The following is a 55,363-nucleotide window of genomic DNA, read 5'->3' as shown; positions in this document are numbered from 1 at the left end:
GTGTTGTCAATCTGCCCGGAGAGGGCTTTGCCGGTGTCGCTGGTGCGGTACAGGTTGAGATCCAGGCTCAGGCTGCGCCGATCATCCAGGGCATGGCTGAGGGTGCTGCCCAGGTAGTGTTGGTTCCAGCTGTCCTCATAGCGCGAAGTGTAGAGACTGGCGCTGACTGCGCTGCTCGGGTTCCACACCGCACCGGCCAGGTCGAAGCTGTTGCCCTTGCGTGCATTGGAATAATTCACCACGAAGCCTTGATTGTGACTGGAGGCGTTGCGGTCGGTACTTTCGGTGAAATGCCCGGCGACCAGCTTGAGGGTGTCGATCTCGTTGCTGGTAAGGAACAGTCCGGTCGCGGTCTCGGGCAGCAGGCGACTGTCCGAGGAGCTGAAAACGGGCGTCTTGACTCGCTGCTCGCCATAGGACAGCACTGTGTTGGACAGGCGCAGCTTGAGCGCCGCGCCGCCACGGCTGTACTCGTTCTTCGGGTGGCCCTGATTGTCCACGCCCAGCAGGCGCGCTTTGCCGGCGCGGCCGCCGCCGCTGTCGAGCTGCACGCCGAGGTAGGCATGGGCATCGACGCCGACGCCGATCAGGCCTTGGGTGAAGCCGGACTGCACGCTGCCCATCAGGCCGTAGGCCCATTCCTCGGCTTTACCGTTGCGTTCGCTGCGCGGCTTGTAGGCGTTGCGCGCGCTGCTGTTGCTGCCCCCATGACGGTAGTCGCGCTGGTCGAACACGCTGCGGTTGAGCAGGCTCCAGGTGCTGTCTTGGACAAAGCCGTTGGACTGCGACTGGGCAGACTCAGCCGCGGCCAGGGCGCTGATGCCCAGCCAGGGCAGCGCCAGGGTCATGCGTAGCAAAGGGCTCATTGACCAGCCTCCAGTTTCTCCAGTTGCACCTGCAGGCGGGCTTTGGCGCGGGCGGGGAGGTTGTCTGGCAGCGACTGAGTATGCCCGGTCGGCTCGCCGACCTGGATCAGCATGACCATGCCCATGGCCAGGTGTGGAATGCACTGGATGCCGTACAGCCCCGGTACCCTGAAGGTCTGCTCGACGGGCTGGTTGAGCTTGCTCTTGAACGGCTCGGCACCGGTGGGCAGCAGGGTGGCGATGCTGGCTGCGTTGTGCCCGTTCTGCGTAGGCAAGAAGCGCACGCTGTCGCCCGGCGCGATGCGCAGATGGTCCGGCTCGTAGACCATTGCGCCGTCGGCGCCACGGTTGAGCATTTTCACTTCATGGACTTCAGCCAAGGCCTGCGGGGCGAGCAGGGCGCTAGAAAGCAGCAGGGCAAACGGGCGCAACAGCATAGCGAGAACTTCCAGGTTCAGGGGGCGCGAAAGCGCAGGATGCGCGCGCCGTCGTAAGGGTCGGTGAGGTAGTGGGCGTGCACGCCAAAGGTGCTCAGCAGACGCTCAGGGGTGAGCACCTCAAGTGGCTTGCCAAGCGCGACCAGACGGCCCTGGTCGAGCACTGCCAGACGGTCGCAAGTCAGTGCCTGGTTGAGATCGTGCAGCGCGACCAGGGTCGTTACCTGCAGCGCCTGCACCTGTTGCAACAGGCTCAACTGGTGCTGGATATCCAGGTGGTTGGTCGGCTCGTCGAGCAAAAGCACCTGCGGTCGTTGCGCCAAGGCGCGGGCGATGTGCACGCGCTGACGCTCACCACCCGACAGGCTATGCCAGAGCCGCTCGCGCAAGTGCAGCGCATCGAGGTTGAGCAAGGCCTGTTCGACGATGCTGCGGTCGTCTTTAGAGAACGGCGCGAGGGCCGACAACCACGGCGTGCGGCCGAGGGCCACGGCATCGTAGACGCTGATGGCGTCGCTGGTGTCGGCTTGTTGCTCGACCAGGGCCAGGCCCTGTGCAACCCGGCGCCGGGGCATCTGCGCCAGGGGCTCGCCAAGCAATTGCACCGTGCCGCTACTGGGTTTGAGCAAGCCGGCCAGAAGTTTGAGCAGGGTCGACTTGCCCGAACCGTTGGGGCCGACCACGCCCAGGGTTTCGCCAGGGATCACTGCCAGGTCGATGTCTTGCAGCACCGTGCGCCCGCCCAGGCGCAAACTGAGGCCCAGGCAGGACAACGGCGCCACCTGCAAGGCTGTCATTATCGTCATGGGCGCCCCCTGCGGCTGACCAGAATCAACGCGAACACCGGCGCGCCAATCAGCGCCGTGACCACGCCCACCGGGATCACCTGGCCGCTGATCAGCGTGCGCGAAAGGATATCGGCGCTGATCAGAAACAGCGCCCCGCCCAGGGCACTGGCTGGCAGCAGGCGGCTATGCCCGGGGCCAAGCAGCAGGCGCAGGGCATGCGGGATGACCAGCCCGACAAAGCCGATGGCGCCGACGATCGACACCATCACTGCGGTCACCAGTGCTGCGCAGCTGATCAGCAGCAATTGCGTGCGCCGGACCGGGACGCCCAGCGAGGCAGCCGAGTCGGCGCCGAAGGTGAACGCGTCCAAGGCGCGCCGATGCCACAAGCACACCGCCAGCCCCAGCAGGGCGACTGGCAACGCCAGCCACACCGAAGGCCAGCGCACACCGCTTAAGTTGCCCAGCAGCCAGAACAGAATGCCCCGCGCCTGTTCAGCGGTTGCCGACTTGGTAATGAGAAATGCCGTCAGCGCGCTGAACAGCTGCGAGCCTGCGATACCGGCAAGAATCACCTGGGCGTTGCTGCTAGTGGGGCCACTGGCACGCGACAGCAGCAAGACCAGGCCAAAGGCGGCGAGGGCGCCGATAAAGGCGCCACCGGACATCGTCAGCGCCGCACCGCCCAGACCGAGCAGGCCGACTGCCACCGCGCCGGTCGAGGCCCCGGCCGACAGACCCAGCAAATAGGGTTCGGCCAGCGGGTTGCGCAGCAATGCCTGGAGAATCACCCCGCAGGTTGCCAGCCCGGCGCCGCACGCCGCGGCGACCAGGGTGCGGGTGAGGCGATAGTTCCAGATGATGCCGGCATCGATCGGGTCGACCGGGTAGCCCGCGCTCCACAACTGGTTGGCCAGCACCTGATAGACCACGCTTGGCGACAATGGCGTCTCACCGATGGCGATGCCCGCCAACAGGGCCGCGACCAGCGCGGCCAGGGCCAGGGCGGTGTAGGGCAGCAGGCGGATCATGGTTGCGCGGCTTTACCGGAGGCGAAGGCGCTAGACAGGGTTTCCAGGCCACGGAACAGGCGAATACCGGCCTGCATGGCGTCGGCGTCGAGAACGACGATCCGCCCTTGCTTGACCGCATCCATGTTCTGCGTGACCGGGTCGTTGCGCAAGAACTCCAGTTTTTTCTGGTAGTCATCGGCTGGGAAGCGGCGACGGTCCATGCGCGCGATGATCAGCCAGGTCGGGTTGGCCTTGGCCAGGGTTTCCCAGCCGACCGTGGGCCACTCTTCGGTGGACTCGACCACATTGCGCACACCCAGGGTTTGCAGCATGAAGTCGGCCACGCCTTGGCGACCGGCGACGTACGGGTCGATATCCAGGTCGGCACTGGAGAACCAGAACAGCGCCGAGGTGTGCGACAGGTCCTTGCCGGCCAACTGCTGCTTGGCGTTGTCCAGGCGCGCCTTGAGTTCGGCATTCAGTGCGCTGCCGCGCGCTTGCACGTCGAAGATCTCGGCCAGCTGGCTGACGCTCTTGTAGATGCTGTCGATCTGGAACGGTTGCAGGCGGGTGCCGTCGGCGCCGACCAGGTTGTCCTTGCCTTCGCAATCGGAGGGCAACAGGTAGGTGGGAATGTTCAGCTCAGCAAATTGCTCACGGGTGCCGACCACGCCCTGGGCGCCGACCATCCACTCGAATTGTACCGCCACCAGTTGCGGGCGCTTGCCGACCACGGCCTCGAAGCTTGGGTCGTTGTCAGCCAGGCGCTCGACCTTGTCGTTCTGCGCTTTGTACTCAGGCAGGACATTGTTGAACCACAGCGAAGTGCCGGCCAATTTTTCGCCCAAGCCCAATGCGTAGAGCATCTCGGTGCCCGCCTGGCCGATGGTCACGGCACGCTCGGGGGCCTGGGCAAAGGTCTGCGGCGCGCCACAGTTGTCGACCGTCAACGGGTAGTGGGTGGCGGCGGCTTGGGCCAGACCGGTCAGACTCAGGCCGGCGAGCAGGGCGGCGAAACGAGGCAGCATGATGGGGCGATCTCCTATCGAACAGTTCACGGAATGAACGCACGGACAGGCATCGCCGAGCCCGTTGCGCAAGGCAACAGGCCACACCCTGGCAAGGGTGGAGATGACCATCCCGGACACCCCGCCGGTTGGAATATGTAGGCCGGCAGGTCTCCTGACTGGTGCGTCTGCGCCCCGCTCCAGCCTTCCCGGATCAGCGGATCCAGTGGCATCGATGGAGCGGGCTCGGCACCTACAGTTGCGGGGGCAGTTCCAGTTGGCCTGCATCAGGGCAGGCCGGGGATTCCCTATTATTTCCGTGGTGGAAACCGGCGGGCGGCATGGTAGACCATCAGGCCGCCGGGTGAAACGCTTTTCACAGGTACTTGAGCCAGGCGATGTCGCGCCGGCGCGCCTTGAGCCGGGCGAACCAGCGCACTGGCAAGTACAGCGAGACCGCCAGCAGCAGCGCTGCCAGCCACACCGCGCCGATGCTGTCGAAGCCGAAGTAGTCGCCGTGGTTCAGGCCAAACAGGGCCACGCTGGCCAGGTACAGCAGCTTGAGCACGTACAGGTGCAGCAGGTAGAAGAACATCGGTGCGGCGCCGAACACCGCCAGGACACTGATCCAGCGTGCCTGCCCGGCGCGCTCGAAACCACGCAACAGCAGCAGGCCGGCGCCCAGGGTCAGGGTCAGGAACAACAGCGACGGTGGGTACTTGGTGATGTTGAAGAAGCTCATCAGCGTTTGCGTCAGCGTCGGGTAGCTGCTCCACGGCGCTTCGCCATAGCCGTTGAGCATGCGCAGCACGAGAAAGCCCAGCAGGGCCAACGCACCGGCCAGCAACAACCGGTGCTGACGCTCGCCAGCATCGCTGGCGCGGGTGAACCATGGGCCCAGGCCATAGCCGAGGGCGATTACCCCGATCCACGGCAGAACCGGGTACGAGGTGCGCAGGCGCAGGCTGTCAGAGAACTCCAGCCAGCCGCGGTCATGCAGGATCGCCCACGGCACATGCATCCACGACCCTGGCGCGAAGTGCAGGCCGTCGAGCAGGTTGTGCCCGGCGACGATCGCCGCGCCCAGGGCGATCAGGGCAGGGCGTGGCAGCCAGACCAGCAGCGACAGGGCGATCATGCTCACACCAATGGCCCAGATCACCTGCATGTAGATCACGCTGGGTGGCAGCTGGAAGGTCCAGGCGAAGTTGACCAGGGTGAACTCCAGCACCACCAGGAACAGCCCGCGCTTGAACAGGAACGCCGAGACATCGCCCCGGCCCTGGTATTTTTCGCCATACAGCCAGGCGGAAAGACCGGTCAGCAGGACGAACACCGGCGCGCACAGATGAGCCAGGGTCCGGCTGAAGAACAGCGATGGGTCGGTGGCGTCGATGGCCATGGGGTCGCTGACCTGGCGATGTAGGAAGAAGGTTTCACGCACGTGATCCAGGAGCATGAACACGATTACCAGGCCGCGCAGGGCATCGATGCTTTGCAGGCGCTGGGTGAGCAGGGTGGGGGTGGCGCTGGCGCTTGTCATGGGAGGGGTCGCAGGCAGGAATGGATATCAAATGAAACGTTATCTTATAACTATTCGATTTGCGAGTGATAGGGATTTTTGTGCGGGCCTGGTGTTGGTGAGATGCGACAGGCGCTATCGCGGGCAAGCCTGCTCCTACAGGGCCAACGGCGCCCTCTGCAGGAGCAGGCTTGCCCGCGATGACGTCAGCACTGCCTCAATCGATCAGAAGCTGTAATCCACCGTCGCAAAGTACGAGCGCGGCGCCCCCAGCAACCACTGCTCGCCACTGTACGCCGACACCACATAATCGCGGTTGAACAGGTTGTTCAGCTGCAACCCCAGGCGCACATCCGGCAGCACCTGCCAGCCCAGGTTGGCATCGACCACGGTATACCCCGGGATGCGCTTGCTATTGGCCGTGTCGGCATACCGCGCATCGACATAACGCAGGCCAACACCGGCATCCAGCGCCTGCCCAAAGCCTTTGCTCAACCACACATTGGCGCTGCGCCGTGGCACGTTGTCCGGGCGGTTGCCACTGCGGTCCACCGCCACCCCTGCGACCACTTCATCGAAGTCATCGAACTTGGCGCGTACCAGCGAGGCGTTGGCCGAGACATGCCATTGGTTGGCCAAGGCCAGTTCCACGCTGGCTTCCAGACCGTTCGAACTTTGTTGGCCAGCCTGTTGTGGCTCGTGGGTGATCGGGTTGTCGACCAACAGCTTCTTCTTGACGATGTGATACGCCGCCAAGGTCCACTCACCGCGGCCGTCCCAGAAGCGCTGCTTGAGGCCCAGCTCGGTTTGCTTGGACTCGGTCAGGTCGTAGTCCATCTGCGTCGGGCTGAGGCTCACCAGGTTGTTCACGCCGTCCTCGCTGGTGGAGTACTGGCCATACAGCGACAGGTCGTCGGTGACGGCGAACACCAAGCCTGCGCGCCAGTTGCCGCCATTGAGGCTGCGGTCGCTGCGGCTGCCATCGAGCAGGTTGTCGCGGTCGATGTGGTTCTGGTCGCGGCGAATCCCGCTGACCAACGACAGGCGCTCGGTCAGCTGGGTGCGGTTCTCGGCGAACAGGGCGAAGGTGTGGGTGGTGCTGTGAGTGCGCGGGCGCAGCGGGCTTTGGCTGTCGAACCAGCCGGGCGCTGGGTCCCATGGGTCGATGTAGTCGCCGCCGATGTCGTTGTAGGGGGCATTGTTGGTGAGCTTGAAGCGGATCTTGTTGTACTCGGCGCCGACCACGGTCTTGCTGGCCAGGCCGAACAGCGAGTGGTCGAAGGTGAAGCTCTGGCGATCGCCGATCTGCTCCTGATTGTGCTTGATCTCAAGAAAACCATTGCGCAGCAGCTGGCCTTGGGCTGCGTCCCAGTTGTAGTTCTCGGCATTGCGCCAGTGTCGACGGCTCTTGATGTAGTACAGCTGGTTGCTGGCGCTGACGTTGTCGCTGAGGGTCCACTCGGTGTTCAGGCGGGTCCACTCATCGTGGTAGCGCAGCACATCGTTGCGCACGTTGTAGTTTTTCTTGCGCAGGCTGTCGCGGTAATGACCGTCGATCAAGGGCGTGCCGAAGTAGTTCATCGGCTCGGCATCGCCGCGCTCGTGGGCGAGGGTGAAGCTCAAATCGTCCGTGGCATCGAAGCGCAGCGCGGCGCTCAGGGCCAGGTTGCGCGAGTCGCCGCGGTCGACGTAACCGTTGCCCTGCTGTTGGTTCAGGGTCATCCGATAGCTCAGGCGTTGGCTCAGGCTGCCGCCGCTGTCCAGGCCAAGCTGGGTGCGGTCCCAGGAGCCATAGCCCAGGCGCAGGTGATTGCGGATCTCGCCTGCGAAGGGTTTTTTCGGCATCACGTTGACCACCGCACCGGTGGCGCCTTCACCGTAGAGCACCGAGGCAGGGCCACGAATCACGTCGATACGCTCGACCATCCACGGATCGACCGGGAAGGTCTGGGTGCCTGCGCCGGTATACAGCCGGGCACCGTCGAACAGGGTCATTACCGAGCCGTGGCCGGTAAAGCCGCGTGCCGAGAGCGCGGTGCCGCCATCGCCTGGGTTGCCGATGAAGGTGATGCCGGGCGAACGGCTGACGGCGTCTTGCACGGTGAGGTTGCTGTGTTGCTGGATCTGTTCGGCGCTGATGCTGCTGGTGCTGGCCGGGGTTTCCAGGGCGCTCAGGCCCAGGCGTGAGCCTGCTTGGGTCGGCGTGGCCAGGTCGACGCGCGGTTCGTCGTGCACGTCGGTGATCGCTGTCGAAGGCAGGGCCAGCACTGCGCGTTGAGGTTCATCGGCCAGGGCCGGAAGGGAAACGGCCAGGCAGGCCGCCAGGGTGTGAAGCTTGCTTGTACGGGACATGTCGTTCCACTGCTGCAGGAAGAAATGGTTCCCGGTGGAAACAACGCAAAGACGAGCACGCACGGGCGCAGGCGCGCACGCGCAAACCGGCCTGCGCCCGCCCACCGCGGGTTTGCCAACTGAAGCTTCAGGCCGGTCTCCGGGCTTGCGAGGATCAAGAAACCTTCACCTTCCCATGCATGCGCACAGTGGTCTGTCGAAGATTTCGCTCGCTTACCGTTGCGGGGGCAGCGCCGGACTTGTCGTGAACACGACGCACCGGCTTCCCGTTTCACCCTGCGCACGGCGGCGCAGGACACCTGAAACTGGCGCGCATCTGACCACCGAATGCAGGGGGCGTCAACGCAGCGCAGTAGGAAATTTCTGTGATGGGACGCAGGCTTATGAGTTTTTACTGATTTTTTTTCGAACTTTTCACATTCAGCGTGCCTCGAAGCGAGCGATTCCCATCAACATTCACGTCATGGAGACTTCCGCGAATGTCCACCCGTAATCTGCTGCGTCACTCTTGCCTGCTTGCCCTGTTGGGCGCTCCCCTGGCGGCCTCTGCCGCGCCAAGCACCGATCCACTGTTCACCTTCGGTGTGCTGGGTAGCTACGACAAGTTCAAGTATGAGGGCGGCTCGCAGTCCGAGACCGATCACCTGGGCCAGGGCGGTGTGTTCGCCAACTTCGGCAACAAGATGACCGCTGAATCCGGCTTGATCTATCAGGTTGGCGCCGAGGCCAAATATGGCAAGAAGAACGACAACAAGCTCAAGGAAGCCCAGATCGACCTCGACCTGGGTTGGCGCGCCGCGCTGGATGCGCGCAACTTCGTAGACATCACCGTCGGCGGTGGCTATGACTGGTCGCGCTTTGAGCCTGAGCTCAACGACCTGGACACCGAGCTGACCTACAAGTCGCCGTTCGCCAAGGCTGCGCTGGGCTACAACCATCAGTTTGATGCCGCGACCCTGCGCGTTGAAGTGGGCGCACGGCACACGATCGATGGCCGCGCCAAGCTCAAGGTGGATGATTTTGGCAGCGACACCGTCGACATGAAGGACCGCACCAATCCGTATGCCGAGGTCAGCCTGCTGATGAACCAGCAAGGCGGCATGCCGATCTATGCCGGGGTTTACTACACCCGCACCGAGTACAAGCTCGATGAGGATTCGCCGGTAGCCGATAACACCAAGCTCAAGCGCGATGAGTTTGGTGTCAAGGTAGGTCTGGCGTTCTGAGTTAGGCGTCAGGTAGCTGTTGCCTGTACCGGCCTCTTCGCGGGCAAGCCCGCTCCCACAGGGTTCACCGCAAGCCCTGTGGAAGTGGGCTAACCCGAGAAGAAGCCAGACCCACAAGGTTCACAAGCCCTGTGGAAGTGGGCTAACCCGAGAAGAGGCCAGACCCACAAGGTTCACCACCAACCCTGTGGGAGCGGGCTTGCCCGCGAAGAGGCCGGTACAGACAGCGCAAAATGCTGCTGTTAGCGTCCGCGCCGCCGCGACACCCGCGCCTCGATATTCTTGCGCCCGATCAACAGCGCAGGCTTCTCCACCACCGGCTCGTCGGCCAGCCATTTGTACATCACCAAACAATCCACCAACCCCAGCCGGGCATGCCGATAGGCCTTGGGCAGGCGCCCGACCGTTTCGAACCCCAGCGTGTGCCAGAGCGCCACGGCCACCTCGTTAGTGGCCACCACCGAGTTGAACTGCAGGGCGAGAAAACCTTCTTGGCGCGCCAACTTCTGCGAGTGCTCGCACATCAGCTTGGCCACCCCGCGCCCGCGTGCTGCCGGGCAGACCATGTAGCCGCAATTGCCCACGTGCGCGCCGGGGCCAGCGGCGTTGGCCTTGAGAAAGTACGACCCGAGCAACTCACCGTCCTGTTCTGCCACCAACGTGCGCAGGGGCAGCTCCAGCCACAACTGGCGTGCCTGTTCGGCGCTCAGCTGCGGGTCGTAGGCATAGGTCTCGCGGGCTTGGACGATGCTCTGGAAAGTCGGCCAGAAGCGCTCGAAGTCTTCCGGGGTCATGGGGCGGATGTGAATCATGGCGGTTCCTGCGCAGGCTTGGCCGCCAAGTCTGGTGGGCGCAGCGTCGCCGCGCAAGGGCGGCGACGCTGGCTGGGGTTTACTCGCTGAGCTTGCCCACCGCATCCAGCGCGCGCGCCGAGTAGACCAGCGCCGCCCCTGCGTTCATCGCCACCGCCACGCCCAGCGCCTCGGCGATCTCCTCGCGGCTGGCGCCGTGCTTGACGGCCTGTTGCGAATGCACCGCGATACAGCCGTCGCAGCGGGTAGTCACGGCCACGGCCAGGGAGATCAGTTCGCGGGTCTTGGCGTCCAGGTGGTTGGTCTTGGCCCCGGCACCGCTGGCGGTCATGTAGCCGGCCACGGTATCGGGCGACAGTTGCTTGAGATCGCCGATGCCGGCCATCAGCTGCTTACGGTAGGCGTCCCAGTCCATCATGCTCATTGTCTTCACCTTGTGGGGTTTACGGCAGGAGCTTTCAGGCTAGTCGAATGTGCGCGGCGAGGAGGGGGGAAGATGGTCGGAAAAAACTACGACTTACGAACCTGTCGACACCGTGGGAGCGTCTGAGTTGGCTCCCACGTTGCCCAGCAGGGTTCAGATGTAGATGAACAGCAACAGCAATGCTGCCACCACTGCCCATTTCTCCAGGTAGTAGCGCATGCGATTACGCTTTTTCAGCGCCTTGCCGCGTTCACGGATCTTGTAGATGCGGGTGAACAGGCGGTTGATGCCGCCAGTCTTGTCATTGGCATTGTTGGGCGCCGCAGCAGCGGCCATGACGTTGCGGCTGAACCAGCGATTGAACGCGGTCGCCCAACGGTACTTGAGCGGCCGCTCGACGTCGCAGAACAGGATGATCCGGTTGTGCTCGGTGGTGTTGGCGGCGTAATGGATGTAGGTCTCGTCGAACACTACTGCCTCGCCATCGCGCCAGGAATACTTCTCGCCGTCCACGTCGATGTAGCAGCCATCGTCGTTCGGCGTGTCCAGGCCCAGGTGGTAGCGGTACGAGCCGGCATACGGGTCGCGGTGGCGCACCAGCTTGGCGCCGGGCGGCAGGGTGGCGAACATCGCCGCTTTAACCGTGCCGATACCCTGCAGCAGCTCGGTGGTCCGTGGGCACAGGTTCATAGCCGAGGGGTGGCTCTCGCCATACCACTTCAGGTAGAAGCGCTTCCAACCGGTCTTGAAGAACGAGTTGAAACCGACATCGTCATAGTTATCGGACTTCTTGATCTCGCCCACGTGCAGCAACTGCTGGGCTTCCTCGCGGATTTCCTGCCAATGGTCCTTGAGCGGTTGCAGCTCGGGGAACGCTTCCACCGGCAGGTAAGGCTTGGCCGGGTGCTTGGAGAACAGGTACAGGAAGCTGTTGACCGGAGCCAGGAAACTTGAGTGATCGCCCAGTTGGCGAGTCAACTTGTGTCGTACCCGACCGCGTAGGTGAACATAGGCGATCGAGAGAACGAAGATCAGTACGAGTGCAATTTTCATGAACGGATACTTGTCGAAAATGGCCATGCGCCATGGCGTAAGCGCGCCAGCATAAACAATCGTCGTAGGACTTTGTACCTCTTGTTACATCCAATCGGGGTGACTTTGGTGCAATGGCCTACCGATTGCGCAAACGTTTCAACTGGTTTTTTGCCGATTTATAGACTAGGGAAGCGGTACACTCAGGTTCGCCTTCACCCATCAGGAATGCCCATGGCCAAGGAAGCACGCCCCACTGGCAGCCCTTTCAAACGTCTGTTTTTCGCCCTGTCACTGAGCGAGGCACAGCATCGCGCGATCGCGCAATGGCGACGTGAGCTGGGTTTACGCAGCGGTAAACCGGTGCCGGCAGAAAACTTTCACCTGACCTTGCTGTTTCTGGGGGATGTCGACGCGGCGCAGCTGCCGGCGTTGTGTGCGGCAGTCGATAGTATTAGCCGTCCCCAGGCGCCGCTGCGCCTGGTGCTGGACCGATTGCAGGTGTGGCCGCGCCCGGGCGTGTTGGTGCTCGAAGCTGAGCAAACTCCCCCAGCGCTGCGCCAACTGGTCTATGCGCTGGAGCAGGCGGCGCTAGCGTTGGGGATTGCCCGCGAGTCGCGCGATTACCGCCCGCACCTGACCTTGGCACGGGAGTTCCGCGGCCAGCTGCCAGAGGCCGGCAGCGCGCCGGAGTTTTTCCTCAGTGCGCGCCACTTCACCTTGTACGAGTCACGCAAGGGCCGCTACTGGCCACTGGCGCAGTGGCCCTTGCTGGACTGACCCAGGCCTCAGAACTGCGGCGTGTACTTGACCGTCAGCATGAAGTTGCGCGGCTCGCCGTAGTTGTTGCTGCCATTGAGCTGGTTGAAGCCCGCTACCCAGTACTTCTTGTCGAACAGGTTGTTGGCGTTGACCGCCAGGTTGACTTCCGGGGTCAGCTGATAGGCAACGCGTGCGCTCCACACGGTGTAGCCGGGCACGCTGTAGGTACGTTCGTAACCGAGGGTGTGGCTTTGCGTGGTGAAGCCCAGGCCGGTGCTCCAGCGCTGGTCGTCCACCGGTAGCTGATAGTCGGCCCAGGCGCGCAGCATGTGCTTGGGCGTCCACTGGCTGAACACGCGGCCTTCTTCGTCCGGGTCGTCAAGAAATTTGGTGGTGTTGTAGGTGTAGCCGGCAAACAACTGCAGGCCGCTGAGCACTTCGCCGCTGATCTCGGCTTCCACGCCCTGGCTGCGGACCTTGCCGGCGGCCGTGGAGCAGTACCAGTCGTCACAGGCAAAACCCGAGGCGGTATCGGTGACTGCGCGGTTTTCCTGATCGTAACGGAACAGCGCGATCGATGTGTTGATCCGTCCGTCGAGCAGCTCGGCCTTCAGGCCGGTTTCATAGTTACTGCCGATCACAGGCTTGAGCGGGGTATTGCCGACCGCGCGTTCGGTTTGCGGGATAAACACGTCGGTGTAGCTGGCGTACCAGGCCCACTCGCGAGTCAGGTCGTAGACAAAGCCCGCGTACGGGGTGACTTGCCCGGTTTCGGTCATGCGGCTGGTGGGATAACGATTGCCCGGATCGTTCGGGCCATTGAAGTCGATCGAGTCCCAGCTGTAGTCGAACCAGCTCACGCGGGTACCCAGTACCAAGGTCAGGTCCTCGACTGGCTTGACGCGCCAGGCGCCGTACAGGCCCTTCTGGCGGATGTCGTAACTGGCCTTGTTGGCGCGGCCCATGTTGCTTGCCAGCAAGCTGTCACGGCTGGGTTCCGGGCGGCCATGGTCGATGTCGAAGATGCTGTCATCGGGGTCGGCGGCAAAGTTGCGCCAGTAGGCATCGTCCGAGGTCAGCTTGGAGTAGTTGCCACCGACGGTCACTTCGTGTGCCACGGAGCCTGTGTCAAAGTGCCCGACCAGGTTCATGTCCAGGCCGATCTTGGTGTTGTGGAAGTCGGTGATCCAGTCGGCATAGGTGATGCCAGTACCATCGGGCTTCAGGCCCTGGCCGGTGGTCTGTACGCGCTGGTGGGTCGAAGTGTTGGTCTCGTCCATGCGAATGGCCGCGGCCTTGTAGGTCCAGTCGTCGTTGAAGCGGTGCTCAAGGTCCAGGTAATAGGTGGTGACGTCGGTCTCGGCGCGGCTCCAGCGGGCGCCGGTGTAGGTCGAACGCGACACGTTGGCCGGCTTGCCGTCGGCGTAGCGGGGAATACCACGCAGCATCGGCCGGGATTGCTCGCGGCTGTAGCTGATGCCGCCGCCGATGGTGGTGGCATCGCTCAGGTCGATGTCCAGGGCGCCATACAGCGAGTGGGTCTTGCCCCACTGGTAATCGATGAAGCTGTCGCTCTGGTCTTCATCGAGCACCATCCGCCCGCGCACCTTGCCGTCGCTGGTCAACGGACCGCCAGCGTCCAGCTGCAGGCCATAGTGATCCCAGGAGCCGGCCTTGCCGGTAATCGCCACGGTGGGTTTGGCCTGGCCGCGCTTGCGCACCAGGTTGATCGCGCCACCTGGGCTGCCGGTGCCTTGCAACAGGCCGGAGGCGCCGCGCAGGACTTCGACGCGGTCGAAGAACACCAGGTCCTGGGTCGCCCAGTTGCCCAGCGAGTAGTTGTTGCGCGGGATGGGTACGCCGTCGTACTGCCAGTCATCGATCTGGAAGCCGCGCGAGGTGATGACCATGCCCGGGCCGATGCCCTGGGCACCGACCAGGCCGGTGGTGTGGTTGAGCGCGTCTTTGAGGTCGGTGATGCCCTGATCGTCGAGCTGCTTGCGGGTGATCACCGTCACCGACTGGGGGATTTCTTTAAGGGTGTGCGTGCCTTTGCCCAGGGTCACTGCGCGGGCCGCATAAGAGCCACTGCCTTCGCTGGTGGCGTCGAGATAGTTGTCGGTGACACTGGTCGCGCCCAGCTCCATCACGTCCTCGCCAGCGCTGGCCGGGGCCACGCTGAAGTGGCCACTGGCGCTCACCCGCAACTGCAAGCCGCTACCGGCCAGGGCGGCCTGCATGGCCTGTTCGGCGCTCATCTGGCCGACCACGGCCGGGGCCTGCTTGCCGCGCACCAGCGCCGGTTCCAGGGCAATGATGTGGCCGCTCTGGCTGGCGATGCGATTGAGCGTGGTGGCCAGGCTCGCGGGCGGCAGGTTGAACGACAGGGTCTGCGCCTGGACCAAGGCACTGAAGCTGCTCAGAGCGACGACGAGGGGCAGGGCGCGGGGCCAGTTGTTGTGCACGGTGTTCTCCCGATTTAGAGGTTGGCTGTCAGGAGATAGGTGGGACGAGAATTGAAAACCGGACACCATTACGAATGATTTGCAAAAATATTTTCATTATTGGCGTTTTGGCCCGATCAAGGTCAGCCACGCACCATAGCGCTTGACCTCGATCGGCAGGGCCTCGCTGAGTGCGGCCAAGGCGTGTTGCGGCTGGTCCAGGGTGAATACCCCTTGTACGCGCAAGGTGGCGATATCCGGGGCCACGCGGATGTAGCCACGCTGATAGGGGCGCAGCGCATCGACCACCGCCTGCAGCGGCTCGTCGAGCACTTCCAGGCGGCCATCGAGCCAGGCCGCGCGCTGCTGTTGCTCGCTGGCCAGAGGTTCGATGCCGGTGGCGCGCAGCAGCGCAGCCTGGCCCTGTTGCACGTCCAGCTGACGGCCATCGACAAGGCTGGCGCGCACGCTGTGTTCAAGCACTACCACCCGCGTGGCGTCGAGCTCCTGGCTGACCAAAAAGCGTGTGCCAAGGGCCTGCAGCTGGCCTTGCGCAGTGCGCACGCGCAGCGGCCGCTTAGGATCGGGCGCCACCTGGATCACCAGTTCACCGTGGCGCAGCACCAGCAGACGTTGTTCGGCGTCGAACAACAGGTCGACGGCACTGGCGCTGTTCAGGCTCAGGTGGCTGCCATCGTCCAGGGTGAAGCTGCGCCGCTCGCCGGCGCCGGTATGCAGATCGGCCATCCAGTCCTGGGCAGTGTCACTGCGCCAGCCGGCCCACAGGCCGCCACCCAGCAGGCCAAGGCCGGCCAGGCCGCGCAGTACTTCGCGCCGCGACTGGGTGGGCTGCAGCAGCAGGTTACGCGCGGCACTGGCTTGGCCCGGCGCGCGTTGATCGAGCGTGCGCAGCGCCGCGCACGGGCGAGCCAGGCGTTGTTGCAGGCGATCCCAGGCCTGCTGGTGGCGTGGGTCCTGCTCCAGCCACTGCTGCAGGCGCTGCAACAGGGCGGCATCGGGGCTGCGCGCATTGAGCTCGACCATCCAGTCGATGGCTTGTTCGCTGATGCTGTCCAGCGTGCGCGCGCTCATGATTGCAGCTCGCACAGGTAGCACTGGCGCAGGGCCTGTTTCATGTAGCGGCTGACGGTGCGCTCTGACAGCTGCAGCTTGCTGGCGATCTCGACATAGCTCATGCCATCGAGCTGGCTGTAGAGGAAGGCGGTCTTGACGATCGCAGGCAGGCCATCGAGCACTTGGTCGATGGTCAGCAAGGCTTCGATCAAGAGCAGCTGCTCTTCGGCCGAAGGGGCGACCTGCTCGGGCAGCAGGGCCAGGCGTTCGAGGTAGGCCTGTTCCAGTTGACGGCGGCGGTGGCGGTCGAAGATCAGCCGCCGGGCGATGGTCGAGAGGTAGGCGCGTGGTTGCTCGATGCTGTCTGGATCGACCCGCGCCCCGAGCATCTGGCAGAACGCTTCGGCCGCAGTGTCTTCGGCATCGGCGCGATTGCGCAGGCGCTTGTGGATGTGTTGGAGCAGCCAGCGGTGATGGTCGCTGAAAAAGAAGCCCAGCTTGCGGGTCGAGGAGCTGTCCAACGATTGATATCCGATCGTGAGTGTGAATCGTTCTCAATGGTAGCTGGGTAGGTTGTGCTCTCGCAATGGGGAATCAATAGGGGCCGCAAAGCGGCCCCAGCGATCCTGCGTTCAAGCTGCTGCCTCGACCCCCTCGAACAACCGCAGCCCCAACTGACGCGCCCGCTGCAGATTGCCCGCATTGTCCCCGCTCTCACTGTCCGCCAACAGCGTCGAACCCAGCACCCGCGCGCCGCAGTAATCGAAAATTCCGTGCTCGATCTGGGTAACCATCGCCTGCCCATAACCATGGCGTTCGAAGGTCCCCGCATCGGCCCCGGCGACCCCAACCAGTTGCACCGGCAGCCCGCCCAGTTTCTTGATCAATTTGCCGTCGGGGTGATAGTCGAACGCCCAGCCATTGCTGAACACCCGTTCAACCCAGCCCTTGAGCAGCGCGGGTAGCGACCACCAGTAGATCGGGTACACCAGCACCAGGGCATCGGCGCGCTCGATCCGCGCTTGCTCGAGCAGCACATCGGCCGGTGGCCCAGCCAAGCGGCGGTGCACCGTATGGTCAACCAGGCCGAAGCGTGGATCGAAACCTTCCCTGGCCAGGTCGGCGATTTCGCTGCTGTGTCCGGCGCGGGCCAGGCCTTCGGCGATCTGCCCGGCGAGGGCGTGGGTCAGCGAGGCGGGGTCGTGGTGGCCGATGACGATCAAGGCTTTCATGCTCGATTCTCCAGGATAGGGGTGCGCGCTAGCCACACGGGCTATATACTCAAGGTAAGTTACGATTAGTAAGTTACTTTTGGTAGGTAAGCGATGTCAAGCGCCGAAAAAACCTCGCCGCGTAAACGCCTGTCGCGTGACGAACGTCGCCGCCAGTTGCTGGAGGTGGCCTGGCAGTTGGTCCGCGAGGAGGGCACCGATGCGCTGAGCCTGGGCCGCCTGGCCGAGCAGGCGGGGGTCACCAAGCCGGTGGTGTATGACCATTTCGAAACCCGCACCGGCTTGTTGGCGGCGCTGTATCAGGAGTACGACGCGCGCCAGACGGCCATGCTCGATGCGGCATTGGCGCACTGCGAGCCGAACGTGCACAGTCGAGCGGCGGTGATTGCCCAGGCCTATGTCGATTGTGTGCTGAGCCAAGGGCGAGAGATTCCGGGCGTCAGCGCGGCCTTGGCGGGTTCGCCGGAAATGGAAGCGTTCAAGCGAGTCTATGAAGGGCCGTTTCTGGAGAAGTGTCGCCTGGCCCTGGCGCCGTTTGCCCCAGGTGGGGATGTTGGCGTGGCGGGGTTGCGGGTGTTGGTCGGTGCGGCAGATGCGTTGGCGCTGGCGGCAGCGGCGGGCGAGTTGACGGCGGAGCAGGCCAGGCAGGAGCTGCAGGCGACCATTGTGGCGATGGTGGGGCGTCAATGAGCGTAGTTAGGCCCCTGGGACCGCTGCGCGCTCCAACACAGGCTTTTGTAGGAGCGGGCTTGCCTGCGATGGAGCGCGCAGCGGTCCCAGGATCGATCACGCCACCGGAATCAACGGATCCGCCGCCGCCAACGCCGCAACCTTGTCTGCCGCTGGCGGATAGATCCACACCGAGTTGATCTGCTGCTTGAGTTGTTTGGCCTCGAATCGGTCCTCAGGCGGCGCCACCTGGCGATCCCAGCCCTCGGTATACACCGCGCCCCAGGCGCCCAGGTCCAGACAGGTCACGTACTTGGGCTGGCTGTAGGTCATCGGCGCCTCGCCGATCAATTCGGCGGCGGCGTTGTTGCCGGCATAACGCCCCAGCGGAATCGCGTGCTGGCAGGACATCACCGCATAGTTGCCGACCTCGTCGCACGCCGCATAGGCCACATCACCGGCGGCATAGACCGCGCCATTGCCCTTGACCTTTAGGTTGCCGTCGACATGCAGGCGGCCCTGGCGGTCGCGTTCGCCACGGATCTGCTCGGTGAGTGGGTTGGCCTTGAAGCCCACGGTCCAGATCACTGTCTTGGCCGGGATGCGCTGGCCATTGTCCAGCAGCACCCCATCGCCATCGACTGAGGCCACGGTGGCGCCGCAGATCCATTCGATGCCCAGCTCGGTTGAAGCCGCCTCGATGGCCGGGCTGATCCCCGCGCCCAGCGCTGCGCCAATTTTCGCGCCGCGATCGACCACGACAATGCGCGGGGTCACCTGCTCACCGAAAATGGCGCGCAGCCGGGTCGGCAGTTCGGTCGCGGTCTCGATGCCGGTAAAGCCGCCGCCGGCGACTACCACGGTATTGCGCGCTGGGCTGTCAGGCTGGGAGGCGAGCGACTTGAGGTGCTCTTCCAGGCGCGTCGCCGAGTCGATCTTGTCGACGTCGAAGGCGTGTTGATCGAAACCCTCCAGCGCGGGGCGGTTAAGCAGACTGCCGCAGGCCATGATCAGCCGGTCATAACCAATGCTCAGCTCAGCCCCGGAAGGATCACGATAGGCCACCGACTGGCGGCCCTCATCGATGCGGTAGGCGGTGCCTTTGATAAAGCGCACGTTGACCGCGTCGAACAGCGCTTGCAGGGGGGCGGCCATGGTGTGCACGTCGGGCTCATAAAACCGCGGGCGCACGTGCAACTCGGCTTTGGGCGCAAGTACGCTGATCTGCACATCGTCGCGGCCCTGCAGGTCAAGCAGGCGCGCGGCACCCAAGGCGCTCCATAGGCCGGCGAAGCCTGCGCCAATGACAAGAATCTGTTTCATCGTTGTGCTCCAGGTGATTATTGGAATTATCAGTTCGGGCACGGCACGTGAACGGCGCGCATAAAGCTCGCTCGAAACGCAGAGGGGGCGCCTTTCCAGTTGGCTGGCCGATGGAAATGATAGGCCTTCCTGGCAGGTGCGTGCCGTGCTCCGACAAACGCAGCAGCCCACGCAGGTGTTGAGTTTGTTGCGCTGGATGCTAGGCGCGCAGGGCGTTTGGCCCTAGGCCAAAGAACCCTGGATTTCGGCCAGGGGCACGCTGCGGGCGAAACGTGCGCGGTAGTCGCGCGGGGTCACTGCCAAGTGGCGCTGGAACGCCAGGCGCAAGCGTTCTTCGCTGCCGAACCCGCACTGACGGGCGATTTGCTCGATCTGCAGGTCAGTGTTTTCCAGCAGGCGCCGGGCCGCTTCCAGACGAAACACTTCAATGGCCTTGGCCGGAGTGCGTCCGGTTTTTTGTTTGTACACCCGCGTGAAGTTACGCAGGCTCATGCACGCTTGCCCAGCCAGGCGCTCGACACTCAGCTGTGGATCGTGCAAATGCTCATTGAGCCACAGGTGCAGTTCATCGAAGGCGGCGCTGTGCTCGCCCTGGGCCTTGAGCAACTCGCTGAACTGCGCCTGGCCACCAGGGCGCTTGAGGAAAACCACCAGCTCGCGGGCCACCTGCATCGCCACCTCACGGCCGCAATCAGCCTCGACCAGGGCCAACGCCAAGTCGATGCCAGCGCTGACCCCGGCCGAGGTCCAGACCTGCTCTTGCTGCACGAAGATCGCCTCGGCATCCACCTCGATGGCAGGAAAGCGCTGGCGCAGGGCATCGCACATGGCCCAATGGGTGGCGGCCCGGCGTCCGTCGAGTAGACCGGCGGCGGCCAGCAGGAAGGTGCCGCTGCACACCGAGGCGGTGCGCCGTGCCTTGGCGGCGACCTGACGCAAGCAACTGACCAGTTCGACGTGCTCAGGCAGGGTGCGCACGATCTCCGGCGCACCGGGCACTACCAGGGTGTCGATCTGTTCGAGCAGTAGTGGCTCAAGGGGCTCGGTGTGCACCCGCAGACCTTCGGCGCTTGCAATCAATCCACCCGGCACGCTGGCCGTACACACCCGATAACCGGCCAGGCCACGTTCTGCGCAGGCCTTGTTGGCGGCCCAGAACACCGTTTGCGCGCCGGTCAGGTCGAGCAGGCCCATGTGCGCATAGGCCAGGAACAGCACCAGGCGAGGTTGGCTGACGGACGTGGCGACAGTGTCGGGAACGTTGGCTGCGTGGGTCATGCTCAGGTGTCCGGAGCGGCTATCAGGTTGAGTGCCTATGTTACTCCAGGCTCGGGCTGCCGGGCCTTGCGCTTATCGCGTGTTGCACCAGCGCTAACAACAAGCGCTTCGCGTAGCGCGGTGAGTGTGCAACGTGTCCAGTCACCGGGGTAGCGGTCAGATCGACAAGCGCACCAGGCGGTTATCCAGTGGTTGCTCCTGATTGCGGCGTTTGTTGACCACCAGCTCGCCAATGGCGATCAGCCGGGTGCGGGTAACGTTGCGCGATAAGCCGAGCAACTGCGCGGTGTGCACCTGGTTGTAATGGCAGAAGCGATAGGCCGAGCGCAGCAGGGCGTTCTCGACTTTCTCGTAAAGCTCGCCTGGCTGCTCTTCATAGAGCCGACTGAAGGCCAGTTGCAACAGATCTTCGACCGCATCGCCGCTGGATGCACGCGCGGTGCTCTCGTCCTGACGTTCCAGGCGCAGGTTCGACAGACGCAGGTCTTGCGCCTGGATCTCGCCATTGCCGCAGGTCAGCAGGCTGTGGTGAATGACGTTTTCCAGCTCGCGAATGTTGCCCGGCCAGCTGTATTCGACCAGCTTGGCCTGGGCGCGTGGGCTGAGCTCCACTTGGCCATAGCTCAGGCGTTCGCTGTAGCTGCGGATGAAGTGCCGCGCCAATGGCAGGATGTCGCCCGGCCGCTCGCGCAGCGGATGCAGCGACAAGGTCACCACGTTCAGGCGGTAATACAGGTCTTCGCGAAAGTGCCCGGCGTTGATGGCCTTTTCCAGTTGTACGTTGGTCGCTGCCAGCACTCGCACGTTGATCGGGATACTTTTGCGCGAGCCCAGGCGCACGACTTCTCGCTCCTGTAGCACGCGCAGCAACTTGACCTGGATCGGCAGCGGCAGGTCGCCGATCTCATCGAGAAACAGCGTGCCGCCGTTGGCTTCCTCGAACCAGCCAGCCTTCGCTGCCAAGGCGCCGGTGAAGGCGCCCTTGTCGTGGCCGAATAGCTCCGCTTCCACCAGCGACTCGGAGAACGCGCCGCAGTTGACCGCGACGAACGGCCCGTTGCGCCGGCCACTGAGGTTGTGGATGTGGCGCGCGACCAGCTCCTTGCCCGTGCCGGTCTCGCCGATGATCAGGACGCTGGCCTCACTGGGGGCGACCTGTTGCAAGTGGGCGAGCAGCGCCTGCGACCTGGGGTCTTCGAAGACCTGTGCGGTCGCCCTGATCGAGGTAGCCAATGACGGTGACGGGGGGAGGGTCAGCAATTGCATGAGCGTGCCTTATGAATAGAAAGACGGGACGGGACGCTTGCCGTTGAGGGCCCACTCGCCGAGCTCATGGATGCGATAGTCCACAGGGTCGTGCAAGGTTTGCGTCCTCAGGTTGCGCCAATGGCGGTCGAAGCGCAGCGAGGCATGGGTCGCGCGGGCTCCGGTGACTTCGAACAGGCGGTTGCAGATATCCAGGCCATGGCGGGTGGCGGCGACCTTGGCGGTGCCAATGGCCACGGCCAGGTCACCGCGCTCCTCGGCAGTCAGGGCATGCTCCTTGGCCCAGGCGCGGTCGAGCTGTTCGGCGGCGCGCTCGATCAACAGGCGCACGCTTTCCAGACCGACCCAGAACTCGCCGTAATGGCGCAGGATGTACGGGTCTTCGCTGCTGCTGGTGGCCTCGGAGCGGAACCACGGCCGGCTCTCCTTGAGGCTGTACTGGCGTGCTTCGGCGAAGGCGCCCTCGGCGATGCCGAGGAACAGGTTGGCAAAATGCAACTGGGCGATCAGTGGCCGCAAGGCCGCGAATGGTGTGCTCAGCGGGCCGGGGTCGAGCAGCAGTTCGTCATGCTCGACGCGCACACGCTCGAACGTGGCGCTGCCGCTGTCGGTCTGGCGCTGGCCGATATTGTTCCAGTCGTTGTGCAGGGTGATGCCGGTACGCCCGCTGGGGATCGCGGCAATCAGCAGCTTGCCGCCCGCACGCTCGTCCACCGCCGAGGCGATGAGCATTTCCGAGTCGCTGGCCCCTGAGCAAAAGCTCTTCTGCCCGGAAAACTCACACCAGCCGTCGAAGTGCTTGACCTGGGTGCGGGTATCCAACGGGTTCAGTGCGTTGCCCCAGAACCAGTGCTTGCGCGCGGTCTGTTCGAACCACGGTTGCCACTGATCAGGGCGGGAGAACAGCCGCACGGTGGCCAGCATCAGGTGATGAAAGCCAAACACGTGGGCGATCGAGCTGTCGACGCGGGCAAACTCGCGTACCACTTCAAAGGTGTCGCGCCAGTTGGCCCCTTGGCCGCCGTAGGCGCTCGGGATGGCCAGCGACAACAGGCCGCTGCTGCGCAGGGCATCGCGCTCGGCTTTGGGCGTGCCGCCGCGCTCGTCACGCTCGACGGCGGTCTGGGCAAACTGCCCGGCCAGTTCTTGGGCGATGGCCAGGGCAGGGCGTTGGGCAGGTTTCACGGGTGCATTCATGGCCGCTCCTCAGGCGCTTTTGCGCAGCGCATGGTGAGCCGCGAACAACGGCACGGCGCGCTCGGCGGCCAGTCGGATGCGCGCAGCCAAAGCTTCGCTGGTCACCCGGTAGTCGGCCAGCTCGTTCTGGCTGGCGTATACGCCGATGGGCAAGGTCAGCGCTTGCAGGAAGCTGAACAGTGGCCGCAGCTGATGATCGAGGACCAGCGCATGGCGTTCGCTGCCGCCGGTGGCTGCCAGCAGTACTGGCGTGTCGACCAGCGCATCCTGGCCGATCAAGTCGAACAGGTGCTTGAAGTGGCCAGGGAAGCTGCCGCGATAGACCGGCGTGGTCACCACCAGCAGGTCGGCCTTTTCCACCAGGCGCAGTTGTTGCTCGACGCTCTCGGGCAGCTCGCTGCGCCACAACGCCGCGCCCAGTGGGCGGGCGATATCGCCCAGTTCGATTAGCTGCGCCTTGATGTGCAGGTGCTGGCTCAGTTCAGCGAGGATGGCCTCGGTCAGGGCCAAGGTGCGCGAGGGGCGGCCGGTGCCACCGGACAAAGCGACGACGTTCAACGGGGTGCTCATGGCAAGTCTCCAGGTCAGGTTGAGCGGGACTTTGCTTGAGCAATCGTCGTGCCTATTTTAAATGTCCATATAGATCAACAGGTTGCATCGTTTTGTTGTGCAGCCGGTGTTGCCTTGTGGGCCTGGATGTTGATCAACTGTTGCGCTGCGAACAGTTGGCCTGGTGTTGGCGGCTGTGCAGTGCAGAGAGTTATAGAGGATTTGCGTCAGGATAAAAAAGAATAAGAATTCATATTCTTATTCGTTTATGCGATTTAACAGTGAGGGATTTTGCGCTGAGATGTACCGGCCTCTTCGCGGGGCAAGCCCGCTCCCACGCCAGGTTGACCGTCCGGCATAGACGACCCAGGTCTTCAGCTATGCGGCGAGGTATGATCGCCACCGGCATACTGCGCCTTCAGATGCCCCTGCTCATCGAGCAGATAGGCATCCATCACCTCGCGCACCACAGGCCCGGCAACCCGGCCCCCGGCTTCACCGTTCTCGATCATCACCGCCACCACGATCGAGGGATGATCAGCCGGGGCAAAACCTACGAACAGCGCGTTATCGCGATGGCGCTCCAGGGTCTTGTTGCGGTTGTAGCGTTCACCCTGGCGGATTGCGACAACCTGTGCAGTACCGCTCTTGCCGGCAATCCGGTACTGCGCGCCGGCGGCGGACGCCCGGGCAATACCGCGTGGGTCGTGCATGACCATCTGCATGCCTTGGCTGACCTGATCCCAGGCGCGCTTGTCGCGCAGGACGATATCCGGCATCGGATGCGGATCGACCGGCTGCTCACCGGCGACGGTCATTGCCAGGTGCGGCCGGTGCCACACACCCTTGCTGGCGAGCAGGCTGGTGGCCTGGGCCAGCTGCAACGGGGTGACCTGCATGTAGCCCTGGCCGATGCCGAGGATCAGCGTTTCGCCTGGGAACCAGGCCTGACGGCGGGTGGCACGTTTCCACTGGGCTGAAGGCATCAAGCCTGCGGCTTCCTCGAACATGTCCAGCGAGACCTTCTGGCCCAGGCCAAATTCGGCCATGTAGTCATGCAGGCGATCGATGCCCAGCTTGTGCGCCAGGTCGTAGAAGTAGGTGTCGTTGGAGCGCATGATCGCGCTGTACATGTCCACCCAGCCATCGCCGCTGCGGTTCCAGTTGCGGTATTTGTGCGCATAGTTGGGCAGCTCGTAGTAGCCGGGGTCGAACACCCGGCTGGCCGGGGTGATGACGCCGCTGTCCAGGCCTGCGATGGCCACCTCTGGCTTGACCGTCGAGCCTGGCGCATACAGCCCGCGCAGCACCCGGTTGAACAGCGGGCGGTCGATCGAGTCGCGCAGGGCGGCGTACTGCTTGAAGCTGATGCCTTTGACGAACAGGTTGGGATCAAAGCTTGGCTTGCTGACCATCGCCAGCACATCGCCGCTGGCAGGGTCGAGCGCTACCACTGACCCGCGTCGGTCGCCCAGGGCCTTTTCAGCGGCCTGCTGCAAGTGCGCGTCGAGGGTCAGGATGATGTCCTTGCCGGGGGTCGGGTCCTGGTGACGCAGTACGCGCATGACCCGGCCCTGGGCGTTGGTCTCGACTTCCTCGTAGCCGACCTGACCATGCAGTTCGCGCTCGTAGAAGCGCTCGATACCGGTCTTGCCGATCGACTGGGTGCCGCGGTACTCGGTGGCGTCGAGGCTCTTGGCCTCCTTCTCGTTGATCCGCCCGACATAGCCGACCGAGTGGGCAAAGTGCTCATTTAGCGGGTACTCGCGGATGAACTGCGCTTGGACCTCCAGCCCCGGCAAGCGGAACTGATTGACGGCGATCAGCGCGATCTGCTCCTCGGACAACCCGACCATCAACGTCACCGGCTCGAACGGCTTGCGGCCACGGCGCAGGTCCTTGTCGAATTGCACACGATCATCCTCGCCCAGCCCGAGTATCTGCGCCAGGGCGTCGAGCACCCTGGCCGAATCACCGGCGCGTTCGCGGGTCATGGTCAGATTGAAGCTGGGTTTGTTGTCGGCCAGCACCACGCCATTGCGGTCGTAGATCAGCCCGCGTTCGGGGGCGATAGGCAGCACGTGCACGCGGTTGTTTTCCGATACCGCGCTCTGCTGGTCGTGTTGCAGGACTTGCAGCACATACAACCGCCCGACCAGCACTGCCACCAGGCCCAGGGTTAGCCCGGCACAGACCAGCAACCGGCGGTTGACCAGGTGCTTTTCTTTGTCGTGGTCTTTGAGGGGGATGGGTTGGGGCATGCGCGCTCTTGAGCTTGAGTACCGCCACCAAAAGGGCAGGTACGTTGACCGGGGCGGCGATGCTACGCAACCGATACGCCAGGCTCAAGGCGCGCGCCGCCTGGCGGGGCGCAGGTTTGGCCTGTCCGGCCCGCTATCAGTAGCTTTACCGGCCAGATGAAGATTCGTTCATGTAAGGCAGCGAGCGATACCCCGGCATAGGCTGGCTGACCCATGCCGAGGCGAGGGCATGTTCAGCGACTGAAGTCGATCACCATGCGGCCTTTGATCTTGCCTTCTTGCATCTCGTCGAAAATCTGATTGATGTCTTCGACCGGGCGCAGGGTCACCTTGGGCACGACCTTGCCTTGCGCGGCGAATTCGAACGCCTCGAGCAAGTCTTGCCGGGTGCCAACCAACGAGCCGACCACTTCGATGCCATCGAGCACCAGCCGTGGAATGTCCAGGCTCATGGCTTCTGGCGGCAAGCCTACCGCGACCAGGCGGCCACCGGCACGCAGGGCATCGACCGCCGAGTTGAACGCCGCTTTGGCCACCGCCGTGACCACCGCAGCGTGGGCGCCGCCGGTCTTCTCCTGGATGATTTTCGCGGCATCCTCGCTCCGTGAGTTGATCACCAGATCCGCGCCCATCTCGCTGGCAAAGCGCAGTTGCTCATCGTTGACATCGATGGCAATGACCTTGGCGTTGAACACGTTCTTGGCGTACTGCAGGGCCAGGTTACCCAGTCCGCCGAGGCCGTAGATGGCGATCCATTGACCGGGGCGGATGTTGGAGATCTTCACCGCCTTATAGGTGGTGACACCTGCGCAAGTGATGCTGCTGGCGGCGGCAGAGTCGAGCCCATCCGGCACTTTGACCGAGTAATCGGCGACCACGATGCACGACTCGGCCATCCCCCCGTCGACGGTATAGCCGGAGTTCTTCACCTCGCGGCACAGCGTCTCGTTACCGCTATTGCAGTACTCGCAGTGGCCGCAGCCTTGGAAGAACCAGGCCACGCTGGCGCGGTCGCCTGGCTTGAGTGAGGTCACGCCGGGGCCAACTTCCTGAACGATACCGATGCCTTCATGGCCGAGGATTACCCCGGTCTTGTCACCGAAATCGCCGTTCTTGACGTGCAGGTCGGTGTGGCAAACGCCGCAGCACTGCATTTTCAGCAGCGCTTCACCGTGTTTGAGCGGGCGCAGGGTTTTGTCCACGACCTCGACGCGACGCCCTTGGGCAACAACAGCAGCTTTCATACATGCCTCCGTGTAATGCTGAGTGAGCTTGAGTTATTGCAGGGTCAGCATAGCCAATACCCGTGAAGCGTCGGCTGCGCGCATGACCCTGCTCGGGTTTACATCCACCCCAGCCAGGACCAGTAGGTGCTGGCGAACACCAGCAGCAGCGCATAGCCGATCGCCGTGACCCACAGGCCGACCCGGGCAAACTGGCGCGGGGTGAACGTGTCGGTGCCCAGGCAGACCATGTTCTGCGGGGCGTTGATCGGCAAGATGAAGCCAAAGCTGACCACAAAGCCGAGCAACATGGTCATGCCGATGCGGCTGAACTCGCCCGGCAGGGTTTGCAGCACGGCGATCAAGATCGGCAGCAGCGCCGAGGTCAGCGCGGTGGCGCTGGCGAACCCCAGGTGGATGACGATCAAAAACGCGCCGAGCACCGCGAGCACGCCCAGCGAGCTGAGCTGATCCAGACCTGTGTGCTGCACCACTTGCGCGCCCAGCCACTGCCCGGCCTGGGTGGTGAGCAAGGTGGTACCCAGGCTGATGCCGACGCCGAACACGATCACCGTGCCCCACGGGATGCGCGCTTGCACATCCTTCCAGGTCATCACGCCAAAGCGTGGCAGCAACAGCACCACCAGACCGGCGTAGGTGGTGGTCGTGGTATCGAACGGGTGCAGGCGGCCTTCAGTGGCCCAGGCCAACAGCAATAGCAGCGAGACCACACCCAGGCGTTTTTGCGCGGCGCTCATCGGCCCCAGCTGGGCCAGGCTCTGGCTGACCCCGGCCATGCCGCCGGGCACGCTGTCGCTTTCCGGCGGCAGCAGCTTCAACACCAGCACGATCAGCACCACCGACATGATCAGCGCCCAAGGCGCGCCGGCGATCAGCCAGTCGAGCCACGACACCCGCGCGCCCAGCATCTTGTCCATGAAGCCGATAGTCAGCAGGTTCTGCGCCGCTGCGGTCTGGATACCGACGTTCCAGATGCTGGTGCCCTGGGCGACGATGATCATGATTCCGGCAGCGATGTTGGAGCGCGCCGGCACCCCGAATGCGGCGATCACCCCCATCATGATCGGCACCACGCAGGCACTGCGCGCCGTTGCGCTGGGCACCACCAGGCTGAGCAGGACGATGACGATCATCGCCCCGAGCAATACCCGTCGGGTGCTGGCACCGACCTTGGTCAGGGTGACCAGGGCGATGCGTTTGTCCAGCCCGGTATGGGTCATCGCCGCGGCGATGAACAATGCGCCGACCACCAGCGCCAACGCCGGGTTGGCAAAGCCCGACAACGCCATCGACACGCCCGCTGAAGAGCCGTAGCTCAGCGAAGGGTCGGCCAGGGTCGGCGCGGTGCCCAGCAGCACGGCCATCAGCGAGGTGATCATGATCGCGCTGGCTTCGTAGGAAACCGCCTCGGTGATCCACACGATCACGGCAAATACCAGGATCGCCAGCATGCGCTGGCCTGCTACAGGCAAGGTGTCGGGGAACGGCAGGAACAAGACCCCGGCCAACGCCAGGCAGGCGATGATCAGCCCGGGTGGAAAGCGCACAGCAACAGGCGAGGGCTGCTGTGAGGCATGGTCCGTCATGGTTCGCTCACTGGCTGCAATAAAGGTGCTAGCCAGCATAGCGCGGGTTGCGCGCGGTAAAGCTGCTTCAGGTCATGGGTTGGCTGAGTGGTCAGCGCGACGCGCAAGCCAGCGCCCGGGGAGCCGCTGCGACCTGTCCCGCGAATTGGGCCGCAGCAGCCTAATGAGGTGTCGCTGCTAGCAGGGCTGGGCCGCCAGACTGTTACTGACCTTGCGCCCCAGCACCAGCACCGTGACAAACCCGCAGCCGACCAGCGCCGTGGCCAAACTCAACAGCACCGAGCTGCCCAGCTGGTCGACGATCTGTCCGCCGAAGAACGAGCCCAGCGCGATAATCACCTGGAACATGGCCACGAACAGCGGCATACCGCGTTCGACGTCCTTGGGCGCTACGACGAACATCCAAATGCTGGCGCAGGCCGGGAACGCGCCGAAGGCGAAGCCCCACAAAGCGATCAGCATCGCAGCGCCAGTCATGCCGGTAGCGAAATACGGGAACAGCGCGGTGCTCACGCCGATCAGCAACGCGACCAGCAACAAGGTGTGGCGCACGCTGCGGTTGGCGGCAAAACCGGCGAAGATATTGCCCAGCACCCCGGCCACGCCATACAGCAACAGTAGCGAGCCAATGGTCGGCCCATCGAAGCCGGCACTTTGTTTGAAGAACGGCGCGACATAGGTGTACGCGGCAAAGTGCGCCAGGCCAATCAGCAGCACGGCGATCAAGCCAACCCGCGCTTGTGGGTTGATGAACAATGCTGGCAGGTCACTGATGCGGATCGCCTTGTCGGGGTTGAGCCGCGGCAGCAGGAAGATCTGCGCCAACAGCACCGGTATACCGACCAACGCGGTGACCAGGAAGGTCATGCGCCAGCCCATCAAGCCACTGAGCCAGGTGCCCACCGGCACACCCAGCACGGTGGCCAAGGTCACCCCGACCATGATGATCGAAGTGGCCTGGGCTACGCCGACCCCCTTGGGCGCCAATCGGCCGCTAAGGGCAATTGCCGTTGCCCAGAAACCGCCGATGCTGATGCCCAGTAGTACCCGGCCAAACAGCAGCAGGCCGAAGTCGCTGGCATAGGCCACGACCGCGTTGGCGATGATCATGATCAACGTCAGGCCGATCAGCAGGTAGCGCCGATCCAACGCGCCAATGCCTACCGACAGCAAGGGCGCGGCGAGGGCGGCCATGATGCCGGGCAGGGTAACCATCAGGCCGGCTTGGCCGGCGCTGATGCCCAGGTCGCTGGCGACATCGTTGAGCACCCCCACCGGGAGAAACTCGCTGGTGACCAGGGCAAAGGCGCCCACCGCGACCGAGAGAATCGCCAGCCACTGCTGGCTGACGCTCTGTTGATTATGTTCCAGAAGGCCTTCAGAGGCCTGGTTGACGCTTGGCATTGTGTAGAGTTCCAAGGTGCAAGGTCGCCTGCAACAGGCGAGAAAACGCAGAAAATTGACGGCGATTATAGGAGCCGGCTTCTCAGCCCATTAGGCCGGCGGCTCGATAGTAATAATCAGCGCAATCGATGAACCGCCCCGCGCAGAGCGCCCGCAGGCGTGCGTCAAGCAGTCGCTTGCACGGGTAACGCTAGGGGCGATTGGCTGTCACGGCGTCAACCGGGCAGCTTCATGTGCAGCAACGGGAATGGCCGGCCTTCACCATCGAGGGGTGAGCGACCGGTCTGAACGAAGCCGTAATGCAGGTAAAAACCCACTGCTTGCGGGTTTTGCTCGTTGACATCGACGCTCAGTGTTTTGTGCGACTCACGCATAAAATCGAGCAGGGCACGGCCAGTACCTTGACCGTGCAGATGCGGATCGATGAAGAGCATTTCCACGTGGCCTTGGTTGAGCCCAATGAAGCCCTGTGGCGAATCTTCGCTATCAACCGCAACCCACAGTTCGACTGCCGGTAGGTAGATATCGCGCAGCTGTGGGAGCAGGGCGTCTATGTCGGACGCTTGCAAAAAATGGTGGGTTGCGCGCACAGCGCGCAGCCAAATGCTAAGCAGCAGCGGATGGTCCGCAGCATTAGCCTGACGAATGATCATGCAATCATCCTCATTCACTGGATGTCGGAAGCGTGGTGCGCCAGTGCCTGGCGACCGTGGGGGACTCGGCATCGTGTATGCCCGCTTCGCGAATTAACGCCTGGGCGGTGCACTGAAGAGGTGGCCGAAAAAGAAGGGGGTGGTGAATTTACTAAGTGCTTGTTGGGGCGTCAAGCTGCTGCGGCGATGCGCTGGCCCAGTTCAATGCCAGCGCACCGCTCCTGTTGCCGACTATCGAGCACGGGAGCGGGCACTGGCAGATCGCGGGAAGGGCTTAAACCTCAGAACGCTACTGGACCTGATGCAATTGAATCAAACTTTTCCACGCTGTCGGGCTCTGCTGAATAACACACCCCATTGAAGGACAACCGCCATGAAGCACACTGATCCCAATCTGGCTGATCGTGAATTGGCAGACAAAGTGCCTCGGCCGATATCTTCAGACCAGGCGCAAAAGGGCGAGCCTTCGCCCGATCCGGTGCTGGAACAGCCAGATCCAGATACCGAAGCGGTAGACAAGGTGATCACGCCGACTTCGATCAAGCAGCAACAGCAGCAGACACTTGAAATCGAGCGGCGCCTGGCTGAAGCAGAGAAGAAAAACCGGCCTTGAGAAGGGGATGTAGGCAAGTGCGGCTCACACGCCCCGCAGCCTACAGTGCATGTACTGACTCTGAGGGTCTGTCCAAATGAAGGTCTTCTGCGCATCATTCACAGCACACGACGAGTCACGACTGCGTGCGCTGGCTGCCTGGTATCAAATGCTCGAAGACTTGCAGCTGCGCATGGAGTGTCCGAACGACTACCACGACCAACTGCTCAGGCACGCGGACGAAATGGATCGATGCGGGCTGGTGAGTTGGCAAGAGTGGCGCGACTTGCGCATCGAGGCCGATCAACACTACCTGCTTGCCATCGCTGGAGCGGATTATTGGCCAAACGCAGGACGGCATGGCTGACAGGCAGCACGCTTAGCGCAAACCCACTGCTGCAGCGCTTGTAGACCGCGAACTGCCGAGATTGCGTGGGTGAAGCGCAGGTTGTGCGTGCGCCTATGCATCAGTCGCACGCACAACCTTAAAGCCGTCGCTCAAGCTGCGCGTTGCTCGTTCTTGAGCAACTTTTTCTGCGCCAGCATCGCCTGGCCCATGCTCTCCAATGCATCTTTGCCCAGTAGCTTTTTCGCGGTTGGGAAAAGCTCGCTCTCTTCTTCCTCGATGTGGTGCTCCAGCAGCTCCTTCATGACCTTCACCCGGCCAGCAAACTCGACGGTGTCGGTGGCGGTGTGGAGCAGGTCGGGGAGTACCAGTGAATCGACGGTGCGGTGTTCTTCCTTGGCCTCGTAATACAACTTCTCTTCTTCTCTGCCGCCGGCTTGCTTGATGGCCGGATAAAGAATCTGCTCTTCAAGCGCGGTATGGATCTGCAGCTCCTGCTCGATGCGTTGGAGCAGTTCGCCGCGCTTCTTGACCGCGCGCTCGGTAGTGGTAGATAGCTCCTCCAGGAGCTTTTTCACGAGCTTGTGATCTTGCGTCAGCAATTCGATAGCGTTCATTCGAAGACCTCATCGCAGGCGGGATAATAGGCATTACCTTCGATGGAGTCCGCACTGAGCGACAGCGTTCAATAGCATTGACGGTTGGCGTTGTGTCACGCACATGTCGGCGGCAAACGAGCTCATCGTTGTCCATTGCCACGCCCTCACGCGCGCTCGCCGCGCAGCCAGCGTTGGTGATAGTGGGCCAATTGGGTCAGACCAAACACCGCCCCCTGGTGCATCACCTCGGCACGCTCACCGAAAAAACGCCGGCTGCGGGTGAACACTGCGAACGGCTCACCGGCAAATGCCCAAGCGAAACACAGCGTTCCCGGCGCTATGCCGGCTTCAGGCTCCGGGCCGGCTACCCCTGTGGTGGCGATAGCGACATTGGCAGTGCTGTCTTTCAAGGCACCGATCGCCATCTCCCAGGCAACGGCTTCGCTGGTCAGTCCGTAGCGCTCGATGGTTTGTGGGCTGACCCCCAGCAGGCGTTGCTTGGCGCTGGGCGAATACACCACATAGCCGCTCTCGAGCACTTCGCCGGTCCCGGGAATCTCGGCCAGCAGGGCCACCATGAAGCCGGCCGTACAGGATTCGGCCGTGGTCAATAGCAGCGCGTTATGCCTGAGGTAGTCGAGTGCGGCCACGACGGTGTCTTTAGGCATCTGAGGTACTCGCCGGTTGTTTAGCGGTGGACGGTAGCCGCCCTGATTTGGTTCACGCCAATCGACGGCAACCGCGTATCGGCAACCGCGTATCTACCCAGTGTATTGCTCGCCAGTAAACCCCGCGCAAGCCCTTAGCGCTGGGGCTAAGGGTTACCGATCACTCTGACTGAACTCCATGAACCAGCGCTGCGTCCCCCGAATGAAGGCACTTCATCCGGCAGCCGCCGGCTGATCATTTGCGAGGGACATGACCATGGAACGCGATCAAGGCTCGGCTGCACCGCCGAGCAGCACCCAGGATCACCTGCACGCCATTACCGATGAAGCAGGGGCCCTGCTCAATGAGGCGAAGACTCAAGGCAATGAGCAGTTCGAGCACTACCGCGACACCGCCGCTGACCAGCTCGACTCACTCAAGCAAGGTGCACGCTCGGCAGCGTCGGCGTTGCAAGGCGGTGATAGCCTGGGGCTCTCCCAGTACTTGGGTCAGGCCGCCGAGTGCATTGGCAGTTTCGCCGAACAAATCCGTCATGAGAGCGCCGAAGACCTGCTCCACCGAGGATCTCGGTTGGCGCGGGATAATCCGGCGCTGTTTCTCGCCGGCAGCGTGGCGATCGGCTTTGCCTTGTCGCGGTTTCTCCGGGCCAGCGCCAACCCTGCCACAACCAACGCTGCGCCGACTCCCGCCTATGGTGCCAGCGAGCCCTATCAAAGCACGGCTGCGCACCCGGACCGCGCCAGCGATGTGTCTACCCACAAACCCTATACCCCAGTCGATCCAGTCGGGATGGGCGCCGGTACGCCGGTGAGCGGCGGACCACTGGAGCGTGATCCGCTCAAAGGAGGTGAATGATGAACAAGGACCCTCTACAGGCGACCCCAGGGTTGCACACAACCGCTGACGATCCGGTCGGCGTAGGCGGCTTGCTGCGCCAGCTTATGCGCGAAGTCCCCGAGCTGTTCAGCAAGGAACTGGCCCTGGCCAAGGCGGAGTTGCAGCACAACCTCAGTACCTTGAAGGCCGGCACTGCGGCGGTCGCTGCAGGTGCGATGGTGTTATTGGCAGGGCTGATCATCCTGCTGCTGGCCGCAGTGTATGCCCTGGCCATGGTGGTAGAGCCTTGGCTGGCGGCGCTCATCGTCGGCGCCGTGACCGTGATTATCGGCTTCATCATGCTGCAATCGGGCAAGAAACAGTTCGAGCCTTCGCAGCTGACACCTGATCGCACGCTGCATGCCATGCAGCAGGACAAGGATGCGTTGAAGAGGAAACTGCCATGAGTAGCTCATTCGAACAGGACACGCAAAAAGACCCTGACGTGCTTGAGCAGGAAATCAATGCCAAGCGCGAACACATCAGCGATCTGGTCGATGCCTTGGAGCAGCGTCTGAGCCCCGGGCAACTGATGGATCAGGTGCTTGCCTACAGCAAGGGCAATGGCGGGGAATTTTTCCATAACCTGGGCACCACGCTGAAGAACAACCCGGTGCCAACCGCCCTTACGGTCCTAGGGCTGGCTTGGCTAGGCGTTAATCAGAATCGCCCGTTCAACCCCGGCCCTGCACAGAGCGGACCTGGATTGGGCGAGAAGCTCGGCGAGGCGGTCGACAGTGTAAAAGGCGCCTTTGCCCACGCAGGCGAGGCCTTGCACGATGCCAGCCACAGCATGCGTAGCAAGGCCCATGATCTGCGTGACCGGGTCGGCGAACTGGGCCAAGACGCGCGCGACTCGATGCAGGATTCGGCAGACAGTCTGCGCGGTAGCGCACATCAGCTCGGCGACCAGGCCACGGCCTTGAAGGGGCAATTCGATCATCTGCTCAAGGAACAGCCGTTGGTCCTGGCCGCGCTAGGGATCGCGCTGGGGGCAGCATTGGGAGCGGCGCTACCCGGCACGCGAAAAGAGGATCAGTTATTTGGCGCCAGCAGTGACCGCTTGACCGAGACCTTGAAGGCCAAGGGTGCTCAAGCCAAGGAGGCTGTCCAGGAGACCGTCAGAGAAGCCACAGCCAAGGACGTACCCAATGCAACGCCCAGAACAGGGGATAGCGACCTTTCCTCAGGCTTGGGCTTCCCGTCATGAGGTTTTACATCTAGCTGCCGCAGACCAAACTGTGCGCAACGGCTCGGGGCGCTGCAGCCGCCCCGGTTGCGCTGACCAGAGGAGTATCCCCTGGTTGTTTTGGCACGCGAGCCAACTCACCTGCTCAGGTAGGCAGCGCCGCCCGCAACGCAGCGGTCACGACGATGGCGAACAGCACCACCGGCAGGATCGAATACCGTGAAGCGGCGTAGCCGGTGAGGGCCAGGGCAATCAGGTCCGCTGGGTGGCCAGAGACGAATTTGGGCGCGATCACGGCGATCAGCACGCAGCCGGGAGCGGCGTTGAGCACCTGGCTCAGTTGCGGCCCCAAGGTGCGCTTGCGCAACAGCACAAAGCCCAGTGCGCGGGTCAGGTAGGTCACCACGGCCATGCCCAGGATGGTCACCAAGGTGGTCATATCGATCATGGCTTGGCCCACAAGTAGGCGCTGAGCAAACCCGCCAGGGTGCCCGCGAGCACATACCAGCCGCCGGGAATCATCAGGAAGAACAGCCCCGCCGTGATCAGGCTGAACAACCAGGGCAGGGCGGCGTGTACGCCTTTCCACATGCCCTTGAGCAGCACCAGGAAGATCGCCGCGAAGGCCATGTCCAAGCCGTAGCTGTGCAGGTCACCCAGCAGCGGCCCGAGCAGTACGCCGAGGGTGCTGAAACTGACCCAGGTGGTCCACAGGCACAGCGACACGCCCATGAAGTAAGGCAGGCTGAAGCCGCCGCGCTGGCGGGCGTCGGCCAAGCCCATTGCCCAGCTCTCGTCGCACATGAAGAACAGCGCGCCGAGCGCCTTCTTCAGGGGCAGGTGACGCAGGTGTGGCGCCAAGGTCGCGCCCATCAGCAGGTGGCGGCTGTTGACCAGCAGGGTCATGGCGACAATCACCAGCAGCGCTGGCGGCGACGTCCACAGCTCGATGGCGGCGAACTCCGAGCCACCGCCGAAATTGAGCCCGGTCATCAGCGCCACTTCGCCGGCCTTGAGCTGATGCTGCGAAGCTTGCGCGCCGAGCACCAGCGCCAGGGGTATGAAACCCAGCAGGACGGGCAGGGCAGCCAGCGCACCACGGCGCAGTTCGCTGTGCGGCGTACTTGCGGGGGGATCGTTCAGTACGGATTCAAGGGTATTCATGGTCACCTCCAAGGGAGGAAAATTATTCCAATGAATCACTGAAATCGGGTTGCGTAGTAGTGCCTAGAACGTGAGTATTTGGCAGCTGCTACCACTAAATCGTATTCATGGGTTTTATATGTCAATCAAGCTCGACGCCATCGATCGACGCATCCTGCGCGCGCTGCAACGCGACGGCAGGTTGCAAAACCAGGAACTGGCCAAACAAGTCGGCCTCTCCGCCTCGCCGTGCCTGCGGCGGGTGCGTTTGCTGGAAGAGGCGGGGGTAATCGAGCGCTATGTGGCGCTGGTGGACCCGGCCAAGGTAGCGCTGGGCCTGACCTTGTTCGTCCGCGTCTGGCTCAAGCGCCAGGATCAGGAGACCACTGATGAGTTCGTCGAAGCCGTGCGGCAACTGCCGGAAGTGGTCGAGTGCCATGTAATGGCCGGTGACTGCGATCTGCTGCTGCGGGTAGTGGCGGCGGATCTGGAGGCCTATCGCAGGTTCCAGATCGCCCACCTGACCAGCTTGAGCGTGGTGCAGAACGTCAAGACCGAGGTGCCCATGGAGAAGATCAAGCTGACCACCGAGTTGCCGGTGTGAAGGAAGCTGCCCTGCGATAAACGAGTGTTGTGTGTTCTGATTTAGGCAACAACAAATGCATTTCAGAATATTGGAGTGGGTTCACCTGCTGGCCATACTGGCTGCGTACCGCTCGCAGCGGTGCGGCCCCCGGTTTTACTGGGGATCGCTGCGGACAGTCGGATAAAAACAAAGTGCTCGTCAGCAACCAACCTCCATGCCTGCCATGGATTTGCGATCTGCCCTGGGCACCGAAAGGTGCTCCCTGACAACAACACAACTATTGGGCCGCCGTCGCCGGGGGCTCAGCAGGCAAGGGGACTCACATGCAACACACCGACACACTCGCCATGCGCGAAAACAGCGCGACTTCCGCCACGGTCAAGCTGTACATCTGGGCCGCGATCATCTTGATCGCGGCTGAACTGATCGGCGCTATCAGTATTCCCCTGGGGCCCGGCAAAGTGGTGTTGTTGCCGATGGTCTGGGCGCTGCTGATCGGCGCCGGTATCGGCATCATGAGCCGACGCATGCCAGGCACCATCGGCGTCGACACCGGTGCGCAAGTGCGCGCTGCCTCCATCTTGCAGCCTGCACTGCTGGTGTTCATCGCCAAACTCGGCCTGGTCGTCGGCGGTTCGCTGCCGGTGGTATTCGCCTCGGGCTGGGCGCTGGTGTTTCAGGAATTTGGGCACTTCGTCGGCACGGTGATTCTCGGGTTGCCGGTCGCATTGCTGCTGGGGATCAAGCGTGAAGCAGTGGGCGCGACCTTCTCGGTCGGCCGCGAGCCAAGCTTGGCCATCATCGGCGAGCGCTACGGCATGGACTCCCCAGAGGGCCGTGGCGTGCTGGCCGAGTACCTCACCGGTACCCTGTTCGGCGCGCTGTTCATCGCTATCGTTGCCGGCTTCATCACCAGCCTGGGGATCTTCCACCCCAATTCGCTGGCCATGGGTTCGGGCATCGGTTCGGGCAGCATGATGGCTGCCGCGGCAGGTGCCATCGCCGCCCAGCAAACGCCGGAAGTGGCCAAGGAAGTCATGGCCCTGGCCGCCGCTGCCAACCTGATCACCACCACCTTGGGCACCTACTTCACCCTGTTCATCTCGCTGCCGCTGGCGGTGTGGGGCTACCGTGTGCTGGAGCCGCTGATCGGCCGCACCACCAAGGCCTCGGTGATCGACCAGGGTCCAAGCAGCAGCGACGTGTCGCTGGAAAGCCACGAGCTGGGCTGGGTCGGTCGCGTCAGCGCCTGGTTTGCCGCAGGTGCCCTGGCGCTGATCGCCAACTACGTCGGCTACCAGGTGTTGTCGCCAGAAGCTTTCGCCGGCATGGCGATCATGATCGGTGCCGTGTTTGCCGGTGAAATGCTGTGCAGCCTGCTGGGCCGGAAAATCCCCGCGGTGTGCACGGTCTCGGTGGTTGCCATGTTCCTGACTTCGCCGCTGTGCCCATGGGCCGCTGAAGTGACCCGCCTGACCAACTCGATCAACATGTTGGCGGTGATCACGCCGATGCTGACGTTCGCCGGTCTGTCGATTGCCAAGGACCTGCCAGCGTTCCGCCGCCTGGGCTGGCGCATTGTGCTGGTATCGTTCCTGGCCAACTTCGGCACCTTCATTGGCGCGGTGCTGATTGCTGAGTTCTTCCACTGACAGCGCGTTAACCGCTAGCCCACGTGCGCGGGCTACCTTAACGGCCGACTTTTGTCGGCCGTTTTGCTATCTGCCATTTGCCAATTGCTGGCGATGCTCGATACCAAGGTCTGCGGCCAGAAGTGTTGCGTGTTAATGGTTAGAAGGTTGCCACGCTTTCCCTGCTGAAGTCGCGCAGTGGGTGGCGGCGCCTGGGCTGGTGTTATCTGTTGAAAGTGTGAGGGTGGATGTTCTGGCCTCTTCGCGGGCAAGCCCGCTCCCACAGGCACCCCGTTGACCTCGAAGCCAGCGCGCTACCTGTGGGAGCGGGCTTGCCCGCGAAGAGGCCGGGTCAAGCAACACTAAATAGACAATCAAAAGTTGGCTTTAGCTTGCGCCAGATCTCGGTGATTTGCTGGCTGTTGATCTGAGTACGTGCAGGTCCAGCCGACGCTGCGAAAAGCACAGGCATCTACGCAGCAATTTCGGTTGCTTCAAGGAGGGATAGTGAAGATGTCATCAGGGCATGCGCCGCATGCCCTGATGCAGAAGGCTCAGCGAGCCGGCAGGTTCTGTTCGACCAAAGCGGTCCACACGGCAACGCCTGGCTCGATGACCTGATCGTTGAAATCGTAGTACGGGTTATGCAGGGCCGCCGATGGCTGCTCGCCGTCCACGCCCATCCAGATATAGGCACCCGGGCACGCTTGGAGCATGAAGGCGAAGTCTTCCGAGGCCATCGACGGTTGGCAGCCGAACTGCACCTTGTCTTCACCCAGCGCCAACTGCGCGGCCTGGCTGATGATCTGCGCCTGCTGCACGTGGTTTTCAGTCACCGGGTAGCCGACATTGTAGGTCAGCGCGCCGTGGACGCCGAAGGCGCTCGGCATCTGTGCGACGAACTCGCCAATCAGCTGCTGTACCTTCTCGCGTACCGGCGTTTGCAGGCAGCGCACGGTGCCGCGCAGGGTGGCGGTCTCGGGGATGACGTTGATCGCTTCGCCGGCATTGACCTGGGTCACGCTGATCACCGCGCTGTCCAGTGGCGACAGGCGCCGCGAGGTGATGGTCTGCAAGCCCAGGATCAGCTCTGCGGCGGCGACGATCGGGTCAAAGCCGCGGTCGGGCATGGCGGCGTGGGAGCCTTTGCCGGTCAGGGTGATCTCGAAGGTATCCAGCGAAGCCATCATCGGCCCGGGATTGACCAGCACCTTGCCGGCCGGGACGCCTGGCCAGTTGTGCAGGCCGTAGATCGACTGCATCGGGAACCGCTCGAACAAGCCGTCCTCGATCATCTTCTGCGCGCCACCGAGGTTTTCTTCGGCCGGCTGGAACACGAAATACACGGTGCCGCTGAAGTTGCGCGTTTCGCTCAGGTGGCGTGCCGTGGCCAGCAGGATCGCCGTGTGCCCATCGTGGCCACAGGCATGCATACAACCTTTGTGGTTGGAGCTGTGGCTGCACTGGCCCAGCTCCTGGATCGGCAGCGCGTCCATATCGGCGCGGATGCCGATACTGGGGCCTTCGCCGTTGCGCAGGGTACCGACCACGCCGGTACCGCCCAGGCCGCGATGCACCTCGATGCCGAAGCTGGTCAACAGCTCGGCGACCTTGTCGCTGGTCTGCACTTCCTGAAAGCCCAGCTCCGGCGCCGAGTGGAACTGACGCCGCCAGCTGGTGGCGTCTTTGATCAAGTTGGCTGAAATGCTCATGTTAGTTACTCCAGGCTCGCGCCGTAGCCAAAGCTTGCGGCGGGAACCGCAGCGGTTTCCACCCAGACGCTTTTCACTTCGCTGTACTCGCGCAGCGCGTCCAGGCCCGAAGAGCGGCCATAACCGCTTTCACCGTAGCCGCCAAAGGGCGAGCTGACATGGATGGTCTTGTAGCCGTTGATCCAGAAGGTACCGGCGCGCACCTGTTTGGCCACGCGGTGGGCACGGCCTACGTCGCGGGTCCAGACACCACCGGCCAAGCCGAAGCGGCTGTCGTTGGCGATGCGAATGGCATCGGCTTCGTCTTCGAACGGGATGGCAACCACCACCGGGCCGAAGATTTCTTCCTGGGCGCAGTACAGCGCGTTGTTGCCCGCCAGTACGGTCGGGTTGATGTAGTAGCCAGGCTTGGCCGGGATCGGCTCGGCGCCTTCGCCAACCAGGCGGGCGCCATCTTCCAAGGCACGTTCGACCATGTTTTTCACATGGTTGTACTGCTTGGCGTTGTTGATCGGGCCGATCTGGGTGTGTGGGTCGCTCGGGTCGCCAACGGTGAACTGCTGGGCCGCCTTGGCCAGGGCCTGGGTGAACTTGTCGAAGATCGACGCTTGTACCAGCAGGCGCGACCCAGATACGCAGCTTTGCCCGGCACCGGAGAAAATCGCCGCCTGGGCGCCGCGCAGGGCGACCTCAAGGTCAGCGTCGGCGAAGACGATATTGGCCGACTTGCCGCCCAACTCCAGTACCGCAGGGATGCAGCGCTGCGCCGCCGCGACGGCGATGTGGCGGCCAGTAGCAGGCGAGCCGACGAACACCACCTTGCGAATATCGGCCTTGGCGATCAATTGCTGGCCGATGCTGTGGCCGTAGCCGGCCACCACGTTGACCAGGCCCTTGGGCACGCCAGCACGTTCGATCAGCACTGCGACCACCAGCGAGGACAGCGGGGTCAGTTCCGATGGCTTGAGGATGACTGCGTTACCGGCGGCAATCGCCGGGGCGATCTGCCAGCCGCAGGTGAAGATCGGTGCGTTCCACGGGGTGATCTGCAGCACGGTGCCCAGTGGTTCGTAGGTCACGTAGTTGAGGTGCGAGGTTGGCACCGGGATCACTTCGCCATGCAGCTTGTCGGCCCAGCCGGCGTAGTATTCGAACATCTCGGCGACTTTGGCCACTTCGACCTTGGCGTCGCGTATCGGCTTGTTGGCGGTCAGCGATTCGATCAGTGCCAGGTTGTCGGCGTGTTGGCGAATCAGTGCGCCGATCTGGTACATGGCGCGCCCGCGCGCCTGGCCGGTCATGCCCCACCATTGTTGCTGGGCGGCCTTGGCGGCGCTGTCTGCCTGCGCTACCAAGGCCTCGTCAGCGTCAGGGAAGCTCAGCATGAGGCTATCGTCGTGGGCGTTGCGCACCTCTACCGCTTGGCCATGACCTTCGATGAACTCACCGCCCACGTAGCTGGCGATCACTTGCCGATCGCCCCAGAACGGGCGCATCAGTTGGCTGATTGTTTCAGTGCTCATCGGTTATTCCCCACGGCCAAACAAAGCGTTGTCGGTGCGCTGCACGATGCAGCAGAAATCGTCGGAATCAGGCAGGGTCTGGCTGCTCTGTTGCCACAGTTGCGCGACCAGGCGCGACAGTGGCAGGTCAAGGTCCAGGCTGGCGGTCAGGTCGCTGGCCAAGCCGACGTCCTTGCGCATCAGGCCCATGGTGAAGCCTGAGTCATAGGCCTTGTTCAGTACCCAGGTCGGGAACATCACCTGGCTGGCGCCGCTACGGCCGGAGCCGGCGTTCAGGCCTTGCAGCAGTTTCTCGGGATCGACGCCGGCCTTGGCCGCCATGCTGACGGCTTCGGCGGTGCTGATCAGGTGCGCGGCGGCGAGCATGTTGTTGGCGATCTTGGCAACGTTGCCGGCGCCGACACTGCCGATATGCACGCGGGTGCCGCTCATGGCTTCAAGCACCGGCGTGGCCTTGGCGAGGTCGCCAGGTTCGGCCCCGATCACCATCGACATGGTGCCAGTGGCAGCGCCTTTGGGGCCGCCGGAGACCGGTGCGTCGATAAAACCGATGCGCTGCTCGCGCAGGGCCGCGGCCACCTTGCGGCTGGTCTCGGGGGTAGAAGTGGTGGTGTCGATCACCACCAGGCCGGCACGGCCCAGCTCGAGGATGCCGTCATAACCCAGGCACACGGCTTCGACGTGTTCCGCTTTAGGCAGCGACAGGATCAGCACATCGACCGCCGGGATCAGCTCGGCGCATACGCCGACCGATTTCACCCCGAGGTTTTCCGCCTGGGCCAGGGCTGCGCCCGACAGGTCGAAACCACTCACGTCAAAGCCTTTCCCCGCCAGGGTCGCGGCCATGCCACGGCCCATGTTGCCAAGCCCGATCACACCTACTTTCAAAGTCATGGAGATACTCATCCTCGAATATGTGCCCGCATTGGGTGAAGCAACCCCGTCGGGCCGGTGTGCAAGCGCTGCCGACGTCGCCCTGGGCTGATGGGTCGAGTATGGACAGCCCTCTGTGATCGCAGCAATAATCACTGAAATGAAATTCTGTTGCCTTTAGCGCAACACACAGGAGCCTTATGAGCGTCGTCCAGGATCGCCGCATTCTTTACTTCTTCGAGGCCGTCAAGCTGGGCAGCGTGCGCGCCGCCGCCGATTACCTGGACGTGGCGCCGTCGGCGGTCAGCCGGCAGATCGCCCAGCTCGAACAGGAACTCGGTAGCCCGCTGCTGGAACGGCATCGGCGTGGGGTCAAGCCCACGGAGGCGGGCGATCGGGTGCTGCATTACTACCGTCAGCGCCTGTCGCAGCAGGAAGTGTTGCTCGATTCGCTGCAGGCGCTGCGCGGCTTGCAGAGCGGTTCTGTGGTGCTGGCGGCGGGCGAGGGCTTCATCGATGGCTTGGCGGCGCCGCTTAGCCGGTTTTCCGAGCTATATCCGCGCATCGACCTGCAGGTGAACGTGTGCGGCACCAATGAAGTGATTCGCCAGGTGGTCGAGGACGAAGCGCATCTGGGCCTGGTGTTCAACCCGCCAGGCGATCCGAAGATTCGCTCCCATGCCCACACCCAGCAACCGGTGTGCGTGGCCGTCAGCCCCGATCACCCGCTGGCCAAGGAAACCGCGCCGCTACCGCTCAAGGGCCTGGACAACTATCGTTTGGCGCTGCCAGAGGTGTCCTACGGCATTCGCCAGATCGTCACCCTGGCCGAGCATCGCCTGGGCATCACCCTCAAGCCAACGCTGACCTGCGGCACCTTCGCCATGCTCAAGCGCTTTTCGATGTACGGCGGGGTGACCTTGATGCCAACTTTCGTCATGGAAGAAGAGATTCGCAGCGGCCATCTGGTCGCCCTGGCGCTGCAAAGCGAAGTGTTCAGCTCCCCGGAAACCCACTTGATCAGCCGCCTGGGCCGGCAGTTGAGCGTCGGCGCCAGTCGTTTATTGAGCATGCTTTTGCAGGACATGACCGCGTTCAAGGCGCAGCCTTGAACGCATCACTCTGCCAGGTAGTCGCGTGGCGGAGGGGGCAGCTCGGCTAGCAGCTGTTTCAAGCCATCGCTCCATTGCTGGCGAATTTGCCGGTAGTAAGGGTCGTCGCTGGTAATGCGCAAGCGCTCCATTACCTGCAAGCGGTCTTTGCGATACACCAGCAGATCCAGTGGCATGCCCACCGAGAGGTTGCTGCGGATAGTGGAGTCAAACGAGATCAGGCCGCAGCGAAGCGCCTCATCCAGCGGTGTGCAATAGCTGAGGTTACGATCGAGAATCGGCCTGCCGTACTTGCTCTCGCCCAGTTGCAGGAACGGCGTGTCTGGCGTGGCCTGGAAAAAATTGCCCTGCGCGTAGACGTTGTAGATGCCCATCGGCGCGCCTGCGATCTGCCCGCCGACGATGAACGAGCTGCTCAGCTCGATCTCCTCGGTCAGTACGCTGCGATCGCGCAGCACAACTTCACGCAGGGTTTCGGCGACCAGTACCGTGGCGTCATAGAGCGTGGCGACATTCAGCAGGTGACTGCCAGTGGCGCGGGTCCGTTGTTCGAGCAGGTTGATCACCGATTGCGAGGTGGCCAGATTGCCAGCGGTTTGTAGCACGATCAGCCGATCGCCCGGCACGCTGAACACGAACAGTTTGCCAAAGGTGGAGATCTGGTCGATGCCTGCATTGGTGCGTGAGTCGCTGATGAAAACCAGCCCGTCCGCCAAGTGCATAGCGACGCAGTACGTCATGCTGTTTCCCTTGTTATCTGGATTGGATGATCCCGCCGCGCTCGATGCGACGGGATCTGTTTGTGCAGCGACAGAGGGTTATTGGCGCTGCACCTGGACGTTGGCCATCATCGATTCGACCCCGCCACCACGGCGTACGCCCCTGACCGGGCAGGCATCGAGATAGTCCAGGCCAATCGCCAGCTTCAGGTGCCGTTCCGGTCGGGTCAGCCGGTTGGTGATGTCGAAGCTGTACCAGGCCTGGTCAACCCAGGCTTCGGCCCAGGCGTGGCTGGCCAGGTGGTCTTGGTCCTCGGTGCACAGATAACCGGAGACATAGCGTGCCGGGATACCCAGGCTGCGTGCGCAGGCCAGAAACGCATGGGTATGGTCCTGGCAGACCCCGGCAGCGCCAGCAAAGGCCTCGATGGCCGTAGTGCCCACCGAAGTCGCCCCCGGGCTATACGGCATGTGCTCGGCCAAGGCCTGCATCAGCGCGGTCAGTGCGGCCCGGTCGCGCTGCTCGCCGCAGTGCTGCACCGCGAAGGCTTTGAGGGCATCGCAGGCTTGGGTCAGGTGGCTGCTGCGCAGAAACGGCAAGGGCGACTGACTGCCAGCCTCCCATTCGCAATCCGGGTCGATCTCCACCCGGCCACTGGCCGTGAGGGCGAGGTGGCCATGGGGTTTGTCCAGGGTCAGCACATGCAGGATGTTGCCATAGGGGTCGATCTGGCTGTTGACCTTGCAGGGCAGGTCCAGCTGCCATTCGAGAATGCGCTGGCGCTCACTGCTGCGCGGGGTCAGGCGCAGAAACTGGATGCTGTTGCGCACGTCGCTGGCGTAGCTGTAGGTGGTGTCGTGGCGAATGGACAGTTTCATACGACCTCCAGATAGGAGTTATGCACGCTTTGGCCGAGCCGGTTGATGCGCTCGATGAAATCGCTCAGCCACAGGTGCAGGCCGGCTTCGAGGATTTCATCGATTGCGGTGTAGCGCAGGCGGGCATTGAGTTCGGCGGCCATGCGCTGGGCGGCGCGCCCGGTGCTGCCAGGCAACCCTGCGAGGATCAGGTCGAGCTCTTCGATACAGGCGTGCAACGAACGGGGCACGTCCACCCGCAGCAACAGCAGTTCGGACACCGGACGGGCGCTGGGTGGGGCGCGGTAGATTTCATTGAAGGCTTCATACGAGGTCAGCGCGCGCAACAAGGCGCTCCATTGGTAGTAGCCGCGGGCGGAGTCGTCGCTGACTTCCTCGGAGGCTTCCCCGAACATCTCGTAGCGCGCATCGAGCAGGCGCAGGGTGTTGTCCGCCCGTTCGAGGAAGGTGCCCAGGCGGATGAAGCTGTAGGCGTCGTTGCGCATGATGGTGCCGGAGGTCGCGCCACGGAACAGGTGCGAGCGTTCCTTGACCCAATCGCAGAACTGGCTGATGCCGTAGCGCCCCAGGCCATTGCTGGCAATATTGCGCATTTCGATCCAGGTGGCGTTGATGTTTTCCCACATGTCGGCGGTGATCCGGCCACGCACGGCATGGGCGTTGGTTCGGGCGGCCTGCAGGCAGCAGTAGATGCTGCTGGGGTTGGTCGCATCGAGCGCGAAGAAGTGCAGCATGCGCTCGGTGTCGAGCTCGGTATGCCGCCGGATGTAGTCGTCCAGGGTGCCGGAGGCTAGCAGCGACATGGCCAGCTCGGCGTGGCCATCGCTACGCCCGGCCTGGGGCATCAGCGACAGCGAATAGCTGACCTCGAGCATGCGCGCAAGGTTCTCGGCGCGTTCCAGGTAACGGGACATCCAGTACAGATCGGAAGCGGTTCTTGAGAGCATCGGTCAGTCCTCCACCACCCAGGTGTCCTTGGTGCCGCCGCCCTGCGACGAGTTGACCACCAGCGAGCCTTCTTGCAAGGCGACCCGGGTCAGGCCGCCCGGCACCAGGCGGGTTTCGCTGCCCGACAGGACGAACGGGCGCAGGTCGATGTGGCGTGGCGCGATGCCGTTTTCGACGAAGGTCGGGCAGGTCGACAAGCACAGCGTGGGCTGGGCGATGTAGGCGTGCGGGCGGGCCTTGATGCGGGCCCGAAAATCCTCGATCTGCGCAGCGCTCGCCGCCGGCCCGACCAACATGCCATAGCCACCGGAGCCCTGCGTCTCCTTGACCACCAACTGCGGCAAGTGCGCCAGCACGTGGGACAGGTCCTGCGGCTTGCGGCATTGCCAGGTGGGCACGTTGCGCAGAATCGGCTCCTCGCTGAGGTAGAAGCGGATCATCTCGTCGACATAGGGATAGATCGACTTGTCGTCGGCGACCCCGGTGCCGGCGGCATTGGCCAGGATCACGTTGCCTGCCCGGTACACGGCAATCAGCCCGGGTACGCCGAGCATCGAGTCGGGGTTGAACGACAAGGGGTCGAGGTACTCATCGTCCAGTCGCCGATAGATCACGTCCACTTGCTGGGGCCCGGCTGTGGTGCGCATGTAGACATGGTCGTCGCGCACGAACAGGTCGGCGCCTTCGACCAGCTCGATGCCCATCTCGCGGGCCAGGAACGCATGCTCGAAGTAGGCGCTGTTGAAGCGCCCCGGGGTGAGCACTACTGCGGTAGGGTTGTCCAGCGGGCTGGCGCTCTTGAGTGTGTCGAGCAGCAGGTTGGGGTAGTGGTCGATGGGCGCGATGCGCTGGGCGGCGAACAGCTCGGGGAACAGGCGCATCATCATCTTGCGGTCTTCGAGCATGTAGCTGACCCCGCTGGGGGTGCGCAGGTTGTCCTCCAGCACGTAGTAGGTGCCATCGCTGTCGCGAACCAGGTCGACCCCGGTGATATGCGCATAGAGGCCGCGATGCAGATGCAGGCCCTGCATGGCGACCTGGTAGCCCTCGTTGGCCAGCACCTGCTCAGGCGGGATGATGCCGGCCTTGAGGATGCGCTGGTCGTGGTAGATGTCCTGCAGGAACAGGTTCAGCGCCTGTACCCGCTGGATGCAGCCGCGCTCAACGGTGCGCCACTCGCTGGCGCGGATGCTGCGGGGGATGATGTCGAACGGGATCAGGCGTTCGGTGTCTTGCTTGTCGCCGTACAGCGTGAAAGTGATACCGGCACGATGAAACAGCAAGTCGGCCTCGCGCCGACGTTGCTCCAGCAGCTCCAGTGGGGTGTTCGCCAGCCAGCGGGCGAAGGCTTGATAATGTGGGCGGCAACTTCCGTTAGCCTCATACATTTCATTGAAAAACGCTCGGGACATACCCACTCCTTGCCACGTCTAGTCGGCATTCTTATCGTCGGCGGCGCTATTGCAGGGCGCTGCAAGTCAGCACTGCAATGACGATGCCGAAACGCTTGGGGCAGGGGTGATAAGTGCAGAACGTGCAACAAACAGCCGATGTGCGCTGTTTGCTATCAAAAAAGCGGACCTATTGAGTGGATTACTGGCCAATGGCCGGGCGTCGCCGGCTTTGCCACGCCTTGGGCATTATTGAAAATGCCTCAAAACAGAGCGCGGCGGACGTTGCCTGTGAAGATGACCCTAAGTGGTGCCTGGCCTGAACCAAGATCAGGTCGAACGCCCTTGCTCAGCCCGCACCGCCGCCATGAACGTCTGCATCGCTGACGACTGCACGCGATTGCGCCGGGTAATCAACCCATAAGGCGGCAGGCGCGGCTCAAGCTGGATCGGCAGCACCGCCAGCAAGTGCCGCCCTGGGTAGTCGTCGACCACCGAGCGCGGGGTGATGCCAATCATGTCGGTCTGCTGCAGCAACGACAGCAAGGTCATGATCGAGGTGGTCTCGACGATGCTGCTAGGCAAGTCGATCCGGGCATTGTGGAACGCCTGGTTGACGATGGTGCGCATCGGGCTTGGATGCTGTTGCAGCACCCAGGTCATTTCCTGCAGCTCGGTCCAGGCGATCTTTTTCACCTTGGCCAGCGGGTGCTGGGCGCCGGTGATCACGCACAGCTCCTCTTCGCCGAGGCTGTCGAACTGCAAGTCGTCGGTACGCGCATTGCTCGGGATGCGCCCCAGCACCACATCCAGCTGGTCCTGTTGCAGGGCCTGGACCAAGACATCGCTGGTGTCCACCTGCAGGCTCATCGACAGCCGTGGGTGGCTCTGCTTGAGGGTGGCGATGGTGCGCGTCAGCAAGCCTGAGGCCAGCGCTGGAATGGCGCCGATGGTGACCCGGCCGAGGTTGCCCGATTCCAGCGCGACCATTTCCTCGCGCATGCCCGACAGCTCGGCGAAGATCATCCGCGCGTAGTAGATCAGTGTTTCGCCGAACGGCGTTGCGCGCATGCCGCGGGCCAGGCGTTCGAACAACTCGACGCCGAGCAGGTCCTCGGCTTCGTGGAGCATCTTGGTGGCGGCCGGTTGGGTCATGCCGATCTCTTCGGCGGCGCGGCGCAGCGAGCCGAGTTCGTCCAGGGCCAGCATCAGGCGCAGTTGCCGCAGGCGCAGCCGGCTGTGGATGATGTTGGCGTCGGGGATGCGGGACATGGTCTGGCTCGTGGGCATAGGGGAGGCCAAGATTGACAAGAAATGGAGGAGGGCGCCACCGCCGCGGGGCAGGCGCGCCCTCAAGGCGGTGGTGACTGCAAGGTTATGCCGGGCGCCGGGCCAGCTTGCGCCCGAGCACGCTGCGTAGACTGGCGATGGCCTTGGCCAGCAGCGGCCAGAACAGCATCACCAGAGCCGCGCTGGTCAGGCTGGCCACCAGCGGGTTGGACCAGAAGATCGCCAACTGCCCGTCGGAGAACAGCATCGACTGGCGGAAGGCGTCCTCGGCCTTGTCACCCAGCACCGCTGCCAGCACCAGCGGGGCGATCGGATAGCCGAGTTTCTTGAACAGGTAGCCCAGCGCACCGAAGATCAGCATCAGGCCGACGTCGGTCATCGAGTTGTGCACCGAGTAGGCACCGATGGCGCAGACCATGATGATGATCGGCGCGATGATCGAGAACGGGATGCGCAGGATCGAGGCGAACAATGGCACCGTGGCCAGCACCACGATCAGGCTGACGACGTTGCCCAGGTACATGCTGGCGATCAGCCCCCAGACGAAGTCGTGCTGTTCGACGAACAGTGTCGGCCCTGGATGCAGCCCCCAGATCATCAGGCCACCGAGCATCACCGCGGCGGTTGCCGAGCCGGGGATGCCCAGCGTCAACATCGGTAGCAAGGCGCTGGTGCCGGCGCTGTGGTCGGCGGTTTCCGGGGCGATCACCCCTTCCACCTCGCCACTGCCAAAGCGCTCGCGGTTTTTCGAGAAGCGCCGCGCCAGGCTGTAGCTCATGAACGAGGCGGCGGTCGGCCCGCCTGGGGTGACGCCCATCCAGCAACCGACCAGCGCACTGCGCAGCCAGGTCAGCCAGTAGCGCGGCAGCTTGGCCCAGGTGCGCAGGATCACCATCGGCGTGATGCGCGCCCGCTCACCACGAAACACCAGCCCTTCCTCCACCGTGCAGAGGATTTCGCCGATGCCGAACAGGCCGATCACCGCCACCTCGAAGCTGAGCCCCGAGAGCAGCCAGGGTTGCTCGAAGGTCAGGCGCAGTTCGCCGGACACGGTGTCCATGCCGACGGCGGCCATGCCGAAGCCGATCATCATCGCTACCAGGGTCTTGAGCGGTGGGTTCTTGCTCAGGCCGATGAAAGTGCAGAACGCCAGCAGATAGACGGCAAAGAACTCCGGTGAGCTGAACTGCAAGGCGAAGCGGGCGATATGGGTCGACAGGAAGGTCAGCAGCAACACCCCGACCAGCGCGCCGAGCAGCGCCGAGGTGAACGCGGCGGTCAGCGCTTCGCCGGCCTGGCCGTTGCGCGCCATCGGGTAGCCGTCGAAGGTGGTCGCCACCGACGACGGTTCGCCGGGTATGTTGAACAGGATCGAGGTGATCGAGCCGCCGAACAACGCCCCCCAGTACATGCACGACAGCAGGATGATCGCCGACACCGGCTCCATGGTGAAGGTCAGCGGCAGCAGCAGCGCCACGCCATTCGGTGCGCCCAGCCCAGGCAGCACGCCGACCAGAATCCCCAGCAGCACGCCGACCACCATCAGGCCTAGGTGATGTGCGCTGAGGATCAGGCTCATGCCTTGCATCAACGAGTCGATTTCACTCATGGTCGCAGCCCTCCCAGCACATTGGCCACGTCACCCAGCAGGCCAGCTGGCAGCGGCACCTTGAACCACAACGCGAAGATCAGGTAGCTGGCCAGTGCGGCGCCGCAGGACACCAGCACCATGGTCAGCCAGCGATGGCCCTGACCTGCGCGCCGTGCGCGCCACATGAACCAGGCGATGAACAGGATCGAGGCCAGGTAGATACCGGTGAACGGTATGGCGGCGACAAAGCCCACGATCGGCAGGAACACCGCCAGCACCTGGCGAAACGCCTGGCGGCCGACGAAGGATTCAGCAACCGCTGGGCGGCGCAGCAATGCCAGCAGCAGATTGCCGAGGCTGGCGCAGCTCAGCAGCAGGCCGATGTAGAAGGGGAAGTAGCCGGCCTCGGGGCCGGCATCGCCCCAGCCGATGCCGATCGCCAGGCTGCCGTGCATGAGGATGGCGCCCAATGCGCCGGTGAACAGGGCAAGGCCGGTTTCCACCCAGCGGGTGGCAACCAGCGGTGTGTCTGAGGGGCTGGACATGGTGCTCTCCCTTGCAAGGTTCACTGGCGCAGCCAGCCGGCATCCTGGAACAGCGGGATGACCCGCTCACGGTCCTGTTCGATGTAGCTGACCAACGCCTGCCCCTCAAGGAAGGTCGGTGCCAGGGCCGAACGCTCGATATAGGCCTTGAACTCCGGGGTCTGGCTGACCTTGCGCAGCAGTTCGACATAGAAACTGCGTTGCGCCTCGCTGATCGCTCCCGGCAGGAACACCGTGCGCGGGAAGCGGTACTGATCGATGCCCAGGCCCTGCTCATGGCAGGTGGGGATGTCGGCCCAGGACTGCTCGGCGGTGACCTTTTCCTGGTAGATCATGCGTTCGTGGCTGAACACGCACAGCGGCCTGACCTGGCCGCCACGCCATTGGCTGAGGCTTTCGGCGGGGTTGTTGAGGTTGGCCGCGATGTGCTTGCCGGCCAACTGGATCGAAGCCTCGCTGCCGCTCTTGAACGGGATGTAGGTGAGCTTGCTGCCGACCTGCTTGCCGATCAGCAGGGCCAGGGTCTGGTCGACATCTTTCGACTGGCTGCCACCAAAGCGCAGCTTGCCGCCATCAGCCAACGCGCCTTTGAACGCTGCGGCATCGGCCCAGGGTGCATCCTGATAGGTCCAGAGAATGAAGTCGTCCTCGGCCACCGCTGCCACTGGCGTGAGGTCGGTCCACTGGTAGCCGAGCTTGGCCACCAGCGGCAACAGGTACACATTGTTGGTGCCGATCACCAGTTTGTGCGCATCGCCCTGGGCCAGCTTCATGTCGAGAAAGGCTTCGGCGCCGTTGCCGCCACCTTTGTTGAGCACCACGGTATTGACGTCCAGCAGCTGATGCTGGCTGATCGCCGACTGGATCAGCCGGGCCAGTTGATCGGTGCCGCCGCCCGGGCCGCCGGCGACCACGATCTCCACGTTCTTCTGGGGTTTCCAGGCCTCGGCGAGGGCGGGCAGGGCGGGGGCGCTGAGCAGGGCGCAGGTGGCCAGGAACGACGACAGGTGACGCGCGTAGGCGTATCGCATGGGTGACCTCTTGTTGTCTTTGTTATGGGTAGCCGCAGTGTGCGAAGGGAACCGATAAGCGTCTATTCAAAGTTAGGCATACATCGATAGCCCTGGGTTATAGCTGAGCGATAACCTCAGGCAATGGCTGTATGAGCAGCTTTGATTAGACGGTTATCGTTGCGCCGGCCATAGTCGCTGTGCCGGCAACGACCGGATCACAACAATAACAAGCAGAGGTAGCTCCTATGGCTCAGGCACAAACGGCTGTGCTGCAAGCTGCGCGTTCAGCCGATAAAGCAGTCGCGCTGAAGGCCAGCAACGTGCGCTGGCGCATCTTCGCCATCATCTTTGCACTGACGGTGATCAACTTGATCGACCGTGTTTCGCTGTCGATCGCCATGCCCACCATTGCCGCCGAATTCGAACTTTCGCCGAGCATGCAAGGGCTGATTCTGAGCAGTTTCTTCTGGGCCTATGCGTTGTTGCAGATCCCTGGCGGCTGGTTGATCGACCGCTTTGGTCCGCGCCGGGTGATCGGCTGGTCAACGGGTTTATGGGGGGCTTTCCAGACCCTCGCGGCATTCGCCACGGGCGGGTTGTCACTGATGTTCGCGCGGGTGGCGCTGGGCGCTGCGGAGGCGCCGTTGTTTCCCTCCGGCGGCAAACTCAATTCGCTCTGGCTCGGCCCCAGCGAGCGCAGCCGCGGCGCCGTGCTGATGGACTGCGGCGGCCCGCTGGGGGCTGCGCTTGGCGGGCTGATCATTGCCTACCTGATTGTTGTGCTCGGCTCCTGGCGCATCGCCTTTTTCGTCGCCGGCATCGCCACCCTGGCCATGGCCTGGCTGGCTTGGCACTACTTGCGCGACAACCCCGCCGAACATGCCTCGGTCAATGCCGCCGAGCTTGAGCAAATCAATGGTGGGCGCGCCGTACCAGCCGCTGAAGCGGCGCAGCAACAGGCTAAAGGCCTGGGCATCGCGCCACGTTCGCTGACCGGCATCCTGCTCGGGCGCGCCAGTTGGGCCATGGTGTTCTTCGGCCTGTTGACCTGGGGGCCGAGCTATCTGGCCCATGCCCGCGGTTTTGATATCAAAGGCATCGGCGCTGCCACCTTCATCATCTTCCTGTGCGGTGCGCTGGGTTCGCTGGTCGGCGGCTTCCTGTGCGACATGCTGATCCGCAAGGGCGTGCGCCGAGGCCTGGCGGCCAAGGGGCTACTGACCTTTTCCGGCCTGGTGGCGCTGTGCGCGTTACTCCTGCTGCCTGGCCTGAGCAATGCCTATGCCGCTGTAGCGCTGCTGTCGCTGACGGCGTTCTTCCTCATGTGGGGCAGCCTCTACTGGAGCTTCCCAGCGTTGCTCGCCGCGCCCTCGCGGGTAGGCCTGATCGGCGGCGTGATGAACCTCGCCGGCAGCCTGGGCGGCATCGTCGTGCCGATTCTGGTTGGCGTTCTGCTGCAGCACCTGGGCGGTTACCCGGCGGTGCTCGGCTTCTTTGCCCTGTGTTCGGCGCTGTTCATCGTCGGCACGTTGTTGATCGCTCTGGACAAGACCGAGGTTAACCATGGCTGAGTTGTACGACGGGCCAATCGTCGATGCCCACCATCATTTCTGGGACCCCGTGAACAACCCGCATCCGTGGTTGGCGGCGAGTGCCAATATCCCGTTTCGCTACGGCGACTACAGCGCGCTCAAGCGCCGTTACTTCCCGCAGGATTATTTTGCCGATGCGGGCGAGCACCAGGTGGTCGAGACGGTGTACGTGGAAACGGAGTGGGACCCAAACGACCCCATCGGCGAGTCCCGCTTCATCCATGCTCTGGCTGCCCGCTACGGCACGCCCAATGCGGTGGTTGCCCAGGCCTGGCTGGATGCCGACGATGCCCCGCAGGTGCTGGCAGCCCAAGCGGGCTTTGCGCGGGTACGCAGCGTTCGGCACAAACCGGGTGGGCCCACCCAGCCCGACCAGGTCGGCCGTTCGCACAGCTTGATGAGCGATGAGCAGTGGCGCCGTGGCTACGCCGAGCTGGGTCGCCATGGTCTGCACTTCGACCTGCAGACGCCGTGGTGGAACCTCGACGAGGCGGCGCGCCTGGCGCGGGATTTCCCCAATACCTTGCTGATTCTCAATCATGCCGGGCTGCCGTCCGATCGCAGCGCCCAGGGCCTGGCCGACTGGCAGGCGGCCATGGCGCGCTTCGCCCGTTGCGACAACGTCGCGGTGAAGATCTCCGGCATTGGCCAGGCCGGCAAGCCGTGGCGCGTCGAGGACAACGCCTGGATCGTGCGCCAGGTCATCGCCCTGTTCGGCAGCGAACGGGCGATGTTCGCCAGCAACTTCCCGGTCGATGGCCTGTGCGGCAGCTTCGATGATATCTACCGCGGCTTCAAGCGCATCGTTGCCGACTTGCCGTCTACCACCCAGGAACAACTTTTTCTGCGCAATGCACGGCGGATCTACCGCACTGTGCCCGACACCCTGCGCCATGCCCAGCTATCGCCCGACATGAGGACTCCCGTATGAGCAAGCAAACCCTTCCACGCCTGGCCATGGTGCTCGGCGACCCGGCCGGTATCGGCCCCGAGCTGATCGCCCGGCTGCTGGCCGAAGCGCAGGTACGCAGCCAGGCGCATGTGGTGTTGATCGCCGATGAGGACGAAGTGCGCCGCGGTATGCAGATCGCCGGTTGCGAGTTCCCCTATCGGCGGGTCGACTCGTTGCAGACCCTGGACTTCGCCGATGACACGCCGTTGCTCTACCCGTATCGCGGCCAGGCCCAGGGCGCCTTTGCGCGCAGCGAAGCCAGTGTGATTGGCGGGCGCTACAGCCTGGATACCTTGGCCGTGGCGCTCGAGCTAACCCAGTCAGGCAATACCGACGCGATACTGTTCGGGCCACTGAACAAGACCTCGCTGCACCTGGCAGGCATGGGCCACAGTGACGAGCTGCACTGGTTTGCCGAGCACCTGGACTTCACCGGGCCGTTCTGCGAGTTCAACGTGCTCGATGCGTTGTGGACCTCGCGGGTTACCTCGCACGTGGCCCTGGCCGAGGTGCCGGGCCTGCTCAGCCAGCAGCGAGTGCTCGAAGCGATTGGCTTGATCGACACCGCGCTCAAACGCAGCGGTCTCGTCCGCCCGCGTATCGGGGTGTGCGGCCTGAACCCGCACAATGGCGACAACGGCAGCTTTGGCCGTGAAGAGTTGGACATTATCGGCCCGGCTGTGCAGCGGGCGCGTGAGCAGGGCATCGATGCCGATGGCCCGTATCCTGGCGACACCATCTTCCTCAAGGTGCAGGGCGATGCCAAGGCGTTCGATGCGGTGGTGACCATGTATCACGACCAAGGCCAGATCGCCATCAAGCTGATGGGCTTCTCGCGCGGCGTCACCGTACAGGGCGGCCTGCCGATCGCCATCACCACCCCAGCCCACGGTACTGCCTTCGACATCGCAGGGCAGGGCAAGGCCAATGTCGGTGCCACCCGCCAGGCCTTCGAAATTGCCTGTCGCATGGGCCGCAACGCCCGCTGAGTGCCCGGCGGCTTTGCCTGACACAACTCAATCCCCACGGTTTGTACGGGGCCCTGTGGGAGATTCTATGGTTATGGGCAAGCCAATTTCATAGCTCTGGTGATGTATTCGCCCTGATTTTTCATCAGGGCGAAAGCCACGCGGGCAAGCTTTCGAGCCAAGATGACCAAGGCTTGGGTTGT

The 55,363-nt window shown here is 63.4% G+C and carries 53 protein-coding genes, 1 pseudogene and 2 riboswitches (1 of these 56 cut by a window edge); of the genes and pseudogenes, 14 read left to right on the top strand and 40 right to left on the bottom strand.

Going from position 1 to position 55,363, the window contains the following annotated elements:
- The 7 genes from AAZU54_RS02200 to AAZU54_RS02170 all read right to left on the bottom strand — a co-directional run.
- Positions 1–866: the 5' portion of an OprD family porin gene (locus tag AAZU54_RS02200; protein ID WP_434726453.1), read on the bottom strand. The gene continues 481 nt to the left of window position 1, outside the view; 866 of the gene's 1,347 nt are visible here — the first part of the coding sequence; the start codon lies at positions 864–866; the stop codon falls past the left edge of the window.
- Positions 863–1,303 (bottom strand): pseudoazurin, encoded by a 441-nt coding sequence (locus AAZU54_RS02195; protein ID WP_186553388.1) that lies wholly within the window; start codon positions 1,301–1,303, stop codon positions 863–865. Before AAZU54_RS02195 ends, AAZU54_RS02200 begins: the two co-directional genes overlap by 4 nt.
- A 17-nt stretch (positions 1,304–1,320) precedes the next feature.
- Complete coding sequence (locus AAZU54_RS02190) at positions 1,321–2,109, bottom strand: ABC transporter ATP-binding protein (RefSeq protein ID WP_186553387.1); 789 nt, start codon at positions 2,107–2,109, stop codon at positions 1,321–1,323.
- Positions 2,106–3,122: a FecCD family ABC transporter permease gene (locus tag AAZU54_RS02185; RefSeq protein WP_186553386.1), complete on the bottom strand. Its 1,017-nt coding sequence runs from the start codon at positions 3,120–3,122 to the stop codon at positions 2,106–2,108. Before AAZU54_RS02185 ends, AAZU54_RS02190 begins: the two co-directional genes overlap by 4 nt.
- Positions 3,119–4,132: an ABC transporter substrate-binding protein gene (locus AAZU54_RS02180; RefSeq protein ID WP_186553385.1), complete on the bottom strand. Its 1,014-nt coding sequence runs from the start codon at positions 4,130–4,132 to the stop codon at positions 3,119–3,121. Before AAZU54_RS02180 ends, AAZU54_RS02185 begins: the two co-directional genes overlap by 4 nt.
- Positions 4,133–4,259: 127 nt before the next feature.
- A riboswitch (cobalamin riboswitch) is annotated at positions 4,260–4,460 on the bottom strand.
- A gap of 27 nt (positions 4,461–4,487) precedes the next feature.
- Positions 4,488–5,654, bottom strand: coding sequence for a DUF1624 domain-containing protein (locus AAZU54_RS02175; RefSeq protein ID WP_434726452.1), 1,167 nt, complete (start codon positions 5,652–5,654; stop codon positions 4,488–4,490).
- Between the two features lie 204 nt (positions 5,655–5,858).
- Positions 5,859–7,985 carry a TonB-dependent receptor gene (locus tag AAZU54_RS02170; protein ID WP_434726451.1) on the bottom strand — a complete coding sequence of 709 codons (2,127 nt, stop codon included), beginning with the start codon at positions 7,983–7,985 and terminating at the stop codon, positions 5,859–5,861.
- A gap of 113 nt (positions 7,986–8,098) precedes the next feature.
- A riboswitch (cobalamin riboswitch) is annotated at positions 8,099–8,303 on the bottom strand.
- Positions 8,304–8,464: 161 nt separating this feature from the next.
- Between AAZU54_RS02170 and AAZU54_RS02165 the strand changes: the two genes are divergently transcribed.
- On the top strand, positions 8,465–9,211 hold the full coding sequence (locus tag AAZU54_RS02165; protein WP_186553382.1) for an outer membrane beta-barrel protein: 747 nt from the start codon (positions 8,465–8,467) through the stop codon (positions 9,209–9,211).
- 242 nt (positions 9,212–9,453) lie between these two features.
- On the opposite strand, the gene AAZU54_RS02160 is transcribed toward AAZU54_RS02165, so the two are convergent.
- The 3 genes from AAZU54_RS02160 to lpxO form a co-directional block, all read right to left on the bottom strand.
- Complete coding sequence (locus AAZU54_RS02160; RefSeq protein WP_264234512.1) at positions 9,454–10,023, bottom strand: GNAT family N-acetyltransferase; 570 nt, start codon at positions 10,021–10,023, stop codon at positions 9,454–9,456.
- A 79-nt stretch (positions 10,024–10,102) separates the two neighbouring features.
- On the bottom strand, positions 10,103–10,447 hold the full coding sequence (locus AAZU54_RS02155) for a carboxymuconolactone decarboxylase family protein (RefSeq protein ID WP_392465008.1): 345 nt from the start codon (positions 10,445–10,447) through the stop codon (positions 10,103–10,105).
- A 153-nt stretch (positions 10,448–10,600) separates the two neighbouring features.
- Positions 10,601–11,500 (bottom strand): lipid A hydroxylase LpxO, encoded by a 900-nt coding sequence (gene lpxO / locus AAZU54_RS02150; protein WP_434726450.1) that lies wholly within the window; start codon positions 11,498–11,500, stop codon positions 10,601–10,603.
- 213 nt (positions 11,501–11,713) lie between these two features.
- On the opposite strand from lpxO, the gene thpR reads away from it, so the two are divergent.
- A complete protein-coding gene (gene thpR / locus AAZU54_RS02145; protein WP_434726449.1) occupies positions 11,714–12,259 on the top strand; it encodes an RNA 2',3'-cyclic phosphodiesterase in 546 nt (181 codons plus the stop codon).
- 8 nt (positions 12,260–12,267) lie between these two features.
- Here the strand turns inward: thpR and AAZU54_RS02140 are convergent, their stop codons facing one another.
- The 4 genes from AAZU54_RS02140 to AAZU54_RS02125 form a co-directional block, all read right to left on the bottom strand.
- Entirely contained in the window at positions 12,268–14,706 is a 2,439-nt protein-coding gene (locus AAZU54_RS02140) for a TonB-dependent siderophore receptor (RefSeq protein ID WP_186553377.1), read from the bottom strand.
- Between the two features lie 96 nt (positions 14,707–14,802).
- Positions 14,803–15,777, bottom strand: coding sequence for a FecR family protein (locus AAZU54_RS02135; RefSeq protein ID WP_434726448.1), 975 nt, complete (start codon positions 15,775–15,777; stop codon positions 14,803–14,805).
- Entirely contained in the window at positions 15,774–16,280 is a 507-nt protein-coding gene (locus tag AAZU54_RS02130) for a sigma-70 family RNA polymerase sigma factor (RefSeq protein WP_392465001.1), read from the bottom strand. The genes AAZU54_RS02135 and AAZU54_RS02130 overlap by 4 nt, the downstream gene beginning before the upstream one ends.
- A 111-nt stretch (positions 16,281–16,391) precedes the next feature.
- Complete coding sequence (locus AAZU54_RS02125) at positions 16,392–16,991, bottom strand: NAD(P)H-dependent oxidoreductase (protein ID WP_434726447.1); 600 nt, start codon at positions 16,989–16,991, stop codon at positions 16,392–16,394.
- 93 nt (positions 16,992–17,084) lie between these two features.
- Between AAZU54_RS02125 and AAZU54_RS02120 the strand changes: the two genes are divergently transcribed.
- Positions 17,085–17,681, top strand: coding sequence for a TetR/AcrR family transcriptional regulator (locus AAZU54_RS02120; RefSeq protein ID WP_312154650.1), 597 nt, complete (start codon positions 17,085–17,087; stop codon positions 17,679–17,681).
- Positions 17,682–17,777: 96 nt separating this feature from the next.
- On the opposite strand, the gene AAZU54_RS02115 is transcribed toward AAZU54_RS02120, so the two are convergent.
- From AAZU54_RS02115 to AAZU54_RS02070, 10 genes are all read right to left on the bottom strand, one after another.
- The gene (locus AAZU54_RS02115; protein WP_434726446.1) at positions 17,778–18,983 is read right to left on the bottom strand and encodes an NAD(P)/FAD-dependent oxidoreductase; all 1,206 of its coding nucleotides are present in this window, start codon (positions 18,981–18,983) and stop codon (positions 17,778–17,780) included.
- A gap of 222 nt (positions 18,984–19,205) precedes the next feature.
- Complete coding sequence (locus AAZU54_RS02110; RefSeq protein WP_186553371.1) at positions 19,206–20,261, bottom strand: GlxA family transcriptional regulator; 1,056 nt, start codon at positions 20,259–20,261, stop codon at positions 19,206–19,208.
- 156 nt (positions 20,262–20,417) lie between these two features.
- Entirely contained in the window at positions 20,418–21,527 is a 1,110-nt protein-coding gene (locus AAZU54_RS02105) for a sigma-54 interaction domain-containing protein (protein ID WP_186553370.1), read from the bottom strand.
- A 9-nt stretch (positions 21,528–21,536) separates the two neighbouring features.
- Complete coding sequence (locus tag AAZU54_RS02100; RefSeq protein ID WP_434726445.1) at positions 21,537–22,724, bottom strand: acyl-CoA dehydrogenase family protein; 1,188 nt, start codon at positions 22,722–22,724, stop codon at positions 21,537–21,539.
- A 9-nt stretch (positions 22,725–22,733) separates the two neighbouring features.
- A complete protein-coding gene (gene msuE, locus AAZU54_RS02095) occupies positions 22,734–23,294 on the bottom strand; it encodes an FMN reductase (RefSeq protein WP_186553368.1) in 561 nt (186 codons plus the stop codon).
- Positions 23,295–23,647: 353 nt separating this feature from the next.
- Positions 23,648–25,534: a penicillin-binding protein 2 gene (gene mrdA / locus AAZU54_RS02090; RefSeq protein WP_434726444.1), complete on the bottom strand. Its 1,887-nt coding sequence runs from the start codon at positions 25,532–25,534 to the stop codon at positions 23,648–23,650.
- A 233-nt stretch (positions 25,535–25,767) separates the two neighbouring features.
- The gene (gene adhP, locus AAZU54_RS02085; protein ID WP_405128886.1) at positions 25,768–26,778 is read right to left on the bottom strand and encodes an alcohol dehydrogenase AdhP; all 1,011 of its coding nucleotides are present in this window, start codon (positions 26,776–26,778) and stop codon (positions 25,768–25,770) included.
- A gap of 98 nt (positions 26,779–26,876) precedes the next feature.
- Positions 26,877–28,364: a DASS family sodium-coupled anion symporter gene (locus AAZU54_RS02080; RefSeq protein WP_312155764.1), complete on the bottom strand. Its 1,488-nt coding sequence runs from the start codon at positions 28,362–28,364 to the stop codon at positions 26,877–26,879.
- A 177-nt stretch (positions 28,365–28,541) separates the two neighbouring features.
- A complete protein-coding gene (locus tag AAZU54_RS02075; protein WP_312155762.1) occupies positions 28,542–29,768 on the bottom strand; it encodes an MFS transporter in 1,227 nt (408 codons plus the stop codon).
- 215 nt (positions 29,769–29,983) lie between these two features.
- Positions 29,984–30,421 carry an acetyltransferase gene (locus AAZU54_RS02070; protein WP_405128885.1) on the bottom strand — a complete coding sequence of 146 codons (438 nt, stop codon included), beginning with the start codon at positions 30,419–30,421 and terminating at the stop codon, positions 29,984–29,986.
- A gap of 373 nt (positions 30,422–30,794) precedes the next feature.
- On the opposite strand from AAZU54_RS02070, the gene AAZU54_RS02065 reads away from it, so the two are divergent.
- A complete protein-coding gene (locus AAZU54_RS02065; protein WP_186553362.1) occupies positions 30,795–31,034 on the top strand; it encodes a hypothetical protein in 240 nt (79 codons plus the stop codon).
- Positions 31,035–31,110: 76 nt separating this feature from the next.
- A complete protein-coding gene (locus tag AAZU54_RS02060) occupies positions 31,111–31,380 on the top strand; it encodes a hypothetical protein (protein WP_186553361.1) in 270 nt (89 codons plus the stop codon).
- A 131-nt stretch (positions 31,381–31,511) separates the two neighbouring features.
- Here AAZU54_RS02060 and AAZU54_RS02055 read toward each other — a convergent pair whose 3' ends face one another.
- Positions 31,512–31,976 carry a hemerythrin domain-containing protein gene (locus AAZU54_RS02055; RefSeq protein WP_186553360.1) on the bottom strand — a complete coding sequence of 155 codons (465 nt, stop codon included), beginning with the start codon at positions 31,974–31,976 and terminating at the stop codon, positions 31,512–31,514.
- Positions 31,977–32,122: 146 nt separating this feature from the next.
- Positions 32,123–32,626: a CinA family protein gene (locus AAZU54_RS02050; RefSeq protein ID WP_186553359.1), complete on the bottom strand. Its 504-nt coding sequence runs from the start codon at positions 32,624–32,626 to the stop codon at positions 32,123–32,125.
- A 256-nt stretch (positions 32,627–32,882) separates the two neighbouring features.
- Between AAZU54_RS02050 and AAZU54_RS02045 the strand changes: the two genes are divergently transcribed.
- From AAZU54_RS02045 to AAZU54_RS02035, 3 genes are read left to right on the top strand one after another with little or no spacing between them, the layout of a single operon-like run.
- Positions 32,883–33,482, top strand: a complete 600-nt coding sequence (locus tag AAZU54_RS02045) for a hypothetical protein (RefSeq protein WP_312152229.1) — start codon at positions 32,883–32,885, stop codon at positions 33,480–33,482.
- Positions 33,482–33,910: a phage holin family protein gene (locus tag AAZU54_RS02040; RefSeq protein ID WP_434726443.1), complete on the top strand. Its 429-nt coding sequence runs from the start codon at positions 33,482–33,484 to the stop codon at positions 33,908–33,910. Before AAZU54_RS02045 ends, AAZU54_RS02040 begins: the two co-directional genes overlap by 1 nt.
- The gene (locus AAZU54_RS02035) at positions 33,907–34,713 is read left to right on the top strand and encodes a DUF3618 domain-containing protein (protein ID WP_312152231.1); all 807 of its coding nucleotides are present in this window, start codon (positions 33,907–33,909) and stop codon (positions 34,711–34,713) included. The genes AAZU54_RS02040 and AAZU54_RS02035 overlap by 4 nt, the downstream gene beginning before the upstream one ends.
- A 124-nt stretch (positions 34,714–34,837) precedes the next feature.
- Here the strand turns inward: AAZU54_RS02035 and AAZU54_RS02030 are convergent, their stop codons facing one another.
- Positions 34,838–35,140, bottom strand: a complete 303-nt coding sequence (locus tag AAZU54_RS02030) for an AzlD family protein (protein ID WP_312152232.1) — start codon at positions 35,138–35,140, stop codon at positions 34,838–34,840.
- Positions 35,137–35,856: an AzlC family ABC transporter permease gene (locus AAZU54_RS02025; protein ID WP_312152233.1), complete on the bottom strand. Its 720-nt coding sequence runs from the start codon at positions 35,854–35,856 to the stop codon at positions 35,137–35,139. Before AAZU54_RS02025 ends, AAZU54_RS02030 begins: the two co-directional genes overlap by 4 nt.
- 118 nt (positions 35,857–35,974) lie before the next feature.
- On the opposite strand from AAZU54_RS02025, the gene AAZU54_RS02020 reads away from it, so the two are divergent.
- Positions 35,975–36,439: an Lrp/AsnC family transcriptional regulator gene (locus tag AAZU54_RS02020; RefSeq protein ID WP_405128881.1), complete on the top strand. Its 465-nt coding sequence runs from the start codon at positions 35,975–35,977 to the stop codon at positions 36,437–36,439.
- A 305-nt stretch (positions 36,440–36,744) separates the two neighbouring features.
- Positions 36,745–38,073 (top strand): DUF3100 domain-containing protein, encoded by a 1,329-nt coding sequence (locus tag AAZU54_RS02015; RefSeq protein ID WP_186553353.1) that lies wholly within the window; start codon positions 36,745–36,747, stop codon positions 38,071–38,073.
- Positions 38,074–38,606: 533 nt separating this feature from the next.
- Here the strand turns inward: AAZU54_RS02015 and AAZU54_RS02010 are convergent.
- Genes AAZU54_RS02010 through AAZU54_RS02000 form a run of 3 tightly spaced genes read right to left on the bottom strand, consistent with a single transcriptional unit; the run spans position 38,607 to position 42,181 of the window.
- Positions 38,607–39,764, bottom strand: a complete 1,158-nt coding sequence (locus tag AAZU54_RS02010; protein ID WP_186553352.1) for a M20 aminoacylase family protein — start codon at positions 39,762–39,764, stop codon at positions 38,607–38,609.
- Positions 39,765–39,769: 5 nt separating this feature from the next.
- Positions 39,770–41,287 (bottom strand): aldehyde dehydrogenase family protein, encoded by a 1,518-nt coding sequence (locus AAZU54_RS02005; RefSeq protein WP_312152721.1) that lies wholly within the window; start codon positions 41,285–41,287, stop codon positions 39,770–39,772.
- Between the two features lie 3 nt (positions 41,288–41,290).
- Positions 41,291–42,181 carry an NAD(P)-dependent oxidoreductase gene (locus AAZU54_RS02000; protein ID WP_186553350.1) on the bottom strand — a complete coding sequence of 297 codons (891 nt, stop codon included), beginning with the start codon at positions 42,179–42,181 and terminating at the stop codon, positions 41,291–41,293.
- 179 nt (positions 42,182–42,360) lie between these two features.
- Between AAZU54_RS02000 and AAZU54_RS01995 the strand changes: the two genes are divergently transcribed.
- Entirely contained in the window at positions 42,361–43,272 is a 912-nt protein-coding gene (locus tag AAZU54_RS01995) for a LysR family transcriptional regulator (RefSeq protein ID WP_186553349.1), read from the top strand.
- A 5-nt stretch (positions 43,273–43,277) separates the two neighbouring features.
- Here the strand turns inward: AAZU54_RS01995 and AAZU54_RS01990 are convergent, their stop codons facing one another.
- From AAZU54_RS01990 to AAZU54_RS01955, 8 genes are all read right to left on the bottom strand, one after another.
- Positions 43,278–44,012, bottom strand: a complete 735-nt coding sequence (locus tag AAZU54_RS01990) for a peptidase (protein WP_434726442.1) — start codon at positions 44,010–44,012, stop codon at positions 43,278–43,280.
- 78 nt (positions 44,013–44,090) lie between these two features.
- The gene (locus AAZU54_RS01985) at positions 44,091–44,870 is read right to left on the bottom strand and encodes a transglutaminase family protein (protein WP_434726441.1); all 780 of its coding nucleotides are present in this window, start codon (positions 44,868–44,870) and stop codon (positions 44,091–44,093) included.
- Positions 44,867–45,817 carry an alpha-E domain-containing protein gene (locus tag AAZU54_RS01980; protein WP_264234544.1) on the bottom strand — a complete coding sequence of 317 codons (951 nt, stop codon included), beginning with the start codon at positions 45,815–45,817 and terminating at the stop codon, positions 44,867–44,869. The genes AAZU54_RS01985 and AAZU54_RS01980 overlap by 4 nt, the downstream gene beginning before the upstream one ends.
- 3 nt (positions 45,818–45,820) lie before the next feature.
- Positions 45,821–47,230, bottom strand: coding sequence for a circularly permuted type 2 ATP-grasp protein (locus AAZU54_RS01975; RefSeq protein WP_186553345.1), 1,410 nt, complete (start codon positions 47,228–47,230; stop codon positions 45,821–45,823).
- 309 nt (positions 47,231–47,539) lie between these two features.
- Entirely contained in the window at positions 47,540–48,481 is a 942-nt protein-coding gene (locus tag AAZU54_RS01970; protein WP_186553344.1) for a LysR family transcriptional regulator, read from the bottom strand.
- Between the two features lie 103 nt (positions 48,482–48,584).
- Positions 48,585–50,108 (bottom strand): tripartite tricarboxylate transporter permease, encoded by a 1,524-nt coding sequence (locus AAZU54_RS01965; protein WP_404689766.1) that lies wholly within the window; start codon positions 50,106–50,108, stop codon positions 48,585–48,587.
- Positions 50,105–50,635, bottom strand: coding sequence for a tripartite tricarboxylate transporter TctB family protein (locus tag AAZU54_RS01960; RefSeq protein WP_186553342.1), 531 nt, complete (start codon positions 50,633–50,635; stop codon positions 50,105–50,107). The genes AAZU54_RS01965 and AAZU54_RS01960 overlap by 4 nt, the downstream gene beginning before the upstream one ends.
- 20 nt (positions 50,636–50,655) lie before the next feature.
- A complete protein-coding gene (locus tag AAZU54_RS01955) occupies positions 50,656–51,666 on the bottom strand; it encodes a tripartite tricarboxylate transporter substrate binding protein (protein WP_186553341.1) in 1,011 nt (336 codons plus the stop codon).
- A 227-nt stretch (positions 51,667–51,893) separates the two neighbouring features.
- Here AAZU54_RS01955 and AAZU54_RS01950 point away from each other — a divergent pair, with 227 nt between their 5' ends.
- Genes AAZU54_RS01950 through AAZU54_RS01940 form a run of 3 tightly spaced genes read left to right on the top strand, consistent with a single transcriptional unit; the run spans position 51,894 to position 55,181 of the window.
- Complete coding sequence (locus tag AAZU54_RS01950) at positions 51,894–53,219, top strand: MFS transporter (RefSeq protein ID WP_434726440.1); 1,326 nt, start codon at positions 51,894–51,896, stop codon at positions 53,217–53,219.
- A complete protein-coding gene (locus tag AAZU54_RS01945; RefSeq protein ID WP_434726439.1) occupies positions 53,212–54,171 on the top strand; it encodes an amidohydrolase family protein in 960 nt (319 codons plus the stop codon). Before AAZU54_RS01950 ends, AAZU54_RS01945 begins: the two co-directional genes overlap by 8 nt.
- The gene (locus AAZU54_RS01940; RefSeq protein WP_434726438.1) at positions 54,168–55,181 is read left to right on the top strand and encodes a 4-hydroxythreonine-4-phosphate dehydrogenase PdxA; all 1,014 of its coding nucleotides are present in this window, start codon (positions 54,168–54,170) and stop codon (positions 55,179–55,181) included. Before AAZU54_RS01945 ends, AAZU54_RS01940 begins: the two co-directional genes overlap by 4 nt.
- A gap of 71 nt (positions 55,182–55,252) precedes the next feature.
- Here AAZU54_RS01940 and AAZU54_RS01935 read toward each other — a convergent pair.
- Positions 55,253–55,363 (bottom strand): annotated as a pseudogene (locus AAZU54_RS01935) (IS110 family transposase); the annotation flags it as partial.

The organism is Pseudomonas sp. Je.1.5.c (assembly GCF_051129895.1).
Lineage (GTDB): Bacteria > Pseudomonadota > Gammaproteobacteria > Pseudomonadales > Pseudomonadaceae > Aquipseudomonas > Aquipseudomonas urmiensis.
The sequence above is the reverse complement of the archived record's forward strand: the minus strand, read 5'-3'. Positions and strand labels throughout refer to the sequence as shown.

Coding starts and splice junctions, on each gene's coding strand:
- AAZU54_RS02050 (WP_186553359.1), bottom strand. CDS start 32,626: ATGCCTAAAGACACCGTCGTGGCCGCACTCGACTACCTCAGGCATAAC.
- AAZU54_RS02120 (WP_312154650.1), top strand. CDS start 17,085: ATGTCAAGCGCCGAAAAAACCTCGCCGCGTAAACGCCTGTCGCGTGAC.
- msuE (WP_186553368.1), bottom strand. CDS start 23,294: ATGAGCACCCCGTTGAACGTCGTCGCTTTGTCCGGTGGCACCGGCCGC.
- AAZU54_RS01970 (WP_186553344.1), bottom strand. CDS start 48,481: ATGTCCCGCATCCCCGACGCCAACATCATCCACAGCCGGCTGCGCCTG.
- AAZU54_RS02045 (WP_312152229.1), top strand. CDS start 32,883: ATGGAACGCGATCAAGGCTCGGCTGCACCGCCGAGCAGCACCCAGGAT.
- AAZU54_RS01965 (WP_404689766.1), bottom strand. CDS start 50,108: ATGAGTGAAATCGACTCGTTGATGCAAGGCATGAGCCTGATCCTCAGC.
- AAZU54_RS01975 (WP_186553345.1), bottom strand. CDS start 47,230: ATGTCCCGAGCGTTTTTCAATGAAATGTATGAGGCTAACGGAAGTTGC.
- AAZU54_RS01945 (WP_434726439.1), top strand. CDS start 53,212: ATGGCTGAGTTGTACGACGGGCCAATCGTCGATGCCCACCATCATTTC.
- AAZU54_RS01995 (WP_186553349.1), top strand. CDS start 42,361: ATGAGCGTCGTCCAGGATCGCCGCATTCTTTACTTCTTCGAGGCCGTC.
- AAZU54_RS02110 (WP_186553371.1), bottom strand. CDS start 20,261: ATGACCCACGCAGCCAACGTTCCCGACACTGTCGCCACGTCCGTCAGC.
- AAZU54_RS02015 (WP_186553353.1), top strand. CDS start 36,745: ATGCAACACACCGACACACTCGCCATGCGCGAAAACAGCGCGACTTCC.
- AAZU54_RS02055 (WP_186553360.1), bottom strand. CDS start 31,976: ATGAACGCTATCGAATTGCTGACGCAAGATCACAAGCTCGTGAAAAAG.
- AAZU54_RS02155 (WP_392465008.1), bottom strand. CDS start 10,447: ATGAGCATGATGGACTGGGACGCCTACCGTAAGCAGCTGATGGCCGGC.
- lpxO (WP_434726450.1), bottom strand. CDS start 11,500: ATGAAAATTGCACTCGTACTGATCTTCGTTCTCTCGATCGCCTATGTT.
- AAZU54_RS02060 (WP_186553361.1), top strand. CDS start 31,111: ATGAAGGTCTTCTGCGCATCATTCACAGCACACGACGAGTCACGACTG.
- AAZU54_RS02170 (WP_434726451.1), bottom strand. CDS start 7,985: ATGTCCCGTACAAGCAAGCTTCACACCCTGGCGGCCTGCCTGGCCGTT.
- AAZU54_RS02125 (WP_434726447.1), bottom strand. CDS start 16,991: ATGAAAGCCTTGATCGTCATCGGCCACCACGACCCCGCCTCGCTGACC.
- AAZU54_RS02135 (WP_434726448.1), bottom strand. CDS start 15,777: ATGAGCGCGCGCACGCTGGACAGCATCAGCGAACAAGCCATCGACTGG.
- AAZU54_RS02005 (WP_312152721.1), bottom strand. CDS start 41,287: ATGAGCACTGAAACAATCAGCCAACTGATGCGCCCGTTCTGGGGCGAT.
- AAZU54_RS02165 (WP_186553382.1), top strand. CDS start 8,465: ATGTCCACCCGTAATCTGCTGCGTCACTCTTGCCTGCTTGCCCTGTTG.
- AAZU54_RS01955 (WP_186553341.1), bottom strand. CDS start 51,666: ATGCGATACGCCTACGCGCGTCACCTGTCGTCGTTCCTGGCCACCTGC.
- AAZU54_RS02065 (WP_186553362.1), top strand. CDS start 30,795: ATGAAGCACACTGATCCCAATCTGGCTGATCGTGAATTGGCAGACAAA.
- AAZU54_RS02070 (WP_405128885.1), bottom strand. CDS start 30,421: ATGATCATTCGTCAGGCTAATGCTGCGGACCATCCGCTGCTGCTTAGC.
- AAZU54_RS01950 (WP_434726440.1), top strand. CDS start 51,894: ATGGCTCAGGCACAAACGGCTGTGCTGCAAGCTGCGCGTTCAGCCGAT.
- mrdA (WP_434726444.1), bottom strand. CDS start 25,534: ATGCCCCAACCCATCCCCCTCAAAGACCACGACAAAGAAAAGCACCTG.
- AAZU54_RS02100 (WP_434726445.1), bottom strand. CDS start 22,724: ATGAATGCACCCGTGAAACCTGCCCAACGCCCTGCCCTGGCCATCGCC.
- AAZU54_RS02185 (WP_186553386.1), bottom strand. CDS start 3,122: ATGATCCGCCTGCTGCCCTACACCGCCCTGGCCCTGGCCGCGCTGGTC.
- AAZU54_RS02160 (WP_264234512.1), bottom strand. CDS start 10,023: ATGATTCACATCCGCCCCATGACCCCGGAAGACTTCGAGCGCTTCTGG.
- thpR (WP_434726449.1), top strand. CDS start 11,714: ATGGCCAAGGAAGCACGCCCCACTGGCAGCCCTTTCAAACGTCTGTTT.
- AAZU54_RS01980 (WP_264234544.1), bottom strand. CDS start 45,817: ATGCTCTCAAGAACCGCTTCCGATCTGTACTGGATGTCCCGTTACCTG.
- AAZU54_RS02105 (WP_186553370.1), bottom strand. CDS start 21,527: ATGCAATTGCTGACCCTCCCCCCGTCACCGTCATTGGCTACCTCGATC.
- AAZU54_RS01940 (WP_434726438.1), top strand. CDS start 54,168: ATGAGCAAGCAAACCCTTCCACGCCTGGCCATGGTGCTCGGCGACCCG.
- AAZU54_RS02115 (WP_434726446.1), bottom strand. CDS start 18,983: ATGAAACAGATTCTTGTCATTGGCGCAGGCTTCGCCGGCCTATGGAGC.
- AAZU54_RS01990 (WP_434726442.1), bottom strand. CDS start 44,012: ATGACGTACTGCGTCGCTATGCACTTGGCGGACGGGCTGGTTTTCATC.
- AAZU54_RS02030 (WP_312152232.1), bottom strand. CDS start 35,140: ATGATCGATATGACCACCTTGGTGACCATCCTGGGCATGGCCGTGGTG.
- AAZU54_RS02180 (WP_186553385.1), bottom strand. CDS start 4,132: ATGCTGCCTCGTTTCGCCGCCCTGCTCGCCGGCCTGAGTCTGACCGGT.
- AAZU54_RS02020 (WP_405128881.1), top strand. CDS start 35,975: ATGTCAATCAAGCTCGACGCCATCGATCGACGCATCCTGCGCGCGCTG.
- AAZU54_RS01960 (WP_186553342.1), bottom strand. CDS start 50,635: ATGTCCAGCCCCTCAGACACACCGCTGGTTGCCACCCGCTGGGTGGAA.
- AAZU54_RS02190 (WP_186553387.1), bottom strand. CDS start 2,109: ATGACGATAATGACAGCCTTGCAGGTGGCGCCGTTGTCCTGCCTGGGC.
- AAZU54_RS01985 (WP_434726441.1), bottom strand. CDS start 44,870: ATGAAACTGTCCATTCGCCACGACACCACCTACAGCTACGCCAGCGAC.
- AAZU54_RS02175 (WP_434726452.1), bottom strand. CDS start 5,654: ATGACAAGCGCCAGCGCCACCCCCACCCTGCTCACCCAGCGCCTGCAA.
- AAZU54_RS02080 (WP_312155764.1), bottom strand. CDS start 28,364: ATGACGGACCATGCCTCACAGCAGCCCTCGCCTGTTGCTGTGCGCTTT.
- AAZU54_RS02195 (WP_186553388.1), bottom strand. CDS start 1,303: ATGCTGTTGCGCCCGTTTGCCCTGCTGCTTTCTAGCGCCCTGCTCGCC.
- AAZU54_RS02040 (WP_434726443.1), top strand. CDS start 33,482: ATGAACAAGGACCCTCTACAGGCGACCCCAGGGTTGCACACAACCGCT.
- AAZU54_RS02075 (WP_312155762.1), bottom strand. CDS start 29,768: ATGCCAAGCGTCAACCAGGCCTCTGAAGGCCTTCTGGAACATAATCAA.
- AAZU54_RS02000 (WP_186553350.1), bottom strand. CDS start 42,181: ATGACTTTGAAAGTAGGTGTGATCGGGCTTGGCAACATGGGCCGTGGC.
- AAZU54_RS02010 (WP_186553352.1), bottom strand. CDS start 39,764: ATGAGCATTTCAGCCAACTTGATCAAAGACGCCACCAGCTGGCGGCGT.
- AAZU54_RS02025 (WP_312152233.1), bottom strand. CDS start 35,856: ATGAATACCCTTGAATCCGTACTGAACGATCCCCCCGCAAGTACGCCG.
- AAZU54_RS02035 (WP_312152231.1), top strand. CDS start 33,907: ATGAGTAGCTCATTCGAACAGGACACGCAAAAAGACCCTGACGTGCTT.
- adhP (WP_405128886.1), bottom strand. CDS start 26,778: ATGAAAGCTGCTGTTGTTGCCCAAGGGCGTCGCGTCGAGGTCGTGGAC.